The sequence below is a fragment of the Pseudomonas sp. Marseille-QA0892 genome (genome assembly GCF_054950135.1).
On sequence record NZ_CM143104.1, the window covers coordinates 2,104,121 to 2,161,791 of the forward strand.

The 57,671-nt window shown below is 58.2% G+C and carries 54 protein-coding genes and 4 tRNA genes (2 of these 58 running past the window's edge); 35 read left to right on the forward strand and 23 right to left on the reverse strand.

Annotated elements, in window-relative coordinates; translation table 11 throughout:
- From ACY8D3_RS09740 to galU, 5 genes are all read right to left on the reverse strand, one after another.
- Positions 1-1,818: the 5' portion of an ATP-dependent DNA helicase gene (locus ACY8D3_RS09740; protein ID WP_462383753.1), read on the reverse strand. 534 nt of this gene lie to the left of the window's left edge; 1,818 of the gene's 2,352 nt are visible here — the first part of the coding sequence; the start codon lies at positions 1,816-1,818; its stop codon lies beyond the left edge, outside the window.
- On the reverse strand, positions 1,794-3,425 hold the full coding sequence (locus ACY8D3_RS09745) for a VRR-NUC domain-containing protein (RefSeq protein ID WP_462383755.1): 1,632 nt from the start codon (positions 3,423-3,425) through the stop codon (positions 1,794-1,796). The genes ACY8D3_RS09740 and ACY8D3_RS09745 overlap by 25 nt, the downstream gene beginning before the upstream one ends.
- Positions 3,426-3,574: 149 nt before the next feature.
- Positions 3,575-3,736: a hypothetical protein gene (locus ACY8D3_RS09750; RefSeq protein WP_462383757.1), complete on the reverse strand. Its 162-nt coding sequence runs from the start codon at positions 3,734-3,736 to the stop codon at positions 3,575-3,577.
- Positions 3,737-3,813: 77 nt separating this feature from the next.
- Positions 3,814-5,175: a glutathione-disulfide reductase gene (gorA, locus tag ACY8D3_RS09755; RefSeq protein WP_462384329.1), complete on the reverse strand. Its 1,362-nt coding sequence runs from the start codon at positions 5,173-5,175 to the stop codon at positions 3,814-3,816.
- 188 nt (positions 5,176-5,363) lie between these two features.
- A complete protein-coding gene (gene galU / locus ACY8D3_RS09760; protein ID WP_462383759.1) occupies positions 5,364-6,203 on the reverse strand; it encodes a UTP--glucose-1-phosphate uridylyltransferase GalU in 840 nt (279 codons plus the stop codon).
- 338 nt (positions 6,204-6,541) lie between these two features.
- On the opposite strand from galU, the gene ACY8D3_RS09765 reads away from it, so the two are divergent.
- On the forward strand, positions 6,542-7,135 hold the full coding sequence (locus tag ACY8D3_RS09765; protein WP_462383761.1) for a hypothetical protein: 594 nt from the start codon (positions 6,542-6,544) through the stop codon (positions 7,133-7,135).
- 363 nt (positions 7,136-7,498) lie between these two features.
- Positions 7,499-7,585, forward strand: a tRNA-Leu gene (locus ACY8D3_RS09770).
- An 866-nt stretch (positions 7,586-8,451) separates the two neighbouring features.
- On the opposite strand, the gene ACY8D3_RS09775 is transcribed toward ACY8D3_RS09770, so the two are convergent.
- Positions 8,452-8,703 (reverse strand): lysozyme, encoded by a 252-nt coding sequence (locus ACY8D3_RS09775; RefSeq protein WP_462383763.1) that lies wholly within the window; start codon positions 8,701-8,703, stop codon positions 8,452-8,454.
- Positions 8,704-9,042: 339 nt separating this feature from the next.
- Here ACY8D3_RS09775 and ACY8D3_RS09780 point away from each other — a divergent pair, with 339 nt between their 5' ends.
- Positions 9,043-9,237: a YceK/YidQ family lipoprotein gene (locus ACY8D3_RS09780; RefSeq protein ID WP_462384331.1), complete on the forward strand. Its 195-nt coding sequence runs from the start codon at positions 9,043-9,045 to the stop codon at positions 9,235-9,237.
- A 150-nt stretch (positions 9,238-9,387) separates the two neighbouring features.
- Here the strand turns inward: ACY8D3_RS09780 and ACY8D3_RS09785 are convergent, their stop codons facing one another.
- On the reverse strand, positions 9,388-9,552 hold the full coding sequence (locus ACY8D3_RS09785) for a DUF1353 domain-containing protein (protein ID WP_462383765.1): 165 nt from the start codon (positions 9,550-9,552) through the stop codon (positions 9,388-9,390).
- A 474-nt stretch (positions 9,553-10,026) separates the two neighbouring features.
- Between ACY8D3_RS09785 and ACY8D3_RS09790 the strand changes: the two genes are divergently transcribed.
- Both ACY8D3_RS09790 and ACY8D3_RS09795 read left to right on the forward strand, forming a co-directional pair.
- Complete coding sequence (locus ACY8D3_RS09790) at positions 10,027-10,380, forward strand: YceK/YidQ family lipoprotein (protein ID WP_462383767.1); 354 nt, start codon at positions 10,027-10,029, stop codon at positions 10,378-10,380.
- Between the two features lie 534 nt (positions 10,381-10,914).
- Positions 10,915-11,052 (forward strand): hypothetical protein, encoded by a 138-nt coding sequence (locus tag ACY8D3_RS09795; protein ID WP_462383769.1) that lies wholly within the window; start codon positions 10,915-10,917, stop codon positions 11,050-11,052.
- Positions 11,053-11,551: 499 nt separating this feature from the next.
- Here ACY8D3_RS09795 and ACY8D3_RS09800 read toward each other — a convergent pair whose 3' ends face one another.
- From ACY8D3_RS09800 to gacA, 7 genes are all read right to left on the reverse strand, one after another.
- Positions 11,552-12,814, reverse strand: coding sequence for a Y-family DNA polymerase (locus tag ACY8D3_RS09800; protein WP_462383771.1), 1,263 nt, complete (start codon positions 12,812-12,814; stop codon positions 11,552-11,554).
- On the reverse strand, positions 12,815-13,258 hold the full coding sequence (locus ACY8D3_RS09805; protein ID WP_462383773.1) for a S24 family peptidase: 444 nt from the start codon (positions 13,256-13,258) through the stop codon (positions 12,815-12,817).
- 611 nt (positions 13,259-13,869) lie between these two features.
- Positions 13,870-13,943 (reverse strand) — tRNA-Cys (locus ACY8D3_RS09810).
- Positions 13,944-13,986: 43 nt separating this feature from the next.
- Positions 13,987-14,062, reverse strand: a tRNA-Gly gene (locus tag ACY8D3_RS09815).
- 65 nt (positions 14,063-14,127) lie between these two features.
- A complete protein-coding gene (pgsA, locus tag ACY8D3_RS09820; protein ID WP_462383775.1) occupies positions 14,128-14,700 on the reverse strand; it encodes a CDP-diacylglycerol--glycerol-3-phosphate 3-phosphatidyltransferase in 573 nt (190 codons plus the stop codon).
- 33 nt (positions 14,701-14,733) lie between these two features.
- The gene (uvrC, locus tag ACY8D3_RS09825; RefSeq protein WP_462383777.1) at positions 14,734-16,557 is read right to left on the reverse strand and encodes an excinuclease ABC subunit UvrC; all 1,824 of its coding nucleotides are present in this window, start codon (positions 16,555-16,557) and stop codon (positions 14,734-14,736) included.
- A 4-nt stretch (positions 16,558-16,561) separates the two neighbouring features.
- A complete protein-coding gene (gene gacA / locus ACY8D3_RS09830) occupies positions 16,562-17,206 on the reverse strand; it encodes a response regulator transcription factor GacA (protein WP_462383779.1) in 645 nt (214 codons plus the stop codon).
- A gap of 842 nt (positions 17,207-18,048) precedes the next feature.
- Here gacA and ACY8D3_RS09835 point away from each other — a divergent pair.
- Positions 18,049-18,435 carry a response regulator gene (locus ACY8D3_RS09835; RefSeq protein WP_462383781.1) on the forward strand — a complete coding sequence of 129 codons (387 nt, stop codon included), beginning with the start codon at positions 18,049-18,051 and terminating at the stop codon, positions 18,433-18,435.
- A gap of 750 nt (positions 18,436-19,185) precedes the next feature.
- On the opposite strand, the gene ACY8D3_RS09840 is transcribed toward ACY8D3_RS09835, so the two are convergent.
- Positions 19,186-19,273 (reverse strand) — tRNA-Ser (locus tag ACY8D3_RS09840).
- A gap of 133 nt (positions 19,274-19,406) precedes the next feature.
- On the opposite strand from ACY8D3_RS09840, the gene ACY8D3_RS09845 reads away from it, so the two are divergent.
- The 7 genes from ACY8D3_RS09845 to ACY8D3_RS09875 all read left to right on the forward strand — a co-directional run bounded on the left by ACY8D3_RS09845 (position 19,407) and on the right by ACY8D3_RS09875 (position 23,575).
- Positions 19,407-20,075 (forward strand): Bax inhibitor-1/YccA family protein, encoded by a 669-nt coding sequence (locus ACY8D3_RS09845; RefSeq protein WP_462383783.1) that lies wholly within the window; start codon positions 19,407-19,409, stop codon positions 20,073-20,075.
- A 96-nt stretch (positions 20,076-20,171) separates the two neighbouring features.
- A complete protein-coding gene (gene tusD / locus ACY8D3_RS09850; protein ID WP_462383785.1) occupies positions 20,172-20,567 on the forward strand; it encodes a sulfurtransferase complex subunit TusD in 396 nt (131 codons plus the stop codon).
- On the forward strand, positions 20,564-20,920 hold the full coding sequence (gene tusC, locus ACY8D3_RS09855) for a sulfurtransferase complex subunit TusC (RefSeq protein ID WP_462383787.1): 357 nt from the start codon (positions 20,564-20,566) through the stop codon (positions 20,918-20,920). The genes tusD and tusC overlap by 4 nt, the downstream gene beginning before the upstream one ends.
- Positions 20,920-21,222, forward strand: coding sequence for a sulfurtransferase complex subunit TusB (tusB, locus tag ACY8D3_RS09860; RefSeq protein WP_462383789.1), 303 nt, complete (start codon positions 20,920-20,922; stop codon positions 21,220-21,222). The genes tusC and tusB overlap by 1 nt, the downstream gene beginning before the upstream one ends.
- Entirely contained in the window at positions 21,219-21,554 is a 336-nt protein-coding gene (locus ACY8D3_RS09865; protein WP_462383791.1) for a TusE/DsrC/DsvC family sulfur relay protein, read from the forward strand. Before tusB ends, ACY8D3_RS09865 begins: the two co-directional genes overlap by 4 nt.
- A 19-nt stretch (positions 21,555-21,573) precedes the next feature.
- Positions 21,574-22,551 (forward strand): glycosyl transferase family protein, encoded by a 978-nt coding sequence (locus tag ACY8D3_RS09870; RefSeq protein WP_462383793.1) that lies wholly within the window; start codon positions 21,574-21,576, stop codon positions 22,549-22,551.
- A gap of 22 nt (positions 22,552-22,573) precedes the next feature.
- Positions 22,574-23,575, forward strand: coding sequence for a glutathione S-transferase family protein (locus ACY8D3_RS09875; RefSeq protein ID WP_462383795.1), 1,002 nt, complete (start codon positions 22,574-22,576; stop codon positions 23,573-23,575).
- A 40-nt stretch (positions 23,576-23,615) separates the two neighbouring features.
- On the opposite strand, the gene cysG is transcribed toward ACY8D3_RS09875, so the two are convergent.
- The 6 genes from cysG to ACY8D3_RS09905 all read right to left on the reverse strand — a co-directional run bounded on the left by cysG (position 23,616) and on the right by ACY8D3_RS09905 (position 31,187).
- The gene (gene cysG, locus ACY8D3_RS09880; protein WP_462383796.1) at positions 23,616-25,028 is read right to left on the reverse strand and encodes a siroheme synthase CysG; all 1,413 of its coding nucleotides are present in this window, start codon (positions 25,026-25,028) and stop codon (positions 23,616-23,618) included.
- Positions 25,029-25,106: 78 nt separating this feature from the next.
- Positions 25,107-26,387: a serine--tRNA ligase gene (serS, locus tag ACY8D3_RS09885; RefSeq protein ID WP_462383798.1), complete on the reverse strand. Its 1,281-nt coding sequence runs from the start codon at positions 26,385-26,387 to the stop codon at positions 25,107-25,109.
- 12 nt (positions 26,388-26,399) lie between these two features.
- Entirely contained in the window at positions 26,400-26,774 is a 375-nt protein-coding gene (gene crcB, locus ACY8D3_RS09890) for a fluoride efflux transporter CrcB (protein WP_462383800.1), read from the reverse strand.
- Positions 26,771-28,096 (reverse strand): replication-associated recombination protein A, encoded by a 1,326-nt coding sequence (locus tag ACY8D3_RS09895; RefSeq protein ID WP_462383802.1) that lies wholly within the window; start codon positions 28,094-28,096, stop codon positions 26,771-26,773. The genes crcB and ACY8D3_RS09895 overlap by 4 nt, the downstream gene beginning before the upstream one ends.
- A gap of 14 nt (positions 28,097-28,110) precedes the next feature.
- The gene (lolA, locus tag ACY8D3_RS09900; protein ID WP_462383803.1) at positions 28,111-28,734 is read right to left on the reverse strand and encodes an outer membrane lipoprotein chaperone LolA; all 624 of its coding nucleotides are present in this window, start codon (positions 28,732-28,734) and stop codon (positions 28,111-28,113) included.
- Between the two features lie 20 nt (positions 28,735-28,754).
- Entirely contained in the window at positions 28,755-31,187 is a 2,433-nt protein-coding gene (locus ACY8D3_RS09905) for a DNA translocase FtsK (protein ID WP_462383805.1), read from the reverse strand.
- 233 nt (positions 31,188-31,420) lie between these two features.
- Between ACY8D3_RS09905 and trxB the strand changes: the two genes are divergently transcribed.
- The 4 genes from trxB to infA all read left to right on the forward strand — a co-directional run bounded on the left by trxB (position 31,421) and on the right by infA (position 34,138).
- Positions 31,421-32,368, forward strand: coding sequence for a thioredoxin-disulfide reductase (gene trxB, locus ACY8D3_RS09910; protein WP_462383806.1), 948 nt, complete (start codon positions 31,421-31,423; stop codon positions 32,366-32,368).
- A 9-nt stretch (positions 32,369-32,377) separates the two neighbouring features.
- Positions 32,378-33,058, forward strand: coding sequence for a leucyl/phenylalanyl-tRNA--protein transferase (aat, locus tag ACY8D3_RS09915; RefSeq protein WP_462383808.1), 681 nt, complete (start codon positions 32,378-32,380; stop codon positions 33,056-33,058).
- A gap of 53 nt (positions 33,059-33,111) precedes the next feature.
- A complete protein-coding gene (locus tag ACY8D3_RS09920; RefSeq protein ID WP_462383809.1) occupies positions 33,112-33,819 on the forward strand; it encodes an arginyltransferase in 708 nt (235 codons plus the stop codon).
- 100 nt (positions 33,820-33,919) lie between these two features.
- The gene (infA, locus tag ACY8D3_RS09925) at positions 33,920-34,138 is read left to right on the forward strand and encodes a translation initiation factor IF-1 (protein ID WP_002553999.1); all 219 of its coding nucleotides are present in this window, start codon (positions 33,920-33,922) and stop codon (positions 34,136-34,138) included.
- A gap of 63 nt (positions 34,139-34,201) precedes the next feature.
- Here the strand turns inward: infA and clpA are convergent, their stop codons facing one another.
- Together clpA and clpS are read right to left on the reverse strand one after the other, a co-directional pair.
- Positions 34,202-36,475, reverse strand: a complete 2,274-nt coding sequence (gene clpA, locus ACY8D3_RS09930; RefSeq protein WP_462383876.1) for an ATP-dependent Clp protease ATP-binding subunit ClpA — start codon at positions 36,473-36,475, stop codon at positions 34,202-34,204.
- 157 nt (positions 36,476-36,632) lie between these two features.
- Positions 36,633-36,995 carry an ATP-dependent Clp protease adapter ClpS gene (clpS, locus tag ACY8D3_RS09935; protein ID WP_462383877.1) on the reverse strand — a complete coding sequence of 121 codons (363 nt, stop codon included), beginning with the start codon at positions 36,993-36,995 and terminating at the stop codon, positions 36,633-36,635.
- A 205-nt stretch (positions 36,996-37,200) separates the two neighbouring features.
- Between clpS and cspD the strand changes: the two genes are divergently transcribed.
- From cspD to nuoH, 18 genes are all read left to right on the forward strand, one after another.
- Positions 37,201-37,470, forward strand: a complete 270-nt coding sequence (gene cspD, locus ACY8D3_RS09940; protein ID WP_462383879.1) for a cold shock domain-containing protein CspD — start codon at positions 37,201-37,203, stop codon at positions 37,468-37,470.
- 378 nt (positions 37,471-37,848) lie between these two features.
- Positions 37,849-40,077: an NADP-dependent isocitrate dehydrogenase gene (locus ACY8D3_RS09945; protein WP_462383880.1), complete on the forward strand. Its 2,229-nt coding sequence runs from the start codon at positions 37,849-37,851 to the stop codon at positions 40,075-40,077.
- A 132-nt stretch (positions 40,078-40,209) separates the two neighbouring features.
- Positions 40,210-40,650, forward strand: coding sequence for an NUDIX hydrolase (locus tag ACY8D3_RS09950; protein WP_462383882.1), 441 nt, complete (start codon positions 40,210-40,212; stop codon positions 40,648-40,650).
- 40 nt (positions 40,651-40,690) lie between these two features.
- Complete coding sequence (gene mnmA / locus ACY8D3_RS09955; protein WP_462384333.1) at positions 40,691-41,773, forward strand: tRNA 2-thiouridine(34) synthase MnmA; 1,083 nt, start codon at positions 40,691-40,693, stop codon at positions 41,771-41,773.
- Entirely contained in the window at positions 41,770-42,390 is a 621-nt protein-coding gene (gene hflD, locus ACY8D3_RS09960; protein ID WP_462383883.1) for a high frequency lysogenization protein HflD, read from the forward strand. The genes mnmA and hflD overlap by 4 nt, the downstream gene beginning before the upstream one ends.
- Positions 42,391-42,473: 83 nt before the next feature.
- On the forward strand, positions 42,474-43,844 hold the full coding sequence (gene purB, locus ACY8D3_RS09965) for an adenylosuccinate lyase (protein ID WP_462383884.1): 1,371 nt from the start codon (positions 42,474-42,476) through the stop codon (positions 43,842-43,844).
- Between the two features lie 78 nt (positions 43,845-43,922).
- Positions 43,923-45,089 (forward strand): ribosomal protein uL16 3-hydroxylase, encoded by a 1,167-nt coding sequence (locus ACY8D3_RS09970; RefSeq protein ID WP_462383885.1) that lies wholly within the window; start codon positions 43,923-43,925, stop codon positions 45,087-45,089.
- Positions 45,076-45,507 (forward strand): GNAT family N-acetyltransferase, encoded by a 432-nt coding sequence (locus ACY8D3_RS09975; protein ID WP_462383886.1) that lies wholly within the window; start codon positions 45,076-45,078, stop codon positions 45,505-45,507. Before ACY8D3_RS09970 ends, ACY8D3_RS09975 begins: the two co-directional genes overlap by 14 nt.
- 3 nt (positions 45,508-45,510) lie before the next feature.
- Positions 45,511-46,104 carry a DUF7931 domain-containing protein gene (locus tag ACY8D3_RS09980; protein ID WP_462383888.1) on the forward strand — a complete coding sequence of 198 codons (594 nt, stop codon included), beginning with the start codon at positions 45,511-45,513 and terminating at the stop codon, positions 46,102-46,104.
- The gene (locus tag ACY8D3_RS09985; RefSeq protein WP_462383890.1) at positions 46,101-46,895 is read left to right on the forward strand and encodes a secretin N-terminal domain-containing protein; all 795 of its coding nucleotides are present in this window, start codon (positions 46,101-46,103) and stop codon (positions 46,893-46,895) included. Before ACY8D3_RS09980 ends, ACY8D3_RS09985 begins: the two co-directional genes overlap by 4 nt.
- Before the next feature lie 335 nt (positions 46,896-47,230).
- On the forward strand, positions 47,231-48,826 hold the full coding sequence (locus ACY8D3_RS09990; protein WP_462383892.1) for an isocitrate lyase: 1,596 nt from the start codon (positions 47,231-47,233) through the stop codon (positions 48,824-48,826).
- A gap of 332 nt (positions 48,827-49,158) precedes the next feature.
- Positions 49,159-49,572: an NADH-quinone oxidoreductase subunit A gene (locus tag ACY8D3_RS09995; protein ID WP_462383894.1), complete on the forward strand. Its 414-nt coding sequence runs from the start codon at positions 49,159-49,161 to the stop codon at positions 49,570-49,572.
- Between the two features lie 10 nt (positions 49,573-49,582).
- Positions 49,583-50,260, forward strand: coding sequence for an NADH-quinone oxidoreductase subunit B (locus ACY8D3_RS10000; protein WP_462383896.1), 678 nt, complete (start codon positions 49,583-49,585; stop codon positions 50,258-50,260).
- 76 nt (positions 50,261-50,336) lie between these two features.
- Complete coding sequence (nuoC, locus tag ACY8D3_RS10005; RefSeq protein WP_462383898.1) at positions 50,337-52,118, forward strand: NADH-quinone oxidoreductase subunit C/D; 1,782 nt, start codon at positions 50,337-50,339, stop codon at positions 52,116-52,118.
- A gap of 10 nt (positions 52,119-52,128) precedes the next feature.
- On the forward strand, positions 52,129-52,629 hold the full coding sequence (gene nuoE, locus ACY8D3_RS10010; RefSeq protein ID WP_462383900.1) for an NADH-quinone oxidoreductase subunit NuoE: 501 nt from the start codon (positions 52,129-52,131) through the stop codon (positions 52,627-52,629).
- Positions 52,629-53,984 (forward strand): NADH-quinone oxidoreductase subunit NuoF, encoded by a 1,356-nt coding sequence (nuoF, locus tag ACY8D3_RS10015; RefSeq protein WP_462384335.1) that lies wholly within the window; start codon positions 52,629-52,631, stop codon positions 53,982-53,984. The genes nuoE and nuoF overlap by 1 nt, the downstream gene beginning before the upstream one ends.
- Before the next feature lie 154 nt (positions 53,985-54,138).
- Positions 54,139-56,847 carry an NADH-quinone oxidoreductase subunit NuoG gene (gene nuoG / locus ACY8D3_RS10020; protein ID WP_462383902.1) on the forward strand — a complete coding sequence of 903 codons (2,709 nt, stop codon included), beginning with the start codon at positions 54,139-54,141 and terminating at the stop codon, positions 56,845-56,847.
- Positions 56,844-57,671 carry the 5' portion of an NADH-quinone oxidoreductase subunit NuoH gene (gene nuoH, locus ACY8D3_RS10025; RefSeq protein WP_462383904.1) on the forward strand. The gene runs 162 nt beyond the window's last position, so the window shows 828 of its 990 coding nt (coding positions 1-828); it begins with the start codon at positions 56,844-56,846; the stop codon falls past the right edge of the window. The genes nuoG and nuoH overlap by 4 nt, the downstream gene beginning before the upstream one ends.

Consider the following 57,671-nt stretch of genomic DNA (forward strand, 5'->3'; position numbering starts at 1 on the left):
TGAGAAGAAGGCCAAGTAATTCCCCGGGCGGTCTGCATATTGGCCCGCGATGACTTTCACAATAGGGGCAACGGAAGCTGAGCGGTCAGCATAACGCGTCGAAATATCTCCCACATGCCGAACACGCAGCTGGCCTGCCTTAAAGGGTGAAGGGACGTCTTGCCAGGGCGTGGTCCCCGGCAATCCCAACAGATCCCGGTAGTACCTCGCCGGGCTGAGCGTGGCCGAGAACAGCACAGTGCTATGGCTTTGAGCGAAGCGCGGCGCCAGGAACGCTGCTGGCGATAGGTTACGAAGGCATAGCACGGAGGTCGCCTTTCGGCCGCTCCCGCTCTTCTCCAGGTCGAACAGGTAATCCTCGTTGAACAGCTCGGCGATACGGCAGAACTGCATTGCGTCGAAATAAAAGCGCTGCACTTCGGTAGGCAGCGGCGCAGGCAGCTCGACGAGAAAGTCCGTCAGCTCGCTGACCGCCTGGAGCAGCGTCGATATCAGCGTTACCGGTATCTCCGGGTAGCTTTTATAGGGTTCGTCGCCTTGGGCGGCCGCCAGCGTACGCCACTGCCGCGCAACCCTGTCAAGCGCGCGTTTGACCGCCGCATTCGGTGCACTACGACGTGCCTCATCCAGCGACCGCTGCGTCAGTGCGGCGCTGTACATGCCACGCCCGCGGTCCACCAGATTGTGCGCTTCATCGACCAACACGAGCGTGCGCCATCCGTTGGACATGGCCAGGCCATGCAGCATCGCGGCAAGATCGAAATAGTAGTTGTAGTCGCCGACGACAACGTCCGCCCACCGTGACAGCTCCTGGCCCAAGTAATAAGGGCAAACATCGTGGCGAAGCGCGATGGCTCGCAGCGATGGCCGATCGAGCCAACCATGGATGGCCGCCTCGGCACGCGCCGCCGGAAGCCGATCGTAAAACCCTTTTGCAAGTGGACAGGACTCACCATGACAGGCCCGGTCCGGGTATTCGCAGGTTTTCTCCCTCGACGCCAGCTCCAGCACGCGCAAGGGTGCCTTGGCAGATCGCAAATGACGTAGCGCACCCAGCGCCAGCGCGCGCCCGGGCGTTTTTGCGGCTAGAAAGAACACCCGGTCCAGTCTCTTCGCAGCCAAGGCCTTGAGCTGCGGGAACAGCGTGCCGAGTGTCTTGCCAATGCCGGTCGGCGCTTCCACCATGAGGTCGCAGCCAACGCTGCCGGCCTTGTAGACGGCCTCGGCAAGCGCCCGCTGCCCGTGTCTGAATTCGGGATGAGGAAACCGCAATGCAGACAGGTATCGGTCACGCGCTTCGCGGTGAGCCAACTCCGACACAGCCCACGCCGTGAATCGCTCGCAAAGCCCATGCAGATGCGTTTCGAGCTCGGCAGCGGTGCAATGCCGATCCAAATGTGTCTCCCGCGCTGTGCCAATGTCGAAGTAGACCAGCCTGAGGTGCACATCGGTGAGCTCGCGTTCCTCGCACAGCAACGCCCCATAGGTCATCAACTGCGCCCAATGGAGGTGGCGCTGGTTATCGGCCTGCCTGGAAAGGTCTCCCCGATGCGTCTTGATCTCCTCGAGCCGGTTCGACGCCGGATCATAGCCATCGGCACGCCCCCGAACGGTCAACACACCGACCGTTTGGCTAAGGGAAACCTCGCGCTCATAGTCGCCGCCTCGGCGTCCGGTCACCGTCTGGTGACCGGCGATGCCTTCCTGTGCCGTTGGGGCGGGCGTGAAACGAAGGTCCAGGTCGCCCGTCTTGGCGGCGAACTCGCATAGCTCCCTCACCGGGACGCGGTACGTCACACGGTCATCTCTGTTGCCCACTGCACGTAGCAGACGGTCACCGGCATCTCGTGCTTGGCACAGAAGGCCAGCCAGCGTAGCTGATTGTCCTGGAGCCGATCGCCAGGGCCCTTCACCTCGATCATTCGGTAGCGCTTTTCATCAGGCCAGAACTGAATGAGGTCGGGCATGCCGGTCCGGTTGGCTTTCACATCACGCAACAGGCGCTCGAACCATTCGCGAAGGTGGCGCGGCGGAATGCAGTCCAGTGCTGTTTCAAGCAACGCTTCGTCAATGCCGCCCCAGTGCACGAAGGGTGACATCAAGCCGTGTTTGCGTTGGTAACAGCCGAGGATCGCGTCGCGATGCGTGCCTGCATCGAGCATCGCGAAACAGCGTTCAAACTCGGCTTGGCGGCGCGTACGAAAGCCAGCCTCATAGAGATCGACCGGCCCTGCGTGAAAGGGGTGGAAAAATGCACCGGGCACCGGTGCGAAGATGGCTTCCCAACACAACAAACCGAACAGCGCATTGATCAGCAGATTCTCGACGTAGAATACTGGCGCGTGTGGTTCGGTGAGGTGAAGCGCAACGGCTTGCTCGACCGATACACCGCAATGCGGCAATGACAGATCGAGCCTTTGATAGTCGACCGGCGCGCGTCTCGTGGACCGTGCCTGACCCAACTTCCGCTCAAGTCGCGGCATGATGCGCTCCAGATGTTGAACCTCGGCTTCGTCCCGCGGAGCCATCGATATGATCCTGGCCTCGGCCAGTGCATCGTCATAGCGCTCCAGTCGCTCCAGGACGCGTAGTCGCCGGCTCCGCGCGCCGACATGGTCGCACTCTTGGTAGAGCGCTTCGGCCCAATCAAGCTCGCCAGAACGCTCACACTGTTGTGCCATGAGGTAGGTCAGGCGGTGTAGGCGCAAGTCCAGCCAGGCGCATTCCGAACGCTCTGGCAGGTCAGCCAGTAAGGTAGCGATGTCCTCCCCGCTTTCGAAACGTTCCCTACACCGGTGTACGTGCAGGTAGCTGTCAATATCGTCGCGACATGAAAAGCCACGCGAGCGCGCATCGATCGAAACCGCCTCATAGCGATGGATGCCGAGATCGGCCAAGACAAAATCGGACCATGTCTGCCGAAGGTTGCCAAAGAACATCAACCTGATCCGATCGCACAGCGGCATGCAGTGCAAACGGAGCAAACAATCTTCGCCAAGCCAGCATTCAAAGGGCCTGGCCATGGTGTTTTCCGCCTGCAACGCAGCCAGCCAGTCTTCCTTGCGCAGCCCCCGGCTCGGGCCGAACGCACGCGTTAGCTCCGCACGAGTGCAAAGCCGGAACAATTGACCGATGTCAATCTCGAAGCCCGTTTCTACCCAGCCTGCTGCAAGCAATGCATCGAGTGCGGCCGCGCGATCCGTAACCTCGTCATACTCCAGCTTGCTCAGCCGAAAAAGATCCCCTTTACGCATGATCATGCGGGTCAACAGGGCCTGCGCATCAGATGAAAGCCCCAGAAAGCTCGCTATTTGGGCAAGCTCCTCTTCAAGCAGCAGATCGCCATGCCGATCACGTACCCATTCGAGCACGCTGCGGAAATTGAGCAAGTAATAGAGAGGATTGTCGACGGATGCTGGAGACACGAGGCTGAACGCTTGGGCGGGACACTGTTCATGCGTACAGATATCAGGCCAAACGGCGAATGGCAAACCGTGTCGATCGGCGGGGCCTCAACAAGGCGGACAACGACGACCCCGGCTATCACAGCCATGTGGTACGAGGCTCGGTGTGGCTAGGAATCCACGTCAGGCTTGCGCACATCATCACCCGGGATTTCCTGGGCAGGCGCATCGGGTACAGGAGCGTCTGTTGGCGTAGGAGACGGAGTGCCCGGCGGCGCTTCAATGTCGTTGGGATGGTGTACGTCTGTACCTGGCCCTGCAGGCGTCGTCATGAGAAAGCTCCTGAAGCGTTTCTCTTACGAACCAGACAAGGGCCAAGCGTTCCGTTCGAGAGATGGCCGAGCCGCTGTTAGCCTGCTACGGGCGTGCGCATCGTGACGAACTCTTCAGCAGCCGTCGGATGGATACCCATGGTTTCGTCGAAGATCCGTTTGGTCGCGCCAGCCCGAATGGCCACGGCAAGGCCTTGAACAATCTCCCCTGCCGACGGCCCCACCATGTGGCAACCGAGCACCTTATCGCTATCGGCGTCGACTACCAGCTTCATGAACGTCTTTTCTTGCGACGCGGTCATGGTCAGCTTGAGTTGGCGGAAACGGCTCTCGAATATCTTCACCCTGTGGCCCGCTTCACGCGCCTGCTCTTCGGTCAGGCCGATCGTGCCGATGTTGGGCAGGGAAAACACAGCCGTCGGGACCTGCGAATAGTCGACCAAACCGTGGTATTCCTCCGGCTTGAACAACCGTCTGACCACAGCCATGCCTTCAGCCAGTGCCACCGGCGTGAGTTGGACGCGACCGATGACATCGCCAATCGCAAGTACGGATGCATCCTTCGTCTCATACTCATCGTTCACCTCGATGAAACCGCGGGCATCAAGGGTGACGCCTGTGTTTTCCAAGCCCAGGCTATCGAGCATCGCCTCGCGGCCAGTTGCATAGAACACGCAGTCGGTTTCGAGCGTGGACCCGTCAAGCAATTGCAGCGTAAAGCTGCCGTTCTCATTGCGCTCTATCCGGGTGATATCGGTGTTGAATCGGAGGTTCACGGCTTTCTTGCACATCTCTTCGCGCAGGTGCTCGCGAACTGCCAGGTCGAAGCCGCGTAGAAACAGCTCGCCTCGGTACATCTGCGTCGTTTCCACCCCGAGCGCATGGAAAATGGATGCAAATTCCACCGCAATGTAGCCGCCTCCAACAACGACCATTCGCTTGGGAAGCTGCTTGAGGTAAAACGCCTCGTTGGACGTAATGATGTGCTCTTTCCCGGGAATGTCCGGTACTTTCGGCCAGCCGCCTGTCGCAATCAGGACATGGCGCGCTGTGTAGCGCTTGCCGTCGACTTCGACCTCGTTCGAGCTGATGAACCGCGCGTGGCCTTCTATGAGCTGCACGCCGTTGTTGACTAGCAGGTTGCGATAGATCCCGTTGAGGCGCGCAATCTCCTTGTCTTTATTGGTGACGAGGGTCGCCCAGTCGAATTTCGCCTGTTCAATATTCCAGCCGAAGCCCTTGGCATGCTCGATGTCTTCACTGTAATCGGCGGCATAGAGGAACAACTTCTTAGGTATGCAGCCGACGTTTACGCAGGTACCGCCGAGATAGCGGTTCTCTGCGACCGCCACACGCGCGCCGAACCCGGCCGCGAAGCGTGCCGCCCGCACACCACCGGAGCCGGCACCAATGACGAATAGGTCGAAATCGAAGTCCATGCTTGCCTCGCTTGCAGATTTGATGCTCAGCATACCGCAGATGCTGCTCGCCCGCCGCGGCGTAGGGCTGCGTGCCTTCACGGCTAAACCCCAGAGCCCTTTATTTGATGACTGTTCATTCGTGCCCAGCAGAAACGACAAGGGCCAGCCCGTAGGCTAGCCCTTGTGCAAACCGGAAAGGCGTAGATTCAGAACGCCTGGCCAGTCTTGTACAGGTTCTCGAAGCAGAAGTTGGTCGCTTCGATATAGCCTTCGGCACTACCGCAGTCGAAACGCTGACCCTTGAATTTATAGGCCAGCACGCAACCGTCCTGAGCCTGCTTCATGAGCGCGTCGGTGATCTGGATCTCGCCGCCTTTGCCTGGCTCGGTCTGTTCGATCAGATCGAAAATGTCCGGGGTCAGGATATAACGGCCGATGATAGCGAGGTTGGACGGCGCATCTTCCGGCTTGGGCTTCTCTACCATGTGGCTTACACGGTAGATGTCGTCGCGGATCATTTCGCCAGCAATGACGCCGTACTTGTGCGTCTGGTCAGCCGGTACTTCCTGGATCGCCACGATGGTGCAGCGGAACTGGTTGTAGAGCTTGACCATTTGTTGCAGAACGCTGTCGCCTTCGATGTTCAGGCACAGGTCATCAGCAAGCACCACGGCAAAAGGCTCGTCGCCGATCAGCGGACGACCGGTCAGGATCGCATGACCCAGTCCCTTCATCTCTACCTGGCGGGTGTAGGAGAAGGTGCATTGGTCGATCAGGCGGCGAATACCGACGAGGTAACGTTCTTTTTCGGTGTTACGAATCTGCTGTTCGAGTTCGTAGCTGATGTCGAAGTGGTCCTCGAGCGCGCGCTTACCGCGACCCGTGACGATCGAAATTCCGCTGAGGCCAGCTTGCAGCGCTTCTTCGACGCCGTACTGGATCAATGGCTTGTTCACCACTGGCAGCATTTCTTTCGGCATCGCTTTGGTAGCGGGGAGGAAGCGCGTGCCATAACCGGCAGCAGGAAACAGACATTTCTTGATCATGTGAGTCCTTTGCACTTTGAGGAGCGTAGGAACTGTCACGCATAGGCCGTGACAGCGATATTACAAGCCAAAGTCGACGATGAAAGTCGTCCCGATGGCGCCTGGCTAGGTCTGACCATCTTTGGCCCGTGTGGTTCTGTTGGATTGCATTTTGTAGCGTAGCGCGTCGATACAGCATGAATCCGATCAGCGGTATTGACAATTGGGGCCGGGTATAACCCAAGAAAAAGATATTTATTGACAGCGCCGGCCAGTCATGCATTGAACGCATCGGCCGGTGCGGATGACCAATGCTTGGAAATCTCGCAACCAACCGAGGCCAATTCCTAGGAGAGTTCGTGCGGATCAATTTGCTCTATGCATCGCTCTTGTTTCTGCTGCCCGTCCGTACGATGGCAGCAGACACAGCCCAAGATTGCGAATCCATCGGAAATCCTGGCGAACGGGTGCAATGCCACGCGGCCGCGTTCGCATCCCGGCCATGGCTGCCAGGATCCCCTGCCGAAGCGGAAACGGGAATATGGAAAATGCGCAGTGCACCGGACCCGCAGGGCGGCGAGACGGTCTACTTTGCCTCGCTTCGCGCAGAGCATGGCCAGGACCGCTGGAGCAGGCCTGCGTGGCTGACGGTCCGCTGCAAGGCAGACAAGACGGAGCTTTACATCACGTGGGGTGAAAGCCTAGATACCAAGGTCCAAACCGTCTACGCTCTGGATGCCGGGAAACCCGTTACGGAGAGCTGGAAGCGCGCGCCTGATCGTACGGCTGCGTTCTATCCAACCTCACCGATCAATTTTCTCAAAAGGCTAAGCGATGCCAGCAACTTGGCTATTACCGTGACGCCAGCCGACGGTTCGCCTCACACCGCTGTTTTCGTGACCGCCGGGGCGCAGGCTGCCCTGGCCCCGGTCCGCAAGGCATGCGGGTGGTAACGCGCAAACGCCGCAAATTTCGCAGCGTTCTCATTATTAGAGCAGCCAACCCAACCAGAATCGTCCTTGGTCAACCGGCCGGATCGGCTGCCCTCCACTGACTGCACTGGGCGAAGTTAGTTTCATTCCAAGACCATCAATGTATTGGGTTTATCGTTTTAGCGTAGGGAAAACTGCAAACGCGCCAACGGCTTATATCGCACCGTGATCGGCCGGATGGCGGTATGATCCATCCGCGGGCGGGCAAAGGTGGCCTCACCGAGAGCGCTACTGAGCGGAACCGAGTTCCTTGCACAACAGGGCTTGCACCTTTATAGTCCGCGCCTGCCCGCCAAGACGGGTTCCGCATCAAACAGCGCTACTGCCCGAATGGCGAAATCGGTAGACGCAGGAGACTTAAAATCTCTCGGCCGCAAGGCTGTGCCGGTTCGAGTCCGGCTTCGGGCACCAGTAATCACGCGGCTTCCAGCAATTCCCTCCTTATGCCGCGTGTTCCGCAAAAAGGACTTTGTTCCGCAATTGTTGATCGTGGCGAGCAGGCGTCTGGCTTGAGTGTCTCAGTGGCAACCCTACAGATGGGCATGCCATGGACCGAATATGCGACCACAACCGCACCCAGCTCTACCGCCGCCTGAAGAATTCTTAACGCGAACTTGCCGAACGCCGCCCATATAAAGGTGACACCGTGGTCGAGTTGCACACGATGAAAGTAAAGCAGGAGATAGAGAGGGTGGAAATAGAGCTAGGGGGCTAGCTTGATACCTTGCTGGTTCAGCGCTCTGACCCGTACGCAGCCACGCCGTCTCCACTCGAAAACCAATCACTTTCAGTCATTCCCGGCTTGCAGACAAAGACCTTCCCCGTTTCGCCATCTTTCGGTTGCTGGAAGAACCGCTGCATGTCGGTATGGGGTGTAATCAGATGTCGGCATCCGCGAGCTCGCGGACTGGTGAAACTCCGAGATGCGGTACTTCCCTTCATTGGCCACCTTTCTGCTCAGCACGAAGGTCCTTTTTTCACTCGGATCAACAGCACAGCAGAGCATCCTTACAGGGTTAAGAACGGTAATGCCCACGCGTTAGCTTCCAAACGAATCAGATGGCCGCCTAGACAAGTGAGGTCGGCTGCATCGCCGTTCGGCATATTCCGAACATCAGCGATGCCCTTCCAATCTCGCCAGGACCCCGCTACGTGCGGGGTTTTATTTGTCTGCTGCGAGCACTATTCAACCAGTACTTTCGAGGCTCTCGGAGTAAAGCTGCCAAGCTTGAAAGCAGCCGATTGAGGGTTTGGAAGCCAGCTGATGCGGCATCTATTCATGCGGTAATGGACGCTTCAGCAGAACGTAACTTGAACTCTACAGCCGCGCCCTTCTGGTCGCCAGCGTTCAGCTTCCTCAGGAGGGTCAAGTCGCGAAACGCTCGTCCGCCGATGTTGAAGATCAGGGAGGCCGGCGCGTCGAACTGGTGCTGACAGAGATCGACGCTAACGGATCGCTTTATCTCGAGCTCAGCGTCACGAAGGTCTTGGCGCAGGAAGTGGACAGCCGGGGCGGCTGTGATCTTCATTCCGCGGGTGTGTGCGTCCGTACCCAGTGGTCTCAACGCCCACGCCGTCGTCATAGCTTCCAAACGAAGCCCTTAGAACTGTTTGATAAGGTCAATGCCTCATTGAGATGTGCGCATTAGTTCACTCCATGAATGAAAAGACGCGCTCAGTGGCGGGCCTTAGCTCATAAACGGTTAATATCTAGCGAAACTGACAGGGAAATTCAGATGAGGCTTTTGATCGTGTGGATAGCCGCCGCGTCTCTTACAAGCTGCGGCACCATTAAGACGCTAACGGACGAAGATGGCGCAGCCGACGAGCTGGCTCGGTTGAACTCGAATTGCTCTGTTGTGCCGCGAATGTACAGCGGCACCGCGTACGAATTTTGCAGTTTGGATAGCCAGCCACGCCTAGAGCATGACCAACCTGTTGACGCCGCCGGCCTTATGATTTGGATGGGGCTTTCGGCATTGGCCGACACGCTGATAATCCCATACACGACATATCAGCAATTCGATCGAGGGAGTATCGAAGTGAAGCGATCTACTCGCTAAAAACAGCCAGTGGCGCGGCTTTTATTGGTATCGAGACTGCCCTAGCATGCGGACCCCGTAGAACATCAGCCACCCTCGCCATCGCGCTATGCCAGAGGACCTGAGAGCGTTCTTTAACACCTAGTCAGCATCCTCGCGGCTCATCTCGCCTCATTCGTAGAGCCAGTCGTGCAGCGTGGCAGCGGCGTGGCCGTAGGCTCCCAGCAGAGCGAATGTGACCGGCAGGCGCGGCACCGAGGCGAAGTCTGTCTCGAACCCAGACGGGACTTCGATCAGGCCATGTTGAGGGTCCAGATACGAAAAAGGCACCACCATGCGCCATGTCTTCCGATCTTCAAGCAGCTTAACTATCAGCGGATTCGGGAACCGTTCCGTTGGGCTACCCCCTTCCAGCATCTAAGCGGTCATTCTCCCGTCCTTCACGGCTTGCTGCCGCTCGGCCTCGCGGTTGACGCGCCGGCAAGTGGTTTCAGCAAAATAGGTCTTGAAACGTTCGTGGCATCCATTACTGTTGCCGGGGCGGCTGCGATCGTTGCAAGCCGCGCCGCCCGAAGTATTGCCTGACGAACGTAGTCAGCGAATCTGGCAATCCCTCTCGTATCACACGCTTATTGGGCTTGCTACCCATAATTTCTCTCCTCGATGAGCTGGGTCCGCAAAGTTCGAATGCTGGTCAAAACCCGTGCTCCCCTACCGGCGCACAGGCTGGTCCGGCCAGGCTGTCGTGTCTTGTCCACGACATGCAGGTATCTAGGTTATGCTGCAGGCGTCTCAACAGAGGAGTTATGAATGAAAATAAGGATAGTGTGGGTCGCTGCATTGGCCTTGTCAGGGTGTGGCTCCGTTGACACGCTTACCAACGAGCGCTCAGCCGCAAATGACTTGGCGCGCTGGGATAGCAGATGCGGAGCGATACCTCGTGTTTACAGCGGTGTTTTCTATCAATTCTGCAACTTAAATAGCCCACCTAGACACCAACATGACCCCAAAACGAGCCCGGAAAGCATCCTATTTGACATGGGGTTATCTGCAATAGTTGACACGGTCGTTATCCCCTATACAGCATATCAACAGATCCGTCAGGGAAGTATTGAGGTCCGGCGATCCGGGGCCATTTCCTTTGACGCGAGCGCAATCGAATAGGTCGCCTTCGTCGCGCGTACCGTTTAAAGCTATCTGTCACAGGATCGAGTCACGCCACGTTAGCGAGAAATTCATCCTGAAGACACCGCTGCCCGCTCTATGCCGGCCAACTACGTTAAACAACAGCCAAAAATCGCGTCGCTTTTATTTGAAGCGACATTGTTCCGACCCAAAAATTGGGGGCCGCAAACCGGTTATGGGCGTTCAGCACAGAACTAAATGAGCTCGAATCATGAGCTTATTACTGTAGCCCTACCGTTCTGCGTTACGGGACGCCGTTCGATCCTGCGCATAAGCAGGCGCGTGAATGCGAGGCGCACCATGCTGTACAAGGGTTCTTTGCCGGACCGTGTGTTGTCACTAAGCATGGGGCTGGAAAAAAATTGTCGGCGCGCGAACCAAATCAAAAAACTATCGCTATACTCCGCTCGCTTTACTCCCCGGATTGCGATCGACCTGGCCTAGCCGGGGCGCTTTTGCGTGCGTGGCTATCAAGGACGACCCTATCGGACCAGCTGACTCAAGGAGAGAGACTTGCTGCGTTATTCACGGCTCTACCTGCTTGTCGCAGCGGCTCTCGCCGCGGTGGCGATCATTGACTACCACCTGCCCGAAGCGCCCACCCGAGCGCAGCTAAACGACTATTACCCCGGAACGGATTCCCCGCTATGAAGCCCGAGTCGCTCTTTGCGTTGCTGCTACCCCTTGTCGTAATCCTTATTCTCGTTGGTACATGGCTTTCGACCGCTGACCGCATCGGTCCAGCAGGGATACTCAATCCTTTCTAGGAAAGTCGTCATGCGTCTGATTGGGATGGTGCTCTACGTGCCACTTTCTCATCATCAAAAAAGCCAACACCGTTGCTCGGTTCGGCGAATCCGCGCGCGAGCAGCGACTAGTGCCTAGAAACGTCCAAGGAGGGGCCATGCACCTAATGCGTGAAGTTTTCATACTGGCCATGATCTGTGCACTGCTGCTTGCCGTGAGCACTCCACCATTATGGGAAGTATTGCTCGGACCGTGACTATCACGTCGGCCCAGGCGCCTCGTAGCGATCGCTCCGGTATCCACAGGCCACGCGCCTACCCTGCCGAATTAGGGCAATGGCCATCTTGTGCTGTAGGACAGATTGCCCTGCCGGCCCGGCGACATCGCGGCGTCGTTTAGCATGCTATCCACGCAGCGTGATGAGTTCGTTCCAGTCCGTGGTGAAGGAACGGCTCACCATTTCCCGACGCATGCCCCACTCGGGCGAAGCGGGTACGCGGCCCAGCCGCACTGCTCCTCTACCCACCTGCCGGTTAATGTCATCAATGGTTGCCATGAGGCGGCCGCTGTTGCGGCGCGGCGCACTGGCGAATAAGTCTTCAGTAGATCCTCTTCGCTGACACAGATCGAGCAACACCACAGAGCATTTGGAGTACGCGTAACCAGGGACGAATAGCTCGTCCAGCGCTTTCAATGCAAGCGCCACCAGAATACGCGTATCATCCGATGGCGACTGCAGCGGTATGATCAGTGCGTTGGCATATCGCGGCTCGAACGGATCGTGTAACTGCGTTTGAAGCGAAACCTGCAACGCTCCGCAGAGCGAATGCTGTAGCCGTAACTTCTCGGCTGCGCGGGATACATACGAGGCCATGGCTTCACGAATGGGCGGTAAAGCATGCAACCTACTGCCGAACATTTTGCTGGAGCATATTGCCTGCTTTGGTGGCGGCCCCTCGTTAAGGCCGATGCAGTCGATCCCTCGTAGCTCCCTCGCCGTTCGTTCGAGCGTTACTCCAAAGCGCTTACGCAGGCTTGCCACATCGTAGTACGCAAGATCATGAGCCGTTTCGATGCCTAACGCGGCCAGCTTGCCCGACAGCCGTCGCCCTACCCCCCAAACTTCGCTCACTGGTGCAAGCTTCAACAGCCGCGCCTGACGAGACGGGTCGGTCAGGTCGACCACCGCCCCCGTTCCTTTCCAGCTCTTCGCGGCCCAGTTCGCCAACTTGGCGAGCGTTTTCGTCGTGCTGATACCCACACCCGTTGGCATGCCAACCCATGTTAGAAGCCGGTTGCGGACTGCACGTCCGACGCGCTCTGGGTCCTCCACGCCCGTAAGGTCCGCCCAACACTCATCGATGCTGTAAACCTCAATAGCGGGGACCATGTCGCGGATGATAGACATGACACGGTTGCTGATATCTGCATAAAGGGTGTAATTGCTGGAACGGACTGCAACGCCACCCAGCCGAAGTTGCTCTCGGTATTTGAAATACGGAGCCCCCATTGGCACGCCCAGCGCCTTGACCTCCGCCGTGCGTGCAATGACACACCCGTCATTGTTCGAGAGCACGGCGACAGGTACGCGCTTCAACTCCGGCTGACAGATCCGCTCACAACTGCAATAGAACGCGTTGCAGTCTATCAGGGCATAAATTGCCATCTACCGACCCACATAGCTCAGCACCCACTTCACTACACCGAAGATGTCGATACCGTCCTCCGTCTCGAGGTTAACGCTTCGGCCGAAGGGATGCGGCGGTTTGAGCACCAACCTCCCATGGGTGTCGCGAGTAAGGAGGCGCACGAAGTAGCTGCCATCAATATCAACGACCAGGTATGCGTCTGATTCCACGCGCGAGGATCTATCTATTATCAGGCGATCGCCCGGATACATTCCGAACCCTAACGCACTGTCGTCATTAAGCAACATCACCCATATCTGGGGAGCGCCGAGCCCCGTCAACCGATCCAGCGACAAGCTTGCCTCTTTCTCATCTTCGGCAGGGCTTTGAAAGCCGGTAATGCGAAGCTCCTGAGCTTCGGGCAATAGATGTTTAAGACGCTCGGTGCGCCCCAATAGCGTGATCGATGAAATGAGTATCAACTGACGTGCTGTATATCCATACAGTAAAACGCAGCAAGGACACCTTGGTCAATTCGGCTTCTTCATTCGCCTTCCACTTAACGTGAGCGTGGCTCAGGAACCACCGCTGTCGCATTGATACGCAGAACAAAAGCACTCGCTAAACGTTCACCGGCTATGTCCTTTAGGACCAGGACGGACAACGGGTACATTTCACGTGAGGCCGCTCCATCCACAATGGCTTACGTCAAGGGACAACGAATCCGCTAGCGCTGGAGCGCATCAAGGCGAAACGCTTGGCAGGTTTACTGATGGCCACGATGGCGTATGTACGAGTAGCTACACACTCATTTATGCCGGTACGGTCTATCGCAGCGCTGGCGCGCCGAAACTACCAGCACTCAATAGACGTTCAAGGACGCATTACTGGTTAGACCCCCGCCCTGCCGATTGCGAAGGTTCGCCGCATCGAATGACGCGATTCGCATAGGGGCGCTAGAGCGCGCGCAGGCGGGGTTCAAATCAGCATGGATAGTGGGTTGCGGAAATGGATGCGGAAGCTGCGGGAATGGCGCGCTTTTTTGCAGGCAAAGAAAAAGCCCGTAGGCCAGAGCCTACGGGCTTTTTAATAGTGGAGGCCGAGGTCGGAATCGAACCGGCGTACACGGATTTGCAATCCGCTGCATGACCACTCTGCCACCCGGCCTCAAACAACTACGCCGCTAGAAGCGGCGCAGTCATTATCAAATTGGAGCGGGAAACGAGACTCGAACTCGCGACCCCGACCTTGGCAAGGTCGTGCTCTACCAACTGAGCTATTCCCGCGTCTTGGTGACGGGCGCCATTCTATAGATTCGTAGCGAGCCGTCAAGCCTTTGATTAAAAAAGTTTTATTTCTTTTCCTGGCTCGTGCTGAGATGTGGCCAGGCCGCCAGCAGGTACTGCACCATCGACCACAATGTGAGCGCCGCAGCGATGACCAACAGGAAATACCCAAAAAGGACGATTGGTGTGTATTGCGGCGGGTTACCGAGCAATATCACGAGTGCCAGCATCTGAGCGGCGGTTTTCCACTTGCCCAGGTTCGACACCGCAACGTGGGCACGTGCACCCAGTTCGGCCATCCACTCTCTAAGCGCCGAAACGACAATCTCTCGCCCGATAATGATTGTGGCAGGGATCGAAAGCCAGAGGCTCGCGTGCTGAGTAGCATGCTCACCCACAAGCAGGACCAAAGCGACCGCAACCATAAGCTTGTCGGCGACCGGATCCAGAAACGCCCCGAAGGGCGTGCTCTGCTGCCACTTGCGAGCCAGATAACCGTCGAGCCAATCCGTGACGGCAGCAATGGCAAAAACAACGGCCGATGCCAGGTAGCTCCAGCTGAACGGAAGGTAGAACAGCAGGATGAAAAACGGGATCAGCAGAACGCGTAGAACCGTCAACAGGTTTGGGATATTCATCGGGCCGGCTGGAACAATGGAAGTGGGCGCATTCTACTCACTGTGCAGCGCCGCATAAATCGACTCTGCAAGCTTTTTACTGATCCCAGGCGCCTTGGCAATCTCGTCGACGCTGGCGCGGCTAACTTCCTGCAATCCACCAAAATACTTAAGTAGATCCCTGCGCCGCTTCGGACCTACGCCATCAATCCCTTCGAGCGTGGATGTGCGGCGGGTCTTCCCTCTTCGCGCGCGGTGCCCCGTTATCGCGAATCGATGTGCTTCGTCGCGGATCTGCTGAATGAGGTGCAGCGCTGGGGAGTCTCCCGGTAACGTGAATTCGTTATCGATGTCGTCCAGGTATAGGGTTTCCAGCCCTGGTTTACGCGTCACGCCTTTGGCAACGCCCAACAATGTCAAATCGGGAACGGCTAGATCCAGCAGGACTTCCTTTGCCATTGCCAGCTGCCCCTTACCACCGTCAACCAATAGGATATCGGGCAGCTTGCCCTCCCCGTCCTTGGCCTTGCTGAAACGGCGAGTAAGTGCCTGACGCATTGCGGCATAGTCATCACCGGCTGTGACGCCTTCAATGTTGTACCGCCGGTAATCCGACTTCAATGGTCCTTCCGGCCCGAACACCACGCAGGACGCAACAGTCGCTTCGCCACTGGAATGACTGATGTCGAAACACTCCATCCGCTGCGGTGGTTCGTCCATGTCGAGCGCCTCAGCCAGTGCCTCGAAACGAGCCGCAAGGTGTTGCCGATTGGCGAGCCGAGCAGCCAGCGCCTGCTGGGCGTTGGTAACAGCCAGATACTGCCACTTTGCACGTGTCGCCCGAACTCTGTGACTGATTGCCGGCGCCCGGCCACGAGAAGCCGTGATGGCCTCAGCAAGCGTTGCGAAGTCGTCATGGACAGCGTTGACAATCAATTCGTCAGGCAGATCACGCTCGCTGGTCAGGTAGTACTGGGCCAGGAAGGCCATCAGCACGCCTGCAGTATCTTCCTCGATACCCACTTGCGGAAAGAAATTCTTGCTTCCGAGCACACGCCCGCCGCGCACGCTCATGAGGTGCACACATGCACCACCCGGATTTACCATTGCAGCGATGACGTCGATGTCGCCCGTGCCGCCTTCCATGCTTTGCTGATCCTGGACGCGCCGCAGCAAACCGACCTGATCGCGCAGTTCGGCGGCTCTCTCGAAATCGAGCTGCATGGCGGCTTTTTCCATGTTGCTCTGCAGCTCTTCGGCGAGCGCATTACTTCGGCCTTCAAGGAACATGACCGAGTGGCGTACATCCTCGGCATACTCCTCGGCACTCACCAGCCCTACGCATGGCCCTTTGCACCGTTTGATCTGGTATTGCAGGCAAGGTCGCGTTCGGTTCTTGAAGTACGCATCCTCACACTGGCGCACGTGAAATGCCTTCTGCAGCAGGCTCAGGCTCTCTCGGATCGAACCCGCGCTTGGATACGGACCGAAGTACCGCCCCTTCCCTTTCTTCGCCCCGCGGTGAATGCCCAACCGCGGAAATTCATCCTCGGTCGATAGATACACATACGGATAGGACTTATCGTCGCGGAGAAGGATGTTGTAGGGCGGCCGCCATTCCTTGATGAGGGTCTGCTCCAGCAGTAGCGCCTCGGTCTCGTTGGCCGTGATGGTGGTTTCGATCTGCGCGATCTTGCCGACCAGCGCACTGGTCTTGGTAGCGAGCCCGGACTTGCGGAAATAGCTCGCTACGCGTTTTTTCAGATTGCGTGCCTTCCCGACGTAGAGGACGTTGCCAGTAGCGTCGAACATCCGATAGACGCCGGGACGACCGCTGCAGGAAGCTAAAAAGGCACTGGCATCGAACGTTTGAGACATCAGGTCACTGCGTGGCATCGACCATGCCATGACGAACCGCTAGCAAGGCGAGCTCGACATCGCTGGTGATGGATAGCTTTTCGAAAATGCGGTAACGGTAGGTATTGACTGTTTTGGGCGACAGGCAAAGCTTGTCGGAGATCGTCTGGACCTTATGGCAGTTGACGATCATTAGTGCAATCTGGATCTCGCGCTCGGAAAGACTGTCGAACGGCGAGCCTTTGTTCTGCGGCATGAACGACTTCAGAGCCAACTGCTGTGCAATTTGAGGGCTGATGAACCGATTCCCCGCGAAGACTTGGCGAATTGCAGTCACCATCTCATCGAGCGCAGCCCCTTTGGTCAGGTAGCCGGCGGCCCCGGCCTGCAGTAAGCGCGTCGGAAATGGGTCCTCTTCGCAGACGGTTACAGCGATAACCTTGGCATCCGGTTGGCTTCGCAAAAGCTTCCGGGTCGCCTCGAGCCCACCAATGCCGGGCATCTTGACGTCCATCAGCACCACGTCAGGCTTAAGGTCGCGCGCCTTCTGCAGCGCCTCCTCTCCCGACTCCGCTTCACCAATGACTTTCAGACCGTCAATGTCCGCCAGCATTCTAGAAATGCCTGTCCGCACCAGATCATGGTCATCGACGACCAACACCTTTATCAATCCGACACCCTCGTTGCATATCTTTAACAGTTGCAGCCGCAGTTGCCGCTTCGGGGCAGCACCCCGAAACCCGCCAATCATGTCAAAACACGAAAGCTATTAAAACACGGCGCTCCGTATTCCCTATCAACGGCATCTGAGGCCTTATTCTTGACGCGTCGTATCTTTACGCCATCTGTCTTTCCGATCGAACCCTACCTTGTCTGGGCGCTCACAATCGATGAGTAAGCCTTGATCGCCCACGAGGCGATTCCGCCATGAGACCGTATAAGTGCCAGATCCTCACATTTGCAGCATGGATTTTCTTCCTGACGGCTGCTGCATTGGTGCTATCAATCGCGCATGGGCTTTGGACAGGTTGGCTATTCAGCCCAGGCCTGAAAGGCCCACCGCTTCCGTATCACATCGAACGAGATCCAGTCATGTACTGGGCGGCGGCATTCGCTCGACTGGTCTTGGCTGCGCTTCTGGCCGGACTTGGCCGCACGCTGATCAAAGCACGATCCACTGCGTGTGGACCAACGCCGATTTCACAATGGCGAGGCAAAACGCGGTAGGACGATAGCACAATGACACTGCGACTCTTTGAAAGTCCGCCGATCGGTAACACTTTTGTAATAGATGGCTGGCGTAGCGTTGCGAGTTGACGGACCTTTAATTGACGGGGCGGCTGTATTGAAACCGTCCGAGGAAGGACCTATGCCCCGCCGATCAACGATATACATCGGTCTTTTCATCGGAAATCTTCGGAACCTAGTCGAACCAAACGTTCTTCCGAAGCACAAACAGATATCGACGCAGCAAACCGTCGTTGCCTGCAATGGATTACTCAGGGGATTGCCATGTCGAGCATTTTGGTAGCAGAAGACGAGCGTTGTCTGTCTGAGTTGATGCAGGAAGCGCTTGAAATGCATGGGCACACAGTGCGTACGTTTGGAACGGCTGCCGAAGCGTGGGATCATGCGCGCGCGTCTAATGAGCCTTTCGACCTGTTGATTACGGACGCTCGCATGCCTGGCGACATGGACGGGTTCGACCTTGCCGAGCTGGTTCACCGGCGCTTTCCGGAGATCCCTATCATCCTGTCGTCTGGCTACTGTGATTCCGCGCGCTCAGCCGGCGGTTGTTTCTCGGACCTGCTACCGAAGCCCTGGAGCCTGGATAACTTTGTAGCGACCTGCGAGCGCTCGTTACGCTTGGCGCATGCCCAGTCCCGCATAGCCGGCTAGTACGCTAACACCGCCTAAAGAAGCCGCGCGTCCAGTTTGTGACTCCCAGCATCTATCGCCTTGCCAGCATAGTCAGTCACGGCCTCCGCATTCCGCAGCGCTATAACGCGAACGGCACGCGATATGGAGAGAACAGACCTGTGGAACGACCGCATCGACCCGGCACAGGCGGAAGTCGCATTCCTTGAGCGTCCTACCCGGCTCGAGACGCACTTGACGGTCGACAGAACCCCGCCGCGAGTATCGGTACCAAGATTGTCAGCAAGGCCGAAGAGTGTGCTCGATGATCTACGAACAGCCTGATGCCGGGCGTTATGGAAGCGTGGCAATTACCCATCATAGAGCAGGAATGCCAGCCACCATTCGCACCCGCATGGATGGGCCCGTTCTTCACGTCAAGGTCAGAGCAGGCGGAATGGGTAGATTGATGATCACGACAGGCCAAACCGCACTGGTGTGAAATGAAGGTGCTGCCTACGACGGGGTATGCAGATCATTCCGTTGAGGAAACCTACACTGGCAGCGCGGAGTTCAGGGTCATCTCGAAGCCGTACCTACCGTGTGGCATCGCAACGAAGGTCAGCATGGTGATCGACAGCCCCACGGGCGTGGCTGATAGGCCGAATCTTAAAAGCCTCAAATGAAAAACGGCCCTATACAGGGCCGTTTCTTGAACTGCTGATCTTCCCGGTCTGCTCCCAATCTCTGTAAGCCATCCCCGTAAAAGCACGTGTAGATCAAGCATTTAGATGGCGGAGGCGTAGAGATTCGAACTCTAGGACCCTTGCGAGTCGGCGGTTTTCAAGACCGCTGCCTTAAACCACTCGGCCACACCTCCGCAGGTGCGGGCAACATAGTACCCGAACGCAACACACTGTCAAACTCTAGTCATCAATTTTCGAATTCGACCTGTTATGATCTCGCCGTACCTGGATCATGGATCGATCAGATTTCTGAGGAGAATCGTTGCGATGCAAGAACATGACTATGCGCTGAATACGACGCAGACAGCTCAACGGCAGGTCAGTAGCGTTCTGCGCAACACCTACGCGCTGCTCGCCATGACCATGGCCTTCAGCGGGCTCGTTGCTTACGTTGCTCAACAGGCAAACGTGCCTCATCCCGGCATCATCGTCACTCTGGTCGCGTTCTACGGCCTGTTCTTCCTGACGATGAAACTGCGTGATTCGGCATGGGGCCTGGTAACAACGTTCGCCCTGACCGGTTTTATGGGCTACACGCTCGGACCAATCCTTAACCTCTACCTCGGCATGCCGAATGGCGGCGAGGTAATCAGCTCCGCATTCGCCATGACGGCGCTGGTGTTCTTCGGGCTCTCAGCGTATGTGCTGACTACCCGCAAGGACATGAGCTTCCTGGGTGGCTTCATCACGGCTGGCTTCTTCGTCCTGTTGGCTGCTGTACTGGCAAGCTTCTTCTTCCAGATCAGCGGGCTGCAGTTGGCGATTAGTGCTGGCTTCGTACTATTCGCGTCGGCGTGCATCCTTTACCAGACGAGCGCTATCATCCATGGTGGCGAAACCAACTACATTCTGGCAACGATCACGCTGTACGTCTCGATCTACAACTTGTTCGTAAGCCTGCTTCAACTGTTCGGCTTCATGAGCAGCGACGACTGATCATGACCGCATAAGAAAGCCCGCCTAGGCGGGCTTTCTTGTTTTTGCGTGTCTGATCAGCTGACGTATCATGACGGCCCTACCGGACAAACCGCCATGAAATTCACGATCGCCGTCTTTTCCCCTCCCCACACCCCTTCCTCTCGTCGAGCCCTCCGCTTTTGCGAAGCGTTGCTGGCGAGCGAGCACGAAATCTCTCGGCTGTTTTTCTACCAGGATGGCGTGCATAACGCCTCGCGTGCAGTCATCGCGCCTCAGGACGAGCCGGCGGTGTCCTCGGAATGGGCTACATTCATCCGACAACATTCGCTCGACGCAGTCGTATGCATTGCCGCGGCGCTGCGCCGCGGGACGCTGGACGCCAGTGAGGCGAAAAGGCATGGTCGTATGGGCGCCGATACGGTCGAAGCGCCCTGGGCCTTGTCCGGACTTGGTCAGCTACACGAAGCCTGCCAAGACGCCGACCGACTCATTTGCTTCGGAGGCCCATGATGAAATCGATGCTCATCGTTAGCAGAAAATCGCCGTGGTCGGGCCCATCGGCACGTGAAAGCCTTGATATCGCGTTAGCTGGAGGCGCTTTTGACTTGCCCATCGCGATGCTGTTTCTCGACGATGGCGTTATGCAACTTGCCGCCAACCAGAAGCCGGCCTCCATTCAGCAGAAAGATGTGACAGCGAACCTGCAAGCCTTACAGCTCTTCGGCATTGATGAGCTGTATGCATGTAAATCGAGCCTGTCCTGTCGCGGGATCGCGCCCGATCCTCGTCTCCCCGTTAAGGTCTTGGATGACGATCGCCTAGGACAATTGATCAACCGTTTTGACCACGTGATAACGCTCTGATGGCCACCTTACATATGCTCAGTCACGCCCCCACCAGTAATAGCGACTTTTCTAGCTGCCTGCGACTGCTGGCCGAAAACGACGGATTGCTGCTTTGCGGGGACGCCGTTTATGCCCTGCAACCGGGAACGGACCCAGCCAGAACGATCGCAGCTCTTGGTGACCGTAACAGTGTGTTCGCGATGGATGAGGATGTCTCCGCGCGGGGCATTGAACCCGTCGCAGCAACGATCCGACTGCTCGACTATCCCGGATTCGTCGAGATCTGCACGCGCTACGATAGAGTCAATAGCTGGTTATGAGTGCTTTGGTGGTAGAGGGGCAGCCTATTCCGCTCGACCCGGAGGGGTATCTTGTTAACCTCACAGACTGGTCGCCAACCGTTGCCGGATTACTCGCGGAACAGAGTGGAATCACCCTGACAGATGACCACTGGGAAATCCTGAACCTGCTGAGGAATTTCTACGCCGAATTTCAGCTATCGCCGTCGACACGGCCTCTGGTCAAGTATGTAACCCTCAAGTTGGGACCGGATAAGGGCAAGAGTGCCTACCTGAACCGCTTGTTCGACGGCGCGCCTGCCAAGCTCGGCGCAAAACTGGCAGGCCTGCCCAAACCTACCAACTGTATCTGACAGTCCATCTGGAGCATTCATGAAGCTCGCTAGTCCCGAAGAGCACCCCTTTGCTCAGTTCGTCCGGACCCTGGGCAAAGGTAAGCGTGGCGCGCGCGGGCTCACGCGAGAGGAAGCCCGCGACGCCATGGGAATGCTGCTCGACGACGGCGCAACCGATGCTCAGTTGGGTGCATTCCTCATGCTGCTGCGTCACAAGGAAGAAAGCCCAGACGAGCTGGCAGGTTTCACTGAAGCGGTCAGGGTCCGCCTCAAGGCGCCATCGATTCCGGTTGATCTTGACTGGCCGTCTTATGCTGGCAAGAAGCGACATCTGCCCTGGTTCCTGCTTTCGATACGCTGTCTGGCCCAAAGTGGGCTTCGCATTCTCATGCATGGCGGAGGGCTGCATACCGGAGGGCGACTTTATACCGAGCAGGTGCTGGAGCTACTGGACATACCCGCCTGTTCCAATTGGAATGAAGTCGAGCGGGCGCTTGATACGCAGTCAGTGGGCTTCATACCGCTAGGTGCGTGGATGCCGAAGCTGCAGCACATGATCGATCTGCGCGGTGAGCTTGGCCTACGATCGCCGATTCATTCGCTCGCCCGATTGCTCAATCCGCTGTCCGCACGATGCGGTTTGCAAAGCATCTTCCACCCCGGCTATCAGGAAGTGCACCGGCAGGCTGCCTGCCTACTCGGCGATACCGCACTTGTGATCAAGGGGGAAGGCGGCGAGATCGAAATCAATCCCGACGCCAACGGCCAGCTGTACGCCACGCAGGCGGGCACCATCTGGGATGAAGCCTGGCCTGCCCTGTCGCCGCTGCGCCAGGTCAAGCCGGCAAGCCTCGATGTGCAGCACCTGCTCGCCGTGTGGAAAGGAGATGCAAGTGACACATACGGCGAAATGGCGGTTGTCGCGACAATCGCGCTAGCACTGCGAGGGCTGGGGCACGATCGAGAGAACGCCATGGCTTTGGCGAACTCCTATTGGGAAGCGCGCAAGCACTAACTCGATCGATGTGGAGGTGAACGTGGGTCTACTCGTCAAAGGGCAATGGCAAGATCGCTGGTATGAGAATGATAAAAATGGCGACTTCCAACGGGAAGCAGCGCAGCGTCGCAGCCAGATCGACCCAAGCGGCCACTCGATTTTTCTCCCGGAGGCCGGCCGCTATCACTTGTACGTATCGCTCGCATGCCCTTGGGCTCACCGGACGCTGATCGCACGTGAGCTGAAAGGGTTGGCTCCAGTGATTTCGGTATCAGCGGTCAGCTGGCTGATGAGTGAGAACGGCTGGACGTTCGATACAGATGCTGGCTCGAGCGGCGATGAGCTGGATGGCCTGAAGTTTTTATATGAGCGATACATACAGGATGATCCTGCCTACACAGGGCGAGTCACCGTGCCGACGCTGTGGGATCGCAAGACAGGTCGGATCGTTAACAACGAGTCTGCCGAGATCTTGCGAATCTTCAACGAAGCGTTCGACGAAATGACCGGCTCCACTGTAGATCTGTACCCACAGCCACTGCGCTCAGTCATCGACAAGCTGAATGAGCGTATTTATCCGGCCGTCAACAACGGTGTTTACCGAGCTGGATTTGCTACTACTCAGCAGGCGTACGAAAAGGCATTCGATGAATTGTTCAAGGTACTGGACCAATTAGAACAGTTGCTCGAGACGCGACGATACCTGGCAGGCCCCTACTTTACCGAAGCCGATATCCGGCTCTTCACTACCCTGATTCGCTTCGACGCCGTCTACCATGGCCATTTCAAATGCAACCTAAGGCGCATCGAGGACTACCACAACCTGTCCAACTGGCTACGCGAAATCTACCAATGGCCTGGCATTTCCAGCACGGTGGATTTCACGCACATTCAGCGCCACTACTACCTAAGCCACATCAACATCAATCCGAACGGCATCGTTCCGAAAGGGCCCTCGCTCGGACTCGAGCGCTCGCACGACCGCGCTCGGCTCGACGGGCATGGACTGTTCGACCGGAAGATGGGCACTGTATCCGAGTGAGGACGGTGACCGCCCGGCTGGTAAGCACCACGGAACGCCGTCAAGGAGCTTGAATCACCGGTGTCTCGACACTGCCTTCAAACCAGGCCAGCTTTTCGCGAAGACTCACAACCTCGCCGACGATTACGAGTGTAGGCGCATGAACCTCATGCCGCTCAACCAGAGCAGGTAGATCTCCCAACGTGCCGCAGAACACCCGCTGATTCACAGTAGTACCCTGCTGGATGAGCGCAGCGGGCGTTTCCGCCGCACGACCATGTCGGATCAGTTCACCGCAGATCGTCGGTAGGCCAACCAGCCCCATGTAGAACACCAGCGTCTGGCCGGGGGCAACCAGATCCTGCCATGGCAGATCGAACGTATTGTTTTTCAGGTGGCCCGTAACGAAGCGTACCGATTGCGCATGATCACGGTGTGTAAGCGGAATCCCTGCGTATGCGGCGCACCCGGAGGCGGCAGTGATGCCTGGTACCACCTGGAACGGAATTCCCTGTGCCGCCAGCTCCTCGATCTCCTCTCCGCCTCTACCAAAGATGAACGGGTCGCCACCTTTGAGTCGCAATACCCGCTTACCTTGCTTCGCCAAGTCCACGAGCAACGAGTTTATACGGTCCTGTGGTAAGGCATGCTCCGCGCGACGTTTACCGACATAGATGCGATCCGCGTCCCGACGGCATAGATCTACGATCGCCGGTGCTACCAGTCGATCGTAGAGCACCACATCCGCCTGCTGCATGAGCCTCAACGCCCGGAAGGTGAGCAAGTCTGGATCGCCCGGCCCAGCGCCGACGAGATAGACCTCACCGCTCGGTGCCACGGCCTCATCTGAGGCCAGAGCCCTATCCATGAGCTGCTCGGCTTCTCGATCCTGGCCGGCAAACACGCGCTCAGCGATATCACCCTGGAATGCGCCCTCCCAAAAGATCCGACGGTCACGCACATCCGGAAACCGGGCTTTTACTCTCGCTCGGAAGGCCTTGCCCAGCCCTGCAAGACGACCATAGGCCGACGGCAGCCACGTTTCAATCTTGGCGCGGACAAGGCGCGCAAGCACAGGTGCGTCACCGCCACTCGACACCGCAACGATCAACGGCGAGCGGTCCACGATCGCGGGGAAGATTACCGTGCAGAGCGACGGAGCATCGACGACGTTGACAGGAATGCCCAACGCCTGAGCGTCCCTGGATACTCCCGCATTGAGCGCGTCATCATCGGTGGCAGCAATGACCAGGACGCTTTGCTGCACATCCATTGCCTCATAACGCCGGCGCAAGGTGACGCCTCCAGACGCGAGTACAAGCGCATCGAGCTCGGTTTCGATCTCTGGCGAGACAACCTTCAGCACCGCGCCCGCGTCAACGAGCAATCGCCCCTTGCGCAGTGCGATTTCGCCGCCCCCGACGAGCAGAACCGTACGTCCCCTCAGGTTATGAAAGAGCGGCAAAAATTCCATGGCTTGGGTCTCAATCAGCGAACAGGGAAAAGCGAGCCGGCACGAGGCCGGATCGGGTACTCCGAACTGGCAGGCCTATCAGCCGATCCGTTCGACGCCGCCCATATAAGGCTTCAGCGCTTCCGGCACCAGTATCGAGCCGTCAACCTGCTGGTAGTTCTCCAGGATCGCAACGAGCGTACGACCCACTGCGAGCCCTGACCCGTTGAGCGTATGGACGAGCTCCGGCTTGCCGGTTTCTGGATTGCGGTAACGGGCCTGCATTCGGCGAGCCTGAAAATCACCGCAATTCGAGCAGGACGAGATCTCGCGATATTTATTCTGACTGGGTACCCAGACTTCGAGATCGTAGGTTTTCGTAGCGCCGAAGCCCATGTCACCGGTGCACAGCGATAGCACACGGTATGGCAACTCGAGCAACTGCAGAACGCGCTCGGCATTTGATGTCAGGCTCTCGAGTGCCTTGAATGACTTGCCAGGCTCCACCACCTGAACCATTTCGACCTTGTCGAACTGATGCTGGCGAATCATTCCGCGGGTATCTCGCCCGGATGCGCCGGCTTCGCTACGGAAACACGGCGTGTGCGCTACAAACTTCAGAGGAAGCTGCTTGGCATCCAGAATCTGCCCGGCTACAAGATTGGTAAGCGATACTTCAGCGGTCGGAATAAGGTAGAAGTCGGCCTCGCCCTCGCGCGTAATCTTGAAAAGATCTTCCTCGAACTTAGGCAGCTGGCCAGTCCCCTGCAAGGCCGGCGCCTGCACAAGATACGGGGTGTAGGTTTCTTCGTATCCGTGCTCGCCCGTGTGAAGGTTGATCATGAACTGCGCAAGTGCGCGGTGAAGTCTGGCGATCGGGCCGCGCATCACGGCGAAGCGCGCGCCGGAAAGCTTGGCGGCGGCTTCGAAGTCCAACCAACCGTGTTGCTCGCCAAGACTTACATGATCGCGGACATCAAATTCAAACGTGCGCGGCGTGCCCCAGCGGCGGACTTCAACGTTATCGTCCTCGCTACGCCCGACAGGCACACTGCTGTCTGGCAGGTTCGGGATCGCCAGCATGATGCCGTCGAGTTCGGCCTGTAGCGCATCGAGATCACGCTTGCCCTGATCGAGTTCAGCACCAAGGCGATCTACATCGGCTAGCAACGGCGCGATATCTTCACCACGTTGCTTGGCCTGGCCGATGGATTTCGAGCGCGTGTTGCGCTCGGCCTGCAGCTGCTCGGTGCGCGTTTGGACGGACTTACGGCGACTTTCCAGTGACTCGATACGTGCGACGTCCAGCTCATAGCCGCGTGTGGCCAGCTGTCGAGCCAGTTCGGAGAGTTGAGTGCGTAGCAGTTTCGGGTCAAGCATGTTTGTTCTCGTTCAGAGTTTGGTCAGAGAGAGGCCAAGCCAGGTGAATAACAGGCCGCCGATTACGGTTGCACCGGCATATAACAACGCCAGAGGGGCCTGGTCCGTTTCAAGCAAGCGCAACGTATCCAGCGAAAAGGACGAAAAGGTCGTGAGCCCACCTAGGAAGCCAACCATTATGGCAGAGCGGACGGCGAGCGAGACATCAGGTCGCAAGGCAAAGAGACCATAGCAATACCCGATGAGCAGGCATCCAACGATGTTCACCAAAAACGTGGCCAAATAGAAGTGCTGCGGCCAGTGCCCATTTACGAAATTACCGGTCGCGAAGCGCAGCAGAGTACCAATCGCTCCGCCGGCAGCGACGGCCGCTACCAAGAGCATCATTTAGATCTCCGCTGGCGTGGGCTCTTCAGGTCCAGACTAGCCAGATGTTGCAGCTTGTCGCCTATCTTGAGTTCCAGCCCACGCGGTACAGGTTGGTAGTAGCGGCGCGGCTCCATCTCCTCGGGGAAATAGTCCTCCCCGGCAGCATAGGCATCGGGCTCATCATGCGCATACCGATATTCTTCACCGTAGCCCAGCGTTTTCATGAGCTTTGTCGGTGCGTTTCTCAGGTGCAGCGGAACGTCCAGCGAGCCGCCTGAAGCGGCATCATGGCGAGCAAGTTTCAGAGCGGTATAGACCGCGTTGCTCTTGGGCGCGCAGGCGAGATACACCACTGCCTGCGCAATGGCCAGCTCCCCTTCGGGGCTCCCCAACCGCTCCTGGACATCCCAGGCGGACATACAGATGGCCAAGGCGCGAGGGTCCGCATTGCCGATATCCTCGCTGGCCATGCGGACGACCCGGCGTGCGATGTAGAGAGGATCACACCCGCCATCAAGCATCCGCGCCAACCAGTAGAGCGCTGCGTCTGGGTTGGACCCCCGTACCGACTTGTGCAAGGCCGATATCTGGTCATAAAACGCCTCGCCCCCTTTATCGAAGCGTCGGCGTCCATCACCAAGCAGGCTGCCTAGAAGTTCGGGATCGATCTCGGCGCCATCATCGACAAGATCAGCAGCGTTCTCCAGAAAATTCAGAAGGCGCCTCCCGTCGCCGTCAGCCGCTGCACGAAGCAACTGGAAGCTCTCTTCTGGCAACTTCAAGTGACGCGCACCAAGCCCCTTGTCTTCGGTCAGCGCCCGCTGAACAAGACGACGCATGGCCTCCTCGCTCAAGCTCTTCAACACATAGACGCGAGCCCGCGATAGCAACGCGTTATTAAGCTCGAACGACGGGTTTTCGGTCGTAGCACCTATGAAGATGAGCGTCCCGTCCTCTACATAAGGCAGGAAAGCGTCCTGCTGGCTTTTATTAAAGCGGTGGACCTCATCCACGAACAGAATGGTCCGGCGCCCATATTGGCCAGCCTGCTGCCGGGCCATCTCGACCGCCTGGCGAATCTCCTTCACGCCAGACAACACAGCTGAGATTGTCTCGAAGTGTGCTTCGGTGACCTGCGCCAGCAACTTGGCCAGCGTGGTTTTACCCACGCCTGGCGGCCCCCAGAAAATCATTGAGTGCAGCGCGCCCTGCTCAAGGGCTTCGCGCAGCGGTTTGCCTGGGCCCAGTACGTGCTCCTGGCCTACATACTCGTCCAGCGTGGTCGCGCGAAGCCGCGCGGCCAAGGGCTGCGCGACAGGTCGGGAGCCGAAGAGATCCAAACGCGCGTGCCTCGTTACTCTTGAATCACATCAGCGCCCTTGGGCACCTGGAAGGTGAAGAGCGACTTATCGACCGGCGCATTGAGCTTTACGCCCGTAAACAGGATGTTCGTACGCTGGCCTGCGCTGTCGATCAGCTGCATATCGTTGATCATGCCCTGACGGAAGGACATCCGCAGGCTGTCGAACAACGTATCGCGTGCCTTGGGCTTTAGTTCAAAGTCGACTACGCCGCTCGCTTCCTTATAGGTGATATCGAAGCTACGGCTGATTTCCGACACGTCGCCCGATAGCAGGAGCGCAGGCGTGTGCGTCAAGCGCTGATCAAGCGCACGGACAGTTACTTGCTCAAGGTCAGGATCGTACAGCCAGACTTGCTTGCCGTCCGAAACGAGCAACTGCTCCATCGGTGCGTCCGTGTGCCAGCGAAACAGGCCTGGACGCTGGAGGAACATCTCGCCTGACGTCTCTTGGAGGCTAGTGCCTGCGCCGTCAAGCGTAAGCTGAGAGAACCGGCCGTTCAGGGTCTGGACCTGCCCCAGCAGATCCGTAAGACGTTTAACCGCCGCATCATTGGCGTGTGCCGGGATGACGAACAGACTCAACATGCACAACAGAATCACGCGAATCGCACGCATGGAATAATCGCCTCGCTACGTCAATCTCGGATAGGAGCCGGCGCGATCACTTCGCGCGAGCCGTTGGTGTTCATCGGCGTCACGACGCCTGCCATTTCCATCGCTTCGATCATGCGAGCCGCGCGGTTGTATCCGATCTTGAGTTTGCGCTGAACAGACGAGATCGAAGCGCGCCGGCTTTCGGTAACGAAGCGTACGGCTTCGTCATAAAGCGGGTCTTCCTCGCTACCTTCGCTGCCTTCACCGCCGCCTTCGAAGCTACCACCCGAACTGCCCTCATCGGCACCGGCCAGAATGTCTTCGATGTAGTCAGGGGCGCCGCGCTGCTTCCACGCTTCCACCACCCGATGGACCTCATCATCGGATACGAACGCGCCGTGCACACGTACGGGAAGACCGGTGCCCGGCGGCAGATACAGCATGTCACCGTGGCCCAGCAGCTGTTCCGCACCACCCTGGTCGAGGATGGTACGCGAGTCGATCTTGCTCGAAACCTGAAATGCCATCCGCGTGGGAATGTTGGCTTTGATCAGACCGGTAATGACATCGACCGACGGGCGCTGGGTTGCAAGGATCAAGTGGATGCCGGCCGCACGCGCTTTCTGTGCGATTCGCGCAATGAGCTCTTCGACCTTTTTACCGACGATCATCATCATGTCGGCAAATTCGTCCACCACAACCACAATGGTTGGCAACGTTTTCAAGAGCGGCGCTTCGTCTTCCATGCTTTCGCGGCGGTACAGCGGATCGGTGAGGGGCGTGCCGGCTTCTTCCGCATCCTTCACCTTGCGATTGAACCCTGCGAGGTTCCGGACCCCCATCGCCGCCATCAGCTTGTACCGGCGTTCCATCTCGGCCACGCTCCAACGCAATGCGTTGGCGGCTTCTTTCATGTCGGTTACTACAGGACAGAGCAGATGCGGAATGCCCTCATAGATGGACAGTTCGAGCATCTTCGGGTCGATCATGATCAGGCGCGCTTCTTCGGGCGTCGATTTGAACAGAATCGACAACAGCATCGCATTGACGCCCACTGACTTACCGGAACCGGTTGTACCAGCCACCAGAAGGTGGGGCATTTTCGCAAGATCAGCGACAACGGGGTTGCCCCCGATGTCATGCCCAAGCGCCAGGGTCACCGGAGACGTGGCATCGTCATACGTTGCGGACTCCAGTACTTCAGAGAACCGTACGATCTGCCTGTCCTCGTTCGGAATCTCGATACCAACCGTCGTCTTGCCTGGAATCACTTCCACGACTCGCACGCTGATCACTGCCAGGGAGCGAGCAAGATCCTTGGCAAGATTCGAGATACGGCTCACCTTCACGCCGGCTGCTGGCTGGATCTCGAACCGCGTAATCACTGGGCCGGGATAAACCCCCTCCACTATGACCTCAACGCCGAACTCTTTGAGCTTCACCTCAAGCAATCGCGACATCGATTCAAGAGATTCGGGCGAATAGCTTCGCTGTTTCTTCTCCGCCGGATCGAGGAGCGATATAGGCGGGATAGTACCGGCGACTGCCGCCTCAACGAACTGAATCGCAGGTTTCGGCTTCTCAGTCCGCTTGGCAGGCTCCGTCGCCAGTTTGCTTGGTGCAGGCGCCGCGATTACGGGGGCCGCCCGACGAGGCGCTTCATGCTCAAGATCGAACGGCACGTCCGGCTCGAAGACGGGTTCGAAGGCAGGCTCGACTCGCTCCGAAGCAGGCGCCTTGGCCTTGGGTGCCGGCTCACGCCGTGCAGCCTTGGGAGCGACAGGGGCATCGAAGTCGTCCTCGCGCAACTGAGCCAGCATCTGCTTACGCTCAGCGCGAGCACCCCACCAACGGGAGAAGCCGGTCTGAATCAGCTCGACGAGATCCAGAGCGATCTTTCCGGTCAGGTCCATCACCCTGAACCAGGACAGATCCGCGAAGACCGTCATTCCAAACAGGAAGAAGGCAAGGAAAACAAGTGTGCTGCCTTGGACGTTCAGCGCGTTGATCGCGAGCTGACCAAGACTTTGCCCAAGCGCACCGCCCGCTGAGGCCGGCAAGCCAGGTGCGGAATGAAAATGGATGAACGCGAGTGCGGAGCCAGACAGGATCAGAAATACCAGGCCAATCAAGCGCCATGAGAACAGCCAGCCGCTCCACAGCCAGGGCTCATGACGCGCGCGGAAGACCTGCCATGTCTTGACGGCGAGCAATAGGGGGAATACGTAGGCGAAATACCCTAGCACCATGAAGAGAATGTCAGCGAACCACGCCCCTGCCCTACCGGCTGCGTTGTGCACTTCCTGCGCAGCGCTGGTATGGGTCCAGCCAGGGTCGGAAGGGTTATAGGTAAGTAATGCCATCCACAGATAGGCGCACAGCGCGGCCAGGGCGATGAGCGCGCCCTCTTTCAAACGAACCGTGATCTGGTCCCGCCAGTCGGCCTTTCGAGCAGATGCAGAAGAGTTTTTCAAAACGCGGCTTTTCCTGCGCCATAGGCGCTTTCAATTTCATTTGTTGGCCAAGCGCGGCCTATTGTACGGCTTTGCTCGAACGCTGCCCATGATGCTTGGCCATGCGCCAAGTCGATCTCGACCGGCGTTCGCCCTTACCGCCCCTGGCGGCATCGGTGTAGCATGTGCACCAACAGATGTGCTCAATTTGAGCACGCAAACCTTTTTGTGACAAAGACTTATGGAGTCTTTCTATGAGCGACGTCAAGCATTCTCGCCTGATCATTCTTGGCTCCGGCCCCGCCGGATACACCGCCGCTGTTTATGCGGCACGTGCGAACCTCAAGCCGACTATCATTACCGGCATTCAGCCCGGTGGACAGCTGACCACGACGACTGAAGTCGACAACTGGCCAGGGGACCCTGAGGGGCTGACCGGTCCAGGCCTGATGGAGCGCATGCAGCGTCATGCCGAGCGCTTCGAAACCGAGATGGTCTACGACCATATCCACACTGCCGAGTTGCAATCGCGTCCATTCATTCTGCGGGGCGACAGCGGCACCTATAGCTGCGACGCACTCATCATCGCCACAGGCGCCTCCGCGCAGTACCTTGGCCTGCCATCAGAGGAAGCATTCCATGGTAAAGGCGTATCCGCCTGCGCCACGTGTGACGGCTTCTTCTATCGCAACCAGGTCGTATGCGTTGTCGGCGGTGGCAACACGGCTGTCGAAGAAGCGCTTTACCTGTCCAACATCGCGCGTGAGGTCCATGTCATCCATCGTCGTGACAAGCTTCGCTCGGAGAAAATCCTGCAGGACAAGCTCTTCGAGAAGGCTGCCAGCGGCAATGTCCGTCTGCACTGGAACCACACGCTGGATGAAGTCCTCGGCGACGCCAGTGGCGTCACCGGGGCACGCATTCGCAATGTCCTCGACGGCACCACAACCGACCTGCCGCTGGCGGGCGTCTTCATCGCCATCGGTCACAAGCCCAACACCCACCTGTTCAAAGGACAGCTCGAGATGCGCGACGGCTACTTGATCGTCAAGGGCGGCGGTGACGGAGATGCCACGACCACTAGCATCCCGGGCGTATTCGCCGCGGGCGATGTGGCGGACCATGTCTACCGCCAGGCGATCACATCCTCGGCCGCTGGCTGCATGGCAGCGCTGGATGCCGAAAAGTATCTGGATCTCTGAGCACCACCCATGCTGGCATGGCTTAGTCGCGAGTCCCTGTTCTTCCCTCCCCTGGACACGGCACTCCAGGAGCCCAATGGGCTCCTGGCGGCTGGTGGCGACCTGAGCCCCGAGCGACTTGTCGAAGCGTATCGACACGGGTGCTTCCCCTGGTATCAGGACGGCCAGCCTATCCTTTGGTGGTCTCCTGACCCGCGGACCGTACTGTTCCCGGAAGAGCTTCACGTGTCACGCAGCCTTGCGAAGGTCATGCGGCGGCAACCGTTCGAGGTCACGTTCGATCGTGATTTCAAAGGTGTAATCCGAGGGTGCGCCGCACCCCGCGACTACACGGACGGCACCTGGATCACCAGCCCCATGCAATCGGCCTATATCGAATTACACCGCCGGGGCTTCGCCCACTCCGTCGAAGCATGGCGGGAGGGCGAACTCGTCGGAGGCCTTTATGGGCTCGCCATGGGGCGACTCTTCTTCGGTGAGTCGATGTTCAGCCGGACGGACAATGCCTCGAAGGTCGCATTCGTTACGCTCGCAACCAAACTTCGACACTGGGGATTCAGTCTCATAGATTGTCAGATGCCTACTGAGCATCTGCACAGTTTTGGGGCCCGCCCGATTACGCGCCGTGTCTTTGCCGATTACCTCAAAGATGGGCTCGACGACCCGACCGACGCGAACTGGTCGATCTAGGCGTTTACCAGAGGGCTGGCTACACTCTAGCCACGTCGATCCGAGATTTTCCCATGACCGAGCTGGCTCGCCTGAAGTTCTATGCCACCCAGCCTCATCCATGCAGCTACTTGCCCGAGGAGCAGGCTACGACCTTGTTCCTTGATCCAAGCCAGCCGATGGATGCACGGGTCTATGCCGAGCTATCGGAGGTCGGCTTTCGCCGAAGCGGCGATCACCTCTACCGACCACACTGCCAGAATTGCAGCGGCTGCATCCCTGCCCGCATACCGAGCCAGGCATTCGAGCCCAATCGTCAACAACGTCGAATCCTGAAGCGCAACGCGGACGTGACCGTGGTTGCAACCAAACCGAGCTTCACTGAAGAGTATTACGCGCTCTACTCCCGCTACATCAGTGAACGCCATGCTGATGGTGACATGTACCCACCCAGTCGTGACCAGTTCTCGACCTTCCTCGTACGCGAACTTCCGTTCTGCCGGTTCTACGAATTCAGGCTTGCGGGCCGACTGCTCGCAATCGCCGTCACCGACGTCCTGCCCAACGGGTTGTCCGCGGTGTATACGTTTTACGACCCCGACGAAGAGAGGCGCAGCCTTGGTCGCTTCGCTATTTTGTGGCAGATCGGCGAAACAAAACGACTGGGCCTCAACGCGGTCTACTTAGGCTATTGGATCAAGAACTGCCGCAAGATGAACTACAAGACGGAATACCGTCCCATTGAGCTTCACGTCAATCAGCGCTGGGTAGCCCTGACCTGAGGCACTGGCAGCATCTCTGCTTTTCGGGCACAATATTTGCCGTTTTCGCCAGCGGACACATTGCCGCTCGGCCAATCATAAAGATCGAGGGCTTTACTGCATGTCGAAAGAAGACAGCTTCGAAATGGAAGGCACTGTCGTCGACACCCTGCCCAACACCATGTTTCGTGTGGAGTTGGAGAATGGGCACGTCGTTACTGCGCACATCTCCGGAAAGATGCGCAAGAATTACATCCGTATTCTCACTGGTGACAAGGTTCGCGTAGAGCTGACGCCTTACGACCTCAGCAAAGGCCGCATCACCTACCGCGCTCGTTGATGCGGTAACGGATATGAAAACGCCCGGCATTGCCGGGCGTTTTCATTTGCAGCGAAACCGGCCTCAGGCCGGCTCCGCAGCGGTGATCTCATACTCGAACGTAAGTTCGCCGTCCTTGAGATCGATGTGCACCACGCCTCCATGCTCGGACAGTTCGCCGAACAGGATTTCCTCGGCCAGCGGTCGCTTGATCTTGTCCTGGATCAAACGCGACATTGGGCGAGCCCCCATCTGTACGTCGTAACCGCGCTCACCCAACCAGCTGCGCGCCTCTTCGCTGACTTCCAACTGCACCCGCTTGTCTTCGAGCTGAGCCTGAAGTTCCGTAAGGAACTTGTCGACGATGCTCTTGATGACTTCATGACTCAGGCGACCGAACTGGATAATTGCATCCAGGCGGTTCCGGAATTCAGGCGTGAAGCTCTTCTTGATCACTTCCATCGCATCCGTCGAATGATCCTGATGCGTGAAACCGATCGAAGCACGCGCCGCAGTCTCGGCACCCGCATTCGTCGTCATGATCACAATCACATTGCGGAAATCCGCCTTCCTACCGTTGTTATCGGTAAGCGTGCCATGATCCATGACCTGCAGAAGCAGATTGAACACCTCTGGGTGCGCCTTTTCGATCTCATCCAGCAGCAGCACGCAATGCGGGGTCTTCGTGATCGCCTCTGTGAGCAAGCCACCCTGGTCAAAGCCCACATAACCGGGCGGCGCGCCAATCAGGCGCGATACGGTGTGGCGCTCCATGTACTCGGACATGTCAAATCTGACCAGATCGATACCCAGCGCCTTCGAGAGCTGGCGTGCAACCTCGGTCTTACCGACACCGGTCGGGCCTGCGAACAGGAATGATCCAACCGGCTTGTCGGGCATCTTCAGACCGGCACGGGACAGCTTGATGGCCGTGGAGAGCGAATCAATGGCATCGTTCTGGCCAAACACGGTCAGCTTGAGATCGCGCTCCAGGTTACGCAGCAATTCCTTATCCGAGCTGCTGACGCTCTTTGGCGGTATGCGCGCAATCTTTGCGACGATATCTTCAACCTGCTGGACCTCGATTCGCTTGACTCGCTTTTCTTCCGGCTGGAGCTGTTGATAAGCGCCCGCCTCGTCAATCACGTCGATCGCCTTGTCGGGCATGTGACGGTCATTGATGTAGCGGGCCGCGAGCTCCGCAGCCACACGCAGCGCTTCGTCGCTGTATTCGATATGGTGATGCTGCTCGAAGCGTGCCTTGAGACCCTTGAGGATACCAACCGTATCTTCGACCGAAGGCTCCACGACGTCGACCTTCTGGAATCGACGCGCGAGGGCGCGATCCTTTTCGAAGATGCCGCGGAACTCCTGGAAGGTCGTCGAACCGATGCAGCGAATCTCGCCCGAAGACAGCAGCGGCTTGAGTAGATTCGAGGCATCCATCACTCCGCCAGATGCAGCACCGGCACCGATGATCGTATGGATTTCGTCAATGAACAGGATGGCATGCGGCCGCTTCCGAAGCTCGTTCAGCAGCGCCTTGAACCGCTTCTCGAAGTCACCACGGTACTTCGTCCCGGCAAGCAACGCGCCGAGATCAAGCGAATAAACTACGCTATCCGAAAGCAGGTCAGGCACCATGCCGTCGACGATGCGCTTTGCAAGGCCTTCAGCAATTGCCGTCTTGCCTACGCCCGCCTCGCCTACCAGCAACGGATTATTCTTGCGACGACGCGCGAGAATCTGGGCAACGCGCTCAACTTCCGATTCACGACCCACCAGAGGATCGATGCGCCCCTGACGAGCAGCTTCGTTCAGATTGGACGCGTATGCTTCCAGCGGCTGACCCGCTGCTGAAGCCTCGCCAGCCTCTTCATCCTGGGGTTCGGGATCGCTGTCCCCTTGCTCCCCATGACCAGGCACCTTGGAGATGCCATGGGCAATGAAGTTGACCACATCGATACGGGCAACGCTCTGCTGCTTCAGGAGGAAAACCGCCTGGCTTTCCTGCTCACTGAAGATGGCGACGAGCACATTCGCGCCGGTCACTTCACGCTTGCCGGAACTCTGGACATGGAACACCGCGCGCTGCAAGACGCGCTGAAAACCCAACGTTGGCTGCGTCTCACGGTCTTCATCATGCTGCGGAATAAGCGGCGTCGTGGAGTCAATGAACTCCTGCAGATCATGGCGTAGCTTGTCGAGATTGGCGCCACATGCACGCAATACCGTGGCTGCAGCTTCGTTATCGAGCAATGCCAGCAAAAGATGCTCGACCGTCATGAACTCGTGACGTTTAGCCCGAGCCTCCTTGAAGGCGAGATTAAGAGTGACTTCTAGCTCACGGTTCAACATGCTTCACCTCTTACCAAGCGGTCGTCGCTTTGGAACCTATAAAGGATTGCAACGCCTCTGGCCACGGATCTGCGAGCTTGCTGAACGTACTCGAATCAGATCGTCGTGACCCAAACACTGTACTTGGGGCCCTGCCTAGACTTAATCAAGGGACGCATCAACCGTCTATCTCGATTTCACAAAGCAAAGGATGCTGGCTTTCCCTAGCATATTGATTGACTTGCGCTGCCTTGGTTTCAGCAACATCACGGCTAAATATGCCGCACACCGCTTTTCCTTCAGTATGAACGGCCAGCATGACACGGGTTGCCTGCTCCCGATTCATGCAGAAAATCGTCTCGAGCACCTCTACGACGAAGTCCATCGGCGTGTAATCGTCATTGAACATTATCACCTTATACATCGAAGGCGCCTTCAGCTCAGGCTTGGCCTCCTCGACCGCCAGACCGCTGGAGTCGTCTTCGTAACCGTCGGGACGGCCCTGATTGGATGTTAGACGAATCTGGATGTGAGAGCGCATACGGTAGGATCGTTTCACTGTTGCGGTGGAATGATGACGGGTCAGGCGGATACCGTCCGCCGCACGGCCTTGACACTCGACGAAAGGGTGTTACAACGAAGGAATACCCACATACGGGTTTCAAGGGTCCCGCCGAAGTTCACTTCGCGCGGCGACGAGGCGGATCATACTCCAGTGATGGGGTCCTTTGCAGAGGGAAGTCGGCATGCTTAGCGGCAAGGTCAAGTGGTTTAACAATGCCAAAGGCTACGGATTCGTACTGGCGGAAGGTCGGGATGAAGACTTGTTTGCTCATTACTCAGCCATTCAGATGGATGGATACAAGACATTGAAGGCCGGCCAGCCGGTCAACTTTGAAATCGTTCAAGGCCCGAAAGGACTGCATGCCGTGAATATCCGCCCGGCAATGGTCAACGTTGAAGACACCGCTCCAGCAGCGGCGGTCGTACAGCGCGCGGTTACCGCTGAAGCCTGATCGATTCCGGCCCATCCGGCACGCATGGTCCGTTCGTCGATTCGCCGGCGAACGGACCTCCCTCCTTTGTCTCCAGATCCTTCCTGCCCGCCTGCTCCGCCTACCTCCAACAAGCCATCCCATGCGAAAGACCCTCGTCGCTGATATACTGCGTCGCGACCGGCCGGTCAGGGACGCTGCGAAATCGCCTTCGCATCACCAGGCCTCCGGCATTCCGATAGGCGGCCCCATGCACTTCTACGGCGGTCGTAAAGACGGAATGCTCCCGATGAATCTCGAGTTTCACCTGCGCTCATGATGCTCGCCAGGCACACCAGCCGAAGCGGGCCGATCAAGATTCGTGCAAATGCTGTGATAAAAGAGGGGTACACGAAAAACATGTCCACCACGCCAAAAATCATCTACACGCTGACCGACGAAGCACCCGCACTGGCGACATATTCGCTGCTGCCGATCATCAAGGCCTTCACCCGCTCGTCAGGTATCGCTGTAGAGACCCGCGACATCTCCCTGGCCGGCCGCATCATCGCCGCCTTCCCCGAGCAGCTCAGCGACGAGCAGAAAATTTCTGACCACCTTGCCGAACTGGGCGAGCTGGCTACCACCCCTGAAGCGAACATCATCAAGCTTCCGAACATCAGCGCCTCGGTGCCGCAGCTCAAGGCAGCGATCAAGGAGCTGCAGAGTCAGGGCTACAAGCTCCCGGACTACCCGGACGAACCCAAGTCCGATGCCGAGAAAGACGCCAAGGCGCGCTACGACAAGATCAAGGGCAGTGCCGTGAACCCGGTGCTGCGCGAAGGCAACTCTGACCGTCGCGCCCCGCTCTCCGTCAAAAACTACGCACGTAAGCACCCGCACCGCATGGGCGCTTGGAGTGCCGACTCCAAGTCTCATGTCTCCCACATGGAGAGCGGTGACTTCTACGGTAGCGAGCGCTCCGCAACCATCGAGAACGCTGGCAGCCTCAAGATTGAACTGGTTGGCGGCGATGGAACGACCAAGGTCTTGAAGGAAAAGACAGCGGTCAAAGCCGGCGAGATCGTCGATGCTGCCGTAATGAGCCGCAAGGCACTGGCCGACTTCGTTGCCGCTCAGATCGAAGACGCCAAGGCGAAGGACGTACTCTTCTCTGTCCACCTCAAAGCCACCATGATGAAAGTCTCCGACCCCATCATGTTCGGCGTCTTCGTTGATAAGTTCTACGAGGATGTACTGACCAAGCACGAGCAGGGTCTGAAGGCCGCTGGCTTCGACCGCAACAACGGCATCGGCGATCTGTACGCGCGCCTCGCTGAACTCCCTGAAGCCCAGCAGGCCGAGATCAAGGCCGACATCGACGCGCAATATGCCAAGCGTCCGAAGCTCGCCATGGTGAATTCCGATAAGGGAATCACCAACCTTCACGTCCCTAGCGACGTCATCGTCGACGCTTCGATGCCGGCCATGATCCGCGATTCCGGCAAGATGTGGAACGCGCAAGGTGACCTGCAGGACGCCAAGGCGATCATTCCTGACCGCTGCTATGCCGGCGTGTACCAGGCGGTCATCGAAGATTGTAAGCAGAACGGTGCGTTCGACCCGGCGACGATGGGCAGTGTGCCCAATGTTGGCCTGATGGCGCAGAAGGCCGAGGAGTACGGCTCGCACGACAAGACGTTCCAGATCCCGGCGGATGGCACGGTGCGTGTCACCGACGACCAGGGCAACGTCATCTTCGAGCACCCTGTCGAAGCCGGCGATATCTGGCGCATGTGCCAGACCAAGGACGCTCCAATTCAGGACTGGGTCAAGCTGGCCGTCAACCGTGCCCGCGCAAGCGATACGCCGGCAGTCTTCTGGCTAGACGCGAACCGCGCCCATGACGCACAGGTCATCGCCAAGGTCGAGAAGTACTTGAAGGACCACGACACGAACGGGTTGGACATTCGTGTACTTTCGCCGGTCGACGCGACACGCTTCTCCCTTGAGCGCATCCGCAAGGGCCAGGACACCATCTCCGTAACTGGCAACGTTCTGCGTGACTACCTGACCGATCTGTTCCCCATCATGGAACTGGGGACCAGCGCTAAGATGCTGTCCGTGGTTCCACTGATGAATGGCGGCGGTCTGTTCGAGACCGGCGCAGGCGGGTCCGCTCCCAAGCATGTCCAGCAGTTCGTTCAGGAAAACCACCTGCGCTGGGATTCGCTGGGTGAGTTCCTGGCACTTGCTGCTTCGCTGGAGCACCTGGGTTCTGCCTATGACAATGCCAAGGCGAAAGTATTGGCAGCGACACTGGACCAGGCCAACGGGAAGTTCCTGGATAGCAACAAGTCGCCTTCTCGCAAGGTTGGTGAACTGGATAACCGCGGCAGCCACTTCTATTTGGCGCTTTACTGGGCACAAGCCCTCGCGAGCCAAGGCGACGATGCTGACCTGCAGAACGAGTTCCGCGACATCGCCAAGTTCCTGGCTGACAATGAAGCCAAGATCGTCGATGAGCTGAACAGCGCGCAGGGCAAGCCGGTCGAGATCGGCGGTTACTACCACCCCAACGGCGACCTCGCCAGCAAGGCGATGCGCCCTAGCAACACGCTGAACGAGGCACTGGCGAAGCTCGGCTGAAACCGAGCCCGTCCAGGTGGAACTAGGTGACTATTTCCACCCATTGAACCCCAGCCCCAGGGCTGGGGTTCTTTGTTTTTCAGGGCTTCAACGAGCCGTTATACTTTGCACCTTCCGTGAGCGAGACCATCGATGAGCTGGCATGCACATGTGACCGTGGCAACTGTTGTGGAGCGCGAAGGGCGCTTCCTGCTAGTGGAAGAAACCAAGCATGGCAAGACGGTACTCAACCAGCCCGCAGGGCACTTGGAACCGGACGAGACCCTGAGCGCTGCGGCCATACGGGAGACACTGGAGGAGACCGGCTGGTCGATCCAGCTGGAAGGGATTGTCGGCATCGGACTGTACAAGGCGCCAGCGAATGGCGTGACTTACTACCGTACAACCTTCTATGCGACCCCTGTCTCGCATGATCCTGAGCGCCCGCTCGACACTGACATCGACGGCACGGTATGGCTTACGCTCGACGAGATCAAAGCTGCCACGGATCGCCTCAGAAGCCCAATGGTGCTTCAGGTAATCGAACAGTACCTGACAGGGCATCGCTATCCCTTGTCCATGATTCTGGAATGAAAGAGGTTTTTCCTTGAACGGCAAACGCGTCATCGTCGGCATGTCTGGGGGCGTAGATTCCTCCGTATCCGCATTGCTTCTTCAGCAACAGGGTTACCAGGTGGAAGGCCTGTTCATGAAGAACTGGGAAGAAGACGACGGCACCGAGTATTGCACCGCCAAGGAAGACCTCGCGGATGCCCAGGCCGTTGCGGACCGCCTTGGTATCAAGCTGCATACCGCCAACTTCGCGGCAGAATACTGGGACAATGTCTTCGAACACTTTCTAGAGGAATACCGAGCCGGCCGAACGCCCAATCCGGATATCCTCTGCAACAGGGAAATCAAGTTCAAGGCATTCCTCGACTACGCACTGGATCTGGGGGCTGACCTTATCGCCACAGGCCATTACGTACGCCGCCGAGATATCAACGGTGAGGCTCAGCTGCTGAAAGGGCTCGACCCCAACAAGGACCAGAGCTACTTCCTCCACGCCGTAGGCGGCGCGCAGATTGCACGCACCCTGTTTCCGGTCGGCGAACTGGAAAAACCACAGGTACGTGCCATTGCCGAACAACACGGCCTGGCGACGGCAAAGAAGAAAGATTCCACAGGCATCTGCTTCATTGGAGAGCGGCGCTTCACTGACTTTCTAAAACAATATCTACCGGCACAACCCGGCGACATCGTAACGACCGAAGGCGAGGTTATCGGACGTCATCATGGCCTGATGTACCACACGATCGGCCAGCGCCAGGGCCTCGGGATAGGGGGAATGAAAGACGCGGGCGATGAGCCGTGGTACGTACTGGAGAAGGATCTGGACCGTAACGTACTGGTGGTCGGTCAGGGTAACGATCATCCTTGGTTATTCTCCGACGCCCTGTCTGCATCGGATCTTTTCTGGATCAATCCAATCCAGACCGGCCAACCCCTTCGACTAACCGCAAAGGTTCGCTACCGTCAGGCTGGTCAGGCCTGCACAGTGAGCCGCAGCGAAAGCGGCTATCTGATCGCATTCGACGAACCACAGCGAGCAGTCACGCCTGGCCAGTCCGTCGTTCTATACGATGGCGAGGTATGCCTTGGCGGTGGGGTAATAGAAGATTATCACCGCTGCACGCGCATGGAGGGCGCCGCATGACGAACATTCAAGAGCAGCTCGTTGCGCTCGGCGCCGTCTTCAATGCTGCGGTGATGGTGGACACCGTCGCCCGCACTGGCCAAGTGAATGAACAGGCGCTTGAGTGCATGATCAGGAGCCTACTGGCACGCGACCCTGACAGCACGCTCGAGGTATACGGCGGCGACGATGCCCACCTTCGCGAGGGCTACAAGGCGCTCGCAAGCGCGCTCGAGCGCGACGCGGGCAGCATCCAGCGCGAGCCCTTGCGGTACGCGCTTTCTCTCGTCGGACTTGAGCGCCAATTGGCCAAGCGCCCCGAAATGCTCGAGCTCATCGGTAGCCGCCTCGCTCAGATCCAGCAGCAGGTCGAACACTTCGGCATCACCCACGAGAACGTGATTGCGTCGTGCGGTGGACTGTACGAGGACACCATCAGTACATTTCGGCAGCGCATCCAGGTTCACGGCGACATGCGGTTCCTGCAGCAAAGCAATAATGCCGCCGGGATTCGCGCGCTACTTCTCTCCGGGATACGCTCTGCTCTTCTATGGCGACAGCTTGGCGGGCACCGTTGGCAGATGGTCTTTAGCCGCCGGAAACTGTTGAACGAACTGTATCCGATGATGCGTCGGTAAGCGCGACCGCAAGCCCTTCATGCGAAGGGCCGCTCATGTATAATCTGCGCCCTTTTTAACGCCCGATCGCCGAGAACGCCCCCATGCAGCTTTCCTCGCTCACCGCGGTTTCCCCCGTCGATGGCCGCTACGCCAGCAAAACCTGCGCCCTGCGCCCGATCTTCAGCGAATATGGCCTGATCCGTTTTCGTGTACTGGTTGAAGTCCGCTGGCTGCAGCGTTTGTCCAGCCACGACGCCATCCCTGAGGTGCCGGCATTCTCGAGCGAAGCCAATGGCCTGCTCAACAGCCTGGTAGACGATTTCCAGCTGGCCCACGCAGAGCGAGTCAAAGAATTCGAGCGCACTACGAACCATGACGTCAAAGCGGTTGAGTATCTGCTTAAAGAGCAGGCCAAGTCTCAGCCCGAGCTTGCCAAGGTCAACGAATTCGTTCACTTCGCCTGCACCAGCGAAGACATTAACAACCTGTCGCATGCACTGATGCTGCGCGAAGGCCGCGATTCTGTTGTTCTGCCGCTGATGCGACAGATCGCCGATGCGATCCGTGAGCTCGCCAAACGTTTCGCCGACGTTCCGATGCTGTCGCGCACCCATGGGCAGCCCGCCTCCCCCACTACGCTTGGGAAGGAACTCGCGAACGTTGTCTATCGCCTCGATCGGCAGATTGCCCAGGTCGCGGCGGTACCGTTGCTCGGAAAAATCAACGGTGCGGTTGGCAACTACAATGCACACCTGTCCGCCTACCCGGATATCGACTGGGAGGCGAATGCCAAAGCATTCGTGGAAGGAGATCTCGGCCTGACCTGGAACCCTTACACAACGCAAATCGAACCGCACGACTACATCGCAGAGCTATTCGACGCCATTGCTCGCTTTAATACGATCCTGATCGACTTCGATCGGGACGTATGGGGCTACATCTCGCTTGGTTACTTCAAGCAAAAGACGGTCGCAGGCGAAATTGGCTCCTCGACGATGCCACACAAGGTCAATCCAATCGATTTTGAAAACTCCGAAGGCAACCTTGGCATCGCTAACGCACTGCTGAAGCACCTGGCCAGCAAACTGCCTATTTCGCGTTGGCAGCGGGATCTCACCGACTCCACCGTACTGCGAAACCTCGGCGTCGGCATCGCGCATAGCGTCATCGCCTACGAAGCTTCGCTCAAAGGTATAGGCAAGCTTGAGCTCAATGAGCAGCGTATCGCCGAAGATCTGGACGCATGCTGGGAAGTGCTGGCGGAGCCCATTCAAACGGTCATGCGCCGGTACGGTATTGAGAACCCTTACGAAAAGCTGAAGGAATTGACACGCGGTAAGGGTATCAGCCCAGACGCACTACAGACCTTCATCGAATCGCTGGAGATGCCGGCAGAAGCCAAGCGCGAACTCAAGCGGCTTACGCCGGCGGCCTATATCGGGAATGCCGCCGCACAGGCCAAACGCATCTAGGCTGCAGACAGTCCACGACGCCCGGCCCTGCCGGGCGTTTTCATTTTTGGGTAACCCCTATTCATCAAGGCGTTAGCAATGAATCCTGATCTTCCAGTTCAGCTTCTGGGCGGTATGAGCCCCCGCGAGTTCCTCCGTGACTATTGGCAGCGTAAACCGCTCTTGATTCGGCAAGCGATCCCGAACTTCGAGAGCCCTCTCTCGGCTGACGAACTTGCCGGCTTGTCGCTCGAAGAAGAGGTCGAATCGAGACTCGTTATTGAGCATGGCACGCAGCCCTGGGAAATGCGAAGGGGGCCGTTCTCCGAGGACACATTCAAGGATCTTCCTGAGAAGGATTGGACGCTACTGGTGCAGGCTGTCGACCAGTTCGTCCCCGAAGTTTCTGCGCTGCTTGAGCAGTTCCGCTTCCTGCCGACATGGCGCATCGATGATGTAATGATCAGCTATGCCGCGCCGGGCGGCGGTGTCGGCCCACACTTCGACAACTATGACGTCTTCCTTCTTCAAGGCGAAGGACAGCGCCGATGGAAGATCGGCCAACTCTGCAATAGCGAGGAAACACTGCTCGAGCATGCGGACCTGCGGATACTGGCCGACTTCGAACAACGCGAAGAGTGGGTGCTGGAACCGGGCGACATGCTTTACCTTCCACCTCGCCTGGCTCACTTCGGTATCGCAGAAACCGAGTGCCTGACCTATTCCATTGGCTTCAGGGCACCCAGCGCGGCAGAGGTATTGACCCATTTCACCGACTTTCTTGCGCAGTTCCTGCCCGACGAAGAGCGCTATACGGACGCGGGCCTGGAGCCTGTGAATGACCCGAACGAAATTCAACGTGACGCCCTCGACCGCCTGAAGGCGCTTCTCGCTGAGCACATGAGTGACGAGCGCCTGCTTCTGACATGGTTCGGCCAATTCATGACCGAGCCACGCTATCCAGAGCTGGTAACAGGGGAAGCCCTGGAGCCCACTGACCTCGCAACCGCACTTGAAGACGGCGCTGTGCTAATCCGCAACCCAAGCGCTCGCCTCGCCTGGAGCGAAGTCGATCTGGGGATATTGCTGTTCGCGAGCGGCCAGAGCAGACTGCTATCGGCAGATATGAAAGACCTGCTCAAGCTCGTATGCGCAGCTGACGCGCTCCATATGGATAATCTGCAGCCCTGGCTGAGCAATGAGGAAGCGACCGACCTGCTGTGCGAACTCATCAAACAGGGGAGTTTGAGCTTTGCCGACGAATGAAATTCAGGTGCGCATCGCGGATTGGCACGATGACTATCCTGAGCTCAGCCGCATTCGCGAAGCCGTCTTCATTACAGAGCAGTCCGTCCCGCCCGAGCTCGAATGGGACGGCGAGGACGCAGACGCCATCCACTTCCTTGCCTGCGAGGCGGGCTATCCGATCGGTACTGCTCGTCTGCTGAAAGACGGCCACATCGGACGCGTCGCTGTGCTAAAGGAATGGCGCGGACTCAAGGCTGGCGTCCGGCTGGTTGAGGCGGCGGTTCACGAGGCCGAAAAACTCGGCTTTCGTCGCCAGCAACTAAGTGCCCAGGTCCACGCGACAGAGTTCTACGAGCGCCTGGGTTTCCAGGCCCGGGGGCAGGAATACCTGGACGCCGGTATCCTCCATATCGACATGCAAAGGGACAGCGAGTAAGCCATGACCAGCGAACGTGATCGACACTCTTCGCCAGACCTCCCACCGATCACGTTCGACTCGCCCGGCTCATTCCCTCGATTGGACGATTCTTCCGGGCGCGGGCGCAGCACAAACGACAAGTTCGAACGAACAGGCATCCACACGCGCGCTGAGGCTGCAGCATGCGTTCAGGCCTTTCTTCAGCAGGCACGTCGCACCGTTTGCATATACAGCCAAGACCTGGAGCCGTGGCTGTACGATACAGAGGCATGCACAGAGGCGTGCAAGGCACTGCTGACGCGACAGCACCGTAGCCGGCTTCGAATCCTGGTACGCGATGCTGAGCGGGTTCGAAGCGATCACCGCCTTGTCCGCCTGAGTCATCGCCTAACCAGCAACTTCGCCATAAGGAGGCTGAACCCGGATTACGCTTTCGAGCCGGGAGGCTTCCTCATCGTAGACGACGGCCGCCTCTTCACGCGGCCGATCGCTGCCGAGCCGACAGGAAAAGCAACAACGGGCGATCGCGCGAGCGTCCGGCAATTTCAAGCCCGATTCGATCAGGCGTGGGATTACAGTATCGACGACCCCAATCTCCGGAGCATCTTCCTGTGAAGCGGCAATTCATTGTTTCCGTCGCACTGCTCGTCCACGCCATGACGATCCATGCGGCCACCGAAGTCATCGCGCTACAACACCGACCCGCAGAGGACCTGTTGCCATTCGTGCAATCCGCGCTCGGCAACGAAGGTAAGGCCGACGCTTATGGCTCCCAGCTCATCATCAATACGACGCCGGATAAACTTTGGGAGGTCCGCCAACTCCTCAACCAGCTAGATACGGCCCCTCGTCAGCTACTGGTAAGCGTAGATAGCAGTGATTCCAGCATAACGACCCACCATGGCTATTCGATCAATGGCGGTGCGAACATTGGCGGTACACGCATTGAAACCGGGCGCGGCAACCAGACACGGATCATAAGCCGAAGCACCGGCAGCCAAGGGGGCGGTGTCCAGGCCGTGCAAGTCACCGAAGGCTATCCCGCGATGATTCAGGTCGGCCAGAGCGTACCCCTGACTACATCCGACATGGATCCCTATGGGCAGCGCTACCCGTCAACGCAATACAGAGATCTAACCCGCGGCTTCTATGTCACAGCGAATGTAACCGGGGATACCGTGCACGTGACACTCAGCACGAACCACGATCGCATGGCACCCAGCTCGTCTCAGGTTATCAACACGCAAGGTGCCGAGACCCGTCTCAGTGGACGGCTCGGCGAATGGATCACAATAGGCGGCGTCAACGAGAGCGCTACAAGCGACGCGCGAGGCCTACTTCGCCAACACTCGACACGCGGGCGAGACGACATGACCCTGCGCCTGAAGGTCGACGCACTCGACTAGGCCCCATCTACGACTTTTGTAGTGCTTTCAATTTTTCACTACAAAAACTATTGACGTCTCCCGTCCCACTGGGCAATCTGACCTCGCTCCCGCATGCCAGGGGCCTATATAAGGCCCTCGGACCCGCGTTCATTCACCCTGAACCGGCTCCGTGTTGCATCGCCCAAAAGGCACTACAACAAGGCAGCGACTGTCGGAACAATGGTTGTCCTGAGGGACGGGTACAGCGAGATCGCCTCCTTCACAGCACCGCTGACAGCGCCTGCCGCTCTCCTGGCAATGACATGAGTTATGTCGGTACCAAGCACAATTCAGCCGCTATTAAGGAAGTGTCCATGCTCAGTTACCAGCAAGAAATCGACGCAGTCAGCCAATTGAACAGGGAAGCCGGTGATAGCTGGAAGGCGATCAATCCGGAGTACGTCGCTCGGATGCGGCTGCAGAATCGGTTCAAGACCGGTTTGGACATCGCCCGCTACACCGCCAATATCATGCGTCGTGACATGGCCGAGTACGATGCCGATCCAGGCAGCTATACCCAGTCGCTTGGCTGCTGGCACGGCTTCATCGGGCAGCAGAAGCTGATTTCCATCAAGAAGCATCTCAAGACGACGAATAAGCGCTACCTGTACCTCTCCGGCTGGATGATCGCAGCGCTGCGGTCCGAATTCGGGCCGCTTCCAGACCAGTCGATGCACGAAAAGACCTCTGTGCCCGCGCTCATCGAAGAGCTGTATACATTCCTGCGTCAAGCCGATGCCCGGGAACTGGGCGGTCTCTTCCGCGAACTTGATTCCGCCCGCGCTGCCGATGAAAACGCGCGCGCTGCAGCAGTACTGCAGAAGATCGAAAGCTATGAAACGCACATCGTCCCGATCATTGCTGATATTGACGCGGGCTTTGGCAATGCCGAGGCGACTTACCTACTGGCCAAGAAAATGATCGAAGCCGGCGCCTGCTGCATTCAGCTCGAAAACCAGGTCTCTGACGAAAAACAGTGCGGACACCAGGATGGCAAGGTGACGGTGCCGCATGAGGACTTCGTAGCCAAGATCAACGCGGTTCGCTATGCGTTCCTCGAGCTGGGGGTCGACAACGGTGTGATAGTTGCTCGAACCGATTCGCTGGGCGCAGGCCTGACGAAGCAGATTGCCGTCAGCAAAACGCCCGGTGATCTGGGGGACCAGTACAACAGCTTCCTCGATTGCGAAGAGATTGCTCCGACAGACCTGAACAATGGCGACGTGATCATCAACCGTGGCGGCAAGCTACTGCGGCCCAAGCGGCTTGCGAGCGGCCTGTTCCAGTTCCGCCAGGGCTCAGGTGAAGACCGCGTCGTGCTGGACTGCATCACCTCGCTGCAAAATGGGGCCGACCTCTTGTGGATCGAGACCGAAAAGCCGCACGTTGGCCAGATTGCCAAGATGGTCAACCGGATCCGTGAAGTCGTGCCTAACGCGAAGCTGGTCTATAACAACAGCCCGTCGTTCAATTGGACGCTGAATTTTCGGCAGCAGGTGTTCGACACTTGGCAAGCGGAGGGCAAGGACGTATCCGCGTATGACCGCAGCCGCCTGATGAGCGTGGACTACGACGAGACAACACTGGCGAAGGAAGCCGACGATCGAATTCGGTCTTTCCAGCGCGACGCATCGCGCGAAGCCGGAATCTTCCATCACCTTATTACATTGCCGACCTACCACACCGCCGCGCTGTCGACCGATAACCTCGCGAAAGGCTACTTCGCTGATGAAGGCATGTTGGCCTATGTGAAGAACGTCCAGCGCGAAGAGATCCGCCAGGGCATTGCCTGCGTCAAACACCAGAACATGGCAGGCTCCGATATGGGTGACGACCATAAGGAGTACTTCGCAGGTGAGGCCGCGCTGAAGGCAGGAGGCAAGGACAACACGATGAATCAGTTCCACTGATTCGGACATGTAAAAACTTAATGGAGTCCCCTCTTCTCCCACCCCGGCGGCGATGCCGGGGTTTTTCTTTTATAAACAGGAAGGAATAACCTGATCGTCCGCTTGGTTAATAACGACAAAAACAAACGTCGCAAATGATATTAATTATCATCACCGTTTAGGTAAGAACGTGTATTTCTTCGCGATATCAGCGCTGCAGGCTATCGCCATGAATTGCCAGTGTTTTCGCCAATTAAAAATTTTACTTACACCCATTTGAAGCATAAACTTCCGCCACAAGCCCACTTCGGTGCAGGCAAAGACCAAATACGCCGTCCTGATGGGAGTTTCTGATGCCGGAAGCTGTATCAACGATTTCGCATAACTGGGCATTCGCCATCTTTCTGATAGGCGTCTTCGGCCTGTGCGCCTTCATGATTGGAGCTTCCAGCTTCCTTGGTAACCGTGCCGTCGGCCGTGCCAAGAACGATCCCTTCGAATCAGGCGTCGTACCCACCGGCGGTGCTCGCCTCCGGTTCTCTGCAAAGTTCTATCTGGTCGCGATGCTCTTCGTGATCTTCGACGTCGAAGTCCTCTTTCTTTTCGGCTGGGCCGTCTCCGTTCGCGAAAGCGGCTGGTTCGGCTTTGCCGGAGCAGCCCTTTTCATAGCAATTCTGTTCGCGGGTCTTGTCTACGAGGCAGCCATTGGTGCGCTTGATTGGGCACCGACTGGCCGTCGCAACCGGCAGGCGAAGCTAAAACAATGAGGCTTTGGCAATGCAATACAAACTCACCAGGATCGATCCGGAGGCGGTCTCCGACCGCTATCCGGCCGGTGAAAGGGAGATCGTCAACGATCCTCTGACCGAGGACCAGATCAACCGTAGCGTTTTCATGGGCAAGCTGGAAGACGTGCTGAACGGCGCGGTCAACTGGGGGCGCAAGAACTCCCTTTGGCCGTACAACTTCGGCCTTTCGTGCTGCTACGTGGAAATGACCACGGCCTTCACCGCACCGCATGACATCGCTCGCTTTGGCGCTGAAGTCATCCGGGCTTCACCCCGCCAAGCAGACTTCATGGTGATCGCCGGCACGCCCTTCATCAAGATGGCACCGGTCATCCAGCGGCTGTATGAGCAGATGCTGGAGCCCAAGTGGGTAATCTCCATGGGCGCATGTGCCAATTCTGGCGGCATGTACGATATTTACTCGGTCGTACAAGGCGTGGACAAGTTCCTGCCTGTTGATGTGTACGTGCCTGGCTGTCCTCCGCGCCCGGAAGCGTTCCTGCAGGGGCTCATGCTTCTACAGGAATCCATTGGCGAGGAGCGTCGCCCCCTTTCGTGGGTGGTTGGCGATCAGGGTATCTACCGTGCCGAGATGCCATCCCAGCGGGAGAAGCATCGCGAAAGACGGATACAGGTTACCAACCTGCGCAGCCCAGACGAAGTGTGACCGAACGTCGCAGGCCATCATTTGGCCTGCATCACCTTGTTCACACCGCCACGCACATCGATAGCGACCGAGAATCATGACGGCAGACACAGCTCTGTACATTCCGCCTTACAAGGCCGACGACCAGGACGTGGTCGTCGCATTGCATGCCCGTTTCGGAGAGCATGCGTTCACCGCCCAGGACACCCGTACCGGCATGCCCGTACTGTGGGTGCCCCGTGAAAAGCTGATCGAAGTGCTGCGTTTCCTTCGGGAAATGCCGAAGCCTTACGTGATGCTCTACGACCTCCATGGCGTGGACGAGCGCCTGCGTACGAACCGCCGCGGGTTGCCCGATGCGGATTTCACTGTTTTTTACCACTTGCTTTCCATCGAGCGTAACAGCGATGTAATGCTCAAGGTCGCGCTCAAGGAAGGCGACCTGAACCTCCCGACCGCGACGAGCATCTGGCCAAACGCCAACTGGTACGAGCGCGAGGTCTGGGACATGTACGGCGTGAGTTTCCAAGGCCACCCGCACCTTGCACGCATGCTTATGCCTTCATCTTGGCAAGGCCACCCGCTCCGCAAGGATTACCCGGCCCGGGCCACCGAATTCGACCCCTATGCCCTTAACGCCGCAAAACAGGATCTAGAGCAGGAAGCACTGCGCTTCAAGCCTGAAGACTGGGGTATGAAGGCAGGGAACGAGCATGAAGACTTCATGTTCCTCAACCTTGGTCCCAACCACCCATCTGCCCACGGTGCGTTCCGGATCATCCTGCAGCTTGACGGTGAAGAGATCGTCGATTGCGTTCCGGAGATCGGCTATCACCACCGTGGCGCCGAGAAGATGGGCGAGCGCCAAAGCTGGCATAGCTACATTCCCTACACGGACCGGGTCGACTACCTGGGCGGCGTGATGAATAACCTGCCCTACGTACTGGCAGTGGAAAAGCTCGCTGGCATCAAGGTGCCACAGCGCGTGGACGTGATCCGGATCATGATGGCGGAGTTCTTCCGCATCCAGAATCACCTGCTGTACCTGGGCACCTATATTCAGGACGTAGGCGCAATGACGCCTGTGTTCTTTACCTTTACCGACCGTCAGCGTGCCTACAAGGTGATCGAAGCGATCACCGGCTTCCGTCTACACCCCGCCTGGTATCGCATCGGTGGCGTTGCGCATGACCTGCCCCGCGGTTGGGACAAGCTCGTACGTGAATTCCTGGACTGGATGCCCAAGCGCCTGGATGAGTACGAAACCGCAGCGCTCAAGAACAGCATCCTGCGTGGCCGTACTATTGGGGTTGCCGCATACAACACCAAGGAGGCGCTCGAATGGGGCGTCACCGGCGCGGGCCTGCGCGCAACGGGTCTGGACTTCGACCTGCGTAAGGCACGCCCGTACTCCGGCTACGAGAACTTCGAATTCGAGATTCCGCTGGCCGCCAATGGCGACGCGTATGATCGCTGCATGGTAAAGATGGGCGAAATGCGGCAGAGCCTGCGCATCATCGAACAGTGCCTGAAGAACATGCCCGAAGGCCCATACAAGGCCGATCACCCGCTGACCACACCACCACCGAAAGAGCGCACGCTCCAGCACATCGAAACCCTCATCACTCACTTCCTACAGGTTTCCTGGGGCCCGGTGATGCCGGCCAACGAGTCGTTCCAGATGATTGAGGCGACCAAGGGTATCAACAGCTACTACCTGACGAGTGACGGCAGCACGATGAGCTACCGCACACGCATTCGTACGCCGAGCTTCCCACATCTCCAGCAGATCCCAGCCGTTATCCGCGGCAGCATGGTCGCCGACCTGATCGCCTATCTGGGCAGTATCGACTTCGTTATGGCTGACGTGGACCGCTGAGGAGAGAACGATGAGTACAGCATCCCTAATTCAAACCGATCGTTTCGAACTCAGTGAAACCGAGCGCTCGTCCATCGAGCATGAGATGCACCATTACGAAGACCCACGTGCAGCGTCGATCGAAGCGCTCAAGATCGTTCAGAAGGAACGCGGCTGGGTGCCAGACGGAGCGATCTACGCGATCGCGGATGTGCTGGGTATCCCTGCCAGCGACGTTGAAGGTGTGGCGACGTTCTACAGTCAGATTTTTCGCGTGCCGGTCGGGCGCCATATCATCCGCGTCTGCGACAGCATGACCTGCTACATCGGCGGGCATGAGTCAATTCTTGACGCGGTCAAGGCCCAGCTAGGCATCGTACCTGGCCAGACCACCGCAGACGGACGCTTCACATTGCTGCCCGTTTGCTGCTTGGGTAACTGCGACAAAGCGCCCGCGATGATGATCGACGACGATACCTTCGGCGACGTTCGTGCCGACACCGTCGGACAACTGCTGGAGGCGTACGCATGATGTCCCGTCGACTGACCTCCTTCGGCCCGATCAATACCATTGCGCGCTCCGAAGAGACCCATCCGCTGACATGGCGCTTGCGCGACGATGGCGCACCCGTGTGGCTCGAGGAATACCAGCAGAAGAACGGCTACGCTGCCGCTCGAAAGGCGCTGGCTGACATGGCACAGGCCGACATCGTCCAGGTCGTCAAGGACTCCGGCCTCAAGGGCCGCGGCGGTGCTGGCTTCCCTACCGGGGTGAAATGGGGCCTGATGCCGGCTGACGAATCGCTGAACATTCGTTACTTGCTGTGCAATGCGGACGAGATGGAGCCCAACACCTGGAAGGACCGGATGCTGATGGAGCAACTTCCCCACCTGTTGGTGGAAGGCATGCTCATCAGCGCGAGGGCGCTCAAGGCCTACCGCGGCTACATCTTCCTTCGTGGCGAGTACGTCGATGCCGCACGCAACCTGAATCGGGCTATCGACGAAGCGAAGGCTGCCGGCCTATTGGGCAGGAACATCCTCGGCAGCGGGTTCGACTTCGAACTGTTCGTGCACACGGGAGCCGGCCGCTATATCTGTGGCGAAGAGACCGCGTTGATCAACTCGCTGGAAGGCCGCCGTGCCAATCCGCGTTCCAAGCCGCCCTTCCCCGCCGCTGTCGGCGTCTGGGGCAAGCCTACTTGCGTCAACAACGTTGAAACGCTGTGCAACGTGCCAGCCATCGTTGGTAACGGGGTGGACTGGTACAAGTCCCTGGCGCGCGAAGGCAGCGAGGACCACGGCACCAAGCTGATGGGCTTTTCCGGCAAGGTGAAGAATCCTGGCATCTGGGAACTGCCCTTCGGCATCACCGCCCGAGAGCTTCTTGAGGATTACGCCGGCGGAATGCGCGACGGGTACACGCTCAAGGCCTGGCAGCCAGGCGGCGCGGGGACCGGTTTCCTCCTGCCGGAGCATCTGGACGCTCAGATGTATGCCGCAGGAATTGGCAAGGTTGGCACCCGTATGGGTACCGGTCTCGCCCTAGCCGTGGACGACAGCGTCAACATGGTGTCGTTGCTGCGCAACATGGAAGAGTTCTTCGCCCGTGAATCCTGTGGTTGGTGCACACCGTGCCGCGATGGATTGCCATGGAGCGTGAAAGTGCTCAGAGCGCTCGAGCGCAAGCAGGGCACGACCGAGGACATCGACACGCTACTGGGGCTTGTCAATTTCCTCGGCCCAGGCAAGACGTTCTGCGCCCACGCACCGGGTGCCGTCGAACCACTGGGCAGTGCCATCAAGTATTTCCGTGATGAGTTCGAAGCGGGCGTAGTACGTACGCCGGTCGCGCCCAAGCCGACTGTCGTCGATACGCCCACATGACTCAAGCGCCGCGCTGTATGCGGCGCTCAAAGGATGTAGCACTCGCTGCGCAAGGAAGGATGTTGGCTTGGCCATTACCTTTTCTGCGCCGCGGGCATGCTGACAAGAGAATTCCATTAGCCAAATCCGTTTCGGCGGATAAGAAGAAAACCGTATGGCCACCATCCACGTAGACGGCAAAGCGTACGAAGTCGACGGTGCGGACAACCTGCTTCAGGCATGTCTTTCCCTCGGCCTCGACATCCCTTATTTCTGCTGGCACCCCTCGCTGGGTAGCGTCGGTGCCTGCCGCCAGTGTGCGGTAAAGCAGTATTCGGACGAGAACGACACTCGTGGCCGGCTCGTCATGTCCTGCATGACACCGGCCACGGATAACAGCTGGATCGCCATCGAAGACGAGGAAGCGAAGCAGTTTCGCGCCAGCGTCGTCGAATGGCTGATGACAAACCACCCACACGACTGTCCGGTCTGTGAGGAAGGTGGTCACTGCCATCTTCAGGACATGACGGTAATGACGGGGCATAACGCCCGTCGCTACCGTTTTACCAAGCGCACCCACCAGAACCAGGAGCTCGGTCCGTTCATCGCTCACGAGATGAACCGCTGTATCGCCTGTTACCGCTGCGTGCGGTACTACAAGGACTATGCCGGCGGTACCGATCTGGGCGTCTTCGGTGCTCACGACAACGTCTATTTCGGCCGCGTCGAGGACGGCGTACTGGAAAGCGAATTTTCCGGCAACCTGACCGAGATCTGCCCTACTGGCGTATTCACGGACAAAACCCACTCCGAGCGCTACAACCGCAAGTGGGATATGCAGTTTGCGCCAAGCATCTGCCACGGCTGCTCATCCGGCTGCAACATCAGCCCCGGCGAGCGTTACGGTGAGCTGCGCCGTATCGAGAATCGCTTCAATGGTTCGGTAAACCACTATTTCCTGTGTGACCGCGGTCGTTTCGGCTATGGCTACGTCAACCGTGACGATCGTCCACGCCAGCCTTTGCTTGGCACGGAAGTACTCGGTATCGACGCAGCCCTGGACAAGGCGGCAGGTCTGCTCGCTGGTAAACGCGTCATCGGTATCGGTTCGCCACGCGCAAGCCTGGAGAGCAACTTCGCACTGCGGGAACTTGTTGGAACCCAAAACTACTACACGGGGATCGCTGCCAACGAGCTCGCGAATATCCAGCTGATTCGCGACATCATGCAGAACGGCCCGCTGCCTGTTCCATCGATTCGCGACATCGAGGACCACGACGCCGTCTTCATCCTCGGTGAAGACCTCACCCAGACGGCGGCTCGTATCGCACTGGCGGTACGTCAGGCCGCACGGGGCAAGGCAACCGAGATCGCAGCGTCCATGAAGGTTCAGGACTGGCACCAGGCCGCTATCCAGAACGTGGCTCAGAACGCCCTGAACCCGATATTCATTGCCTGTCTCGACGAAACTCGGCTGGACGATATCGCGGAGGAATGCGTCCACGCGGCTCCTGCTGACCTCGCACGCCTCGGTTTCGCGGTCGCGCACGCCATCGACCCGACAGCACCTGCCGTCACCGGTCTGGAAGAAGACGCGCTCGCACTGGCGAGCAAGATTGCCGAAGCACTCATCGCAGCCAAACGTCCGCTAGTCGTGGCGGGCGCATCTCTGGGCTCGTCCGCGCTGATCGAAGCGGCGGCGAACATCGCTCAAGCCCTGAAGAATCGCGAGAAAAATGGCTCGATCAGCCTGGTAGTACCTGAAGCCAACAGCATGGGCCTGGCGCTGTTCGGTGGGGATTCGCTAGACGCGGCCCTCGAGCGCCTCTCCAGCGGCAGCGCGGACGCGGTTGTCGTTCTGGAAAACGATATCTACCGTCGCGCTGACCGTGCCAAGGTTGACGCGGCCCTTGGCACTGCCCAGACGATCATCGTTGCCGACCATCAGCAAACCGAAACCACGGCGCGCGCCCACATGGTTCTACCCGTGGCGAGTTTCGCCGAAGGCGACGGTACCCTCGTGAGCCAGGAGGGACGCGCGCAACGTTTCTTCCAGGTTTACGAACCGAGCTATTACAACGCCGAAAGCATGATCCGCGAGGGCTGGCGCTGGCTGCATGCGCTGCACAGCACGCTGACTGGCAAAACGGTTGACTGGACGCAACTGGATCATGTGACCGACGCCTGCGCAGCCAGCGCTCCACAGCTTGCTGCCATCCGTGATGCTGCTCCGAGCGCGGCGTTCCGCATCAAAGGCCTGAAACTTGCGCGTGAGCCACACCGCTACAGTGGCCGTACGGCCATGCGCGCCAACATCAGCGTCCATGAGCCCCGCCAGCCGCAGGATCCGGACACCGCCTTTGCGTTTTCGATGGAAGGCTATTCGGGTAGCGGCGAAGCGCGCCAGCAGATACCGTTTGCCTGGTCTCCAGGCTGGAACTCGCCCCAGGCATGGAACAAGTTCCAGGATGAAGTCGGTGGCCACCTGCGTGCCGGCGACCCAGGAATACGCCTCATCGAGAACCAGGGCCAAGCGCTGAATTGGTTCTCCGCACCGTCCGCCTTCAATCCGACCCAAGGGAGTTGGCAAGTGGTGCCTTATCACCACCTTTTCGGTAGCGAAGAAACGTCGTCACGCGCGGCCCCGATCCAGGAGCGCATCCAGCCAGCCTATGTTGCCGTAGCTGCACAGGAAGCAGAGCGCCTCGGCGTCAACGAGGGTGCGCTGGTTAGCGTAACGGTCAATGACCACACCCTGCGCCTGCCGCTACGTGTCAGCGAATCGCTAGGCGTCGGCCTTGTAGGCTTGCCGGTTGGCTTCGAAGGGATTCCCGCTGGCGTCGTCGGCGCGGCAGCTACAGGCCTTCAGGAGGCGGCACAATGAGTTGGATGACACCTGTCGTCGTGGATACGCTGATTGCCATCTTCAAGGCAATTGTCATCCTGCTTGCCGCCGTCGTGTCGGGAGCGCTGCTCAGCTTCGTCGAACGTCGCCTGCTCGGCTGGTGGCAGGATCGTCACGGGCCGAACCGCGTTGGGCCGTTCGGGATGTTCCAGCTGGGCGCGGACATGATCAAGATGTTCTTCAAGGAGGACTGGACGCCGCCTTTCGCTGACAAACTGATCTTTGTTCTCGCGCCCATCGTAGCGATGAGTGCCCTGCTCATCTCGTTTGCCGTGATTCCGATCACACCGACGTGGTTCGTTGCCGACCTGAACATCGGGCTCCTGTTCTTCTTCGCCATGGCCGGCCTGACGGTTTATGCCGTGCTTTTTGCCGGCTGGGCAAGTAACAACAAGTTCGCACTGCTCGGAAGCCTGCGGGCATCGGCTCAGACGATTTCCTATGAGGTCTTCATGGGCCTGTCGTTGATGGGCGTCGTCGCACAGGCTGGGTCGTTCAACCTCCGCGAGATCGTGGACTATCAGGCACAGAACCTGTGGTTCGTGATCCCGCAGTTCATTGGCTTCTGCACGTTCTTCGTTGCCGGGGTTGCGGTCACCCACCGTCACCCCTTCGACCAGCCGGAAGCCGAGCAGGAGCTCGCGGATGGTTACCACATCGAATATGCCGGCATGAAGTGGGGCATGTTCTTCGTAGGCGAATACATCGGGATCGTATTGATCTCCGCACTGCTCACCACCCTCTTCTTCGGTGGCTGGCACGGCCCCTTCGACCTGCTGCCGCAGATTCCTTTCATCTGGTTT

Excerpts from the sequence above, each read along its gene's own strand:
- uvrC (WP_462383777.1), bottom strand. The coding sequence starts at position 16,557 with ATGTCTCAAACGTTCGATGCCAGTGCCTTTTTAGCTTCCTGCAGCGGT.
- lolA (WP_462383803.1), bottom strand. The coding sequence starts at position 28,734 with ATGCGTGCGATTCGCGTGATTCTGTTGTGCATGTTGAGTCTGTTCGTC.
- trxB (WP_462383806.1), top strand. The coding sequence starts at position 31,421 with ATGAGCGACGTCAAGCATTCTCGCCTGATCATTCTTGGCTCCGGCCCC.
- ACY8D3_RS09775 (WP_462383763.1), bottom strand. The coding sequence starts at position 8,703 with ATGAAGATCACAGCCGCCCCGGCTGTCCACTTCCTGCGCCAAGACCTT.
- ACY8D3_RS09970 (WP_462383885.1), top strand. The coding sequence starts at position 43,923 with ATGAATCCTGATCTTCCAGTTCAGCTTCTGGGCGGTATGAGCCCCCGC.
- ACY8D3_RS09980 (WP_462383888.1), top strand. The coding sequence starts at position 45,511 with ATGACCAGCGAACGTGATCGACACTCTTCGCCAGACCTCCCACCGATC.
- nuoC (WP_462383898.1), top strand. The coding sequence starts at position 50,337 with ATGACGGCAGACACAGCTCTGTACATTCCGCCTTACAAGGCCGACGAC.
- ACY8D3_RS09835 (WP_462383781.1), top strand. The coding sequence starts at position 18,049 with ATGTCGAGCATTTTGGTAGCAGAAGACGAGCGTTGTCTGTCTGAGTTG.
- ACY8D3_RS09920 (WP_462383809.1), top strand. The coding sequence starts at position 33,112 with ATGACCGAGCTGGCTCGCCTGAAGTTCTATGCCACCCAGCCTCATCCA.
- ACY8D3_RS09780 (WP_462384331.1), top strand. The coding sequence starts at position 9,043 with ATGTACAGCGGCACCGCGTACGAATTTTGCAGTTTGGATAGCCAGCCA.
- tusB (WP_462383789.1), top strand. The coding sequence starts at position 20,920 with ATGGCCACCTTACATATGCTCAGTCACGCCCCCACCAGTAATAGCGAC.
- gorA (WP_462384329.1), bottom strand. The coding sequence starts at position 5,175 with ATGGACTTCGATTTCGACCTATTCGTCATTGGTGCCGGCTCCGGTGGT.
- ACY8D3_RS09790 (WP_462383767.1), top strand. The coding sequence starts at position 10,027 with ATGAAAATAAGGATAGTGTGGGTCGCTGCATTGGCCTTGTCAGGGTGT.
- ACY8D3_RS10000 (WP_462383896.1), top strand. The coding sequence starts at position 49,583 with ATGCAATACAAACTCACCAGGATCGATCCGGAGGCGGTCTCCGACCGC.
- purB (WP_462383884.1), top strand. The coding sequence starts at position 42,474 with ATGCAGCTTTCCTCGCTCACCGCGGTTTCCCCCGTCGATGGCCGCTAC.
- infA (WP_002553999.1), top strand. The coding sequence starts at position 33,920 with ATGTCGAAAGAAGACAGCTTCGAAATGGAAGGCACTGTCGTCGACACC.
- ACY8D3_RS09785 (WP_462383765.1), bottom strand. The coding sequence starts at position 9,552 with ATGGTGGTGCCTTTTTCGTATCTGGACCCTCAACATGGCCTGATCGAA.
- ACY8D3_RS09945 (WP_462383880.1), top strand. The coding sequence starts at position 37,849 with ATGTCCACCACGCCAAAAATCATCTACACGCTGACCGACGAAGCACCC.
- nuoE (WP_462383900.1), top strand. The coding sequence starts at position 52,129 with ATGAGTACAGCATCCCTAATTCAAACCGATCGTTTCGAACTCAGTGAA.
- galU (WP_462383759.1), bottom strand. The coding sequence starts at position 6,203 with ATGATCAAGAAATGTCTGTTTCCTGCTGCCGGTTATGGCACGCGCTTC.
- cysG (WP_462383796.1), bottom strand. The coding sequence starts at position 25,028 with ATGGAATTTTTGCCGCTCTTTCATAACCTGAGGGGACGTACGGTTCTG.
- ACY8D3_RS09845 (WP_462383783.1), top strand. The coding sequence starts at position 19,407 with ATGCAAGAACATGACTATGCGCTGAATACGACGCAGACAGCTCAACGG.
- mnmA (WP_462384333.1), top strand. The coding sequence starts at position 40,691 with ATGTCTGGGGGCGTAGATTCCTCCGTATCCGCATTGCTTCTTCAGCAA.
- crcB (WP_462383800.1), bottom strand. The coding sequence starts at position 26,774 with ATGATGCTCTTGGTAGCGGCCGTCGCTGCCGGCGGAGCGATTGGTACT.
- ACY8D3_RS09800 (WP_462383771.1), bottom strand. The coding sequence starts at position 12,814 with ATGGCAATTTATGCCCTGATAGACTGCAACGCGTTCTATTGCAGTTGT.
- clpS (WP_462383877.1), bottom strand. The coding sequence starts at position 36,995 with ATGCGCTCTCACATCCAGATTCGTCTAACATCCAATCAGGGCCGTCCC.
- nuoG (WP_462383902.1), top strand. The coding sequence starts at position 54,139 with ATGGCCACCATCCACGTAGACGGCAAAGCGTACGAAGTCGACGGTGCG.
- ACY8D3_RS09950 (WP_462383882.1), top strand. The coding sequence starts at position 40,210 with ATGAGCTGGCATGCACATGTGACCGTGGCAACTGTTGTGGAGCGCGAA.
- tusC (WP_462383787.1), top strand. The coding sequence starts at position 20,564 with ATGATGAAATCGATGCTCATCGTTAGCAGAAAATCGCCGTGGTCGGGC.
- clpA (WP_462383876.1), bottom strand. The coding sequence starts at position 36,475 with ATGTTGAACCGTGAGCTAGAAGTCACTCTTAATCTCGCCTTCAAGGAG.
- nuoF (WP_462384335.1), top strand. The coding sequence starts at position 52,629 with ATGTCCCGTCGACTGACCTCCTTCGGCCCGATCAATACCATTGCGCGC.
- ACY8D3_RS09870 (WP_462383793.1), top strand. The coding sequence starts at position 21,574 with ATGAAGCTCGCTAGTCCCGAAGAGCACCCCTTTGCTCAGTTCGTCCGG.
- ACY8D3_RS09995 (WP_462383894.1), top strand. The coding sequence starts at position 49,159 with ATGCCGGAAGCTGTATCAACGATTTCGCATAACTGGGCATTCGCCATC.
- cspD (WP_462383879.1), top strand. The coding sequence starts at position 37,201 with ATGCTTAGCGGCAAGGTCAAGTGGTTTAACAATGCCAAAGGCTACGGA.
- ACY8D3_RS09865 (WP_462383791.1), top strand. The coding sequence starts at position 21,219 with ATGAGTGCTTTGGTGGTAGAGGGGCAGCCTATTCCGCTCGACCCGGAG.
- ACY8D3_RS09750 (WP_462383757.1), bottom strand. The coding sequence starts at position 3,736 with ATGACGACGCCTGCAGGGCCAGGTACAGACGTACACCATCCCAACGAC.
- aat (WP_462383808.1), top strand. The coding sequence starts at position 32,378 with ATGCTGGCATGGCTTAGTCGCGAGTCCCTGTTCTTCCCTCCCCTGGAC.
- hflD (WP_462383883.1), top strand. The coding sequence starts at position 41,770 with ATGACGAACATTCAAGAGCAGCTCGTTGCGCTCGGCGCCGTCTTCAAT.
- pgsA (WP_462383775.1), bottom strand. The coding sequence starts at position 14,700 with ATGAATATCCCAAACCTGTTGACGGTTCTACGCGTTCTGCTGATCCCG.
- serS (WP_462383798.1), bottom strand. The coding sequence starts at position 26,387 with ATGCTTGACCCGAAACTGCTACGCACTCAACTCTCCGAACTGGCTCGA.
- ACY8D3_RS09990 (WP_462383892.1), top strand. The coding sequence starts at position 47,231 with ATGCTCAGTTACCAGCAAGAAATCGACGCAGTCAGCCAATTGAACAGG.
- tusD (WP_462383785.1), top strand. The coding sequence starts at position 20,172 with ATGAAATTCACGATCGCCGTCTTTTCCCCTCCCCACACCCCTTCCTCT.